We start from the raw sequence: 57,671 nt of genomic DNA, 5'->3' as shown, positions 1-57,671 counted from the left end.
TCACACTGCTTCAAATTTATTTTGCTTTCGATCAACAGTCATTTGCCTTCATGGTATAATCATTTCAAAGGAAGTGAAATTTATGAAAGCTCAAGAAAGACGCCAAGCCATTTTAGCATTCTTAAAAGAACAAAGCGAAGCGATAACGGCCAATGAGTTAGCTAGTCGTTATCAAGTCAGTCGTCAGGTAATTGTTGGAGATATTGCTTTATTACGTGCCCATCATAAAGTAGAAATTTTAGCCACTAATCAGGGATATTTAATTCCTTCTTCCCCGATTAACAATACTGCTACTAAGGGGTATACGGGGGTGATTGTTTGTCGTCATGATGATAGTCAAATGCGGCTAGAGTTAGAAACAATATTAGCCTATCAGGGTAAAGTGCTTGATGTGCAAATAGAGCATCCGGTTTATGGTTTATTGTCTGCTGCCCTTCATATTCATTCGCAAGCTGATCTTGAAGCCTTTCTAGAACGTATGGCAACTTATGAAGGTGAAATGTTAGCATCCTTAACGGATGGTATTCATTCACATACCATACAGGTGCCTAGTCTAAAAGAATTTAAGCTAATCGAAAATGCTTTGTCACAAGAAAAAATCCTCTATGTATAGACAGGTGTCTTGACACCATTATAGATTGTTGTTAAACTGCTTTTATAGTAAATTTTTTGGAGGTTCTTATGTCTCAAACTACTCGCTTATCTAAAACACGCCAATTGACGTTCGCTAGCTTACTCACAGCAATTGGTATTATCATACCAATGGTTATGCCACTTAAAATTGTGATTCCTCCTGCTTCTTATACTTTGGCTAGTCATGTGGCAATTTTTATGGCCATGTTTATTTCGCCTTTTACAGCTGTTTTAGTAAGTTTAGGTACTAGTCTGGGATTTCAATTAGCTGGCTTTCCTATGATTATTGTTGCAAGAGCTGCTTCGCACGTTGTATTTGCTTTTGTTGGCGCTAAAATGCTTCAACAAAAACCGCAATGGTTAGCAACAAGTCGCAATAAATGGACGTTTTCTTTCATCATCAACTTAATTCATGCGGTTGCTGAAGTATTCGTCGTCTATGTGATCACCCAAGCTGGTTTTAGCCAAGCCAGTGAAAACTTCTTATATGTTTTAATTGTTCTAGTGGGTGGAGGAACTCTTATCCACGGCATGGTTGATTATTTCTTAAGTGATTATTTCGCTAAACAATTAGCAACACGAGCTAAAATTCCTGTCTATCCAATGGTATAGTAAATTCTATATACTAAAAGGCAAGTGGAAACACTTTGCCTTTTATTTTTTTCCTATGATACAATCAAAACAAATGCCTAGCGAGGAGGAAAATGATGAATCGCCCTGATGTTATTGTTATTGGTGGAGGCACTAGCGGAATGATGGCAGCAATCCACGCTGGCATGAATGGCGCGCGTGTGCTGTTACTTGAAAAAAATTATAAATTAGGACGCAAATTAATTCTTACCGGAGGAGGCCGCTGTAATGTCACCAATCGTTCACCTCGTGAAGTATTCATTGATCATATTCCAGGTAATGGTAAGTTTCTTTATTCTGTATTAGAACAATTTGATTCACAAGATATAATCGATTTTTTTCAAACACGAGGTGTTCGATTAAAAGAAGAAGATCATGGGCGGATGTTCCCCATTTCGGACTCTGCGCGCACCATTCGCGACTGTTTAATTAATGAGATGAAACATTATGCCATTGAAGTAATTGCTGGTGAACCTGTTGAAGAAGTTCTGTATAATCAAGAAACAGCTTCTGTTAGAGGTGTTCAAACCAGCAAAGCGACATATACTGCCAAAGCTGTCATCTTAGCCTCAGGCGGCAAGGCCTATCCTCGCACCGGTTCGACGGGAGATGGCTATCGATGGGCTAAAGACGCTGGTCACAGTTTGACGGATTTTTATGCCACTGAAGTCCCCTTATTATCCAACGATTCCTTTGTTCAAGACAAGTCATTACAAGGTATTTCATTGAGGGACGTTAATGTCAAAGTACTAGATAAAAAAGGGAAAACAATTGTTTCCCATCAAATGGATATGATTTTTACCCACTTTGGTTATTCAGGACCAGCTATTTTAAGATGCTCCGGCCATGTCAATTTATACCTTAAAGAAAGCCAAGAAAAAATTGCGAATCTAACCATTGATCTTATCCCATATATTTCATATGAAGAGCTCAAGAAACTGGCAGAAGAACAAAGAGAAAAGCAAGTTGATAACATTCTGCGCCAATGGTTACCTGACAAACTAAATGGCTTGATTCAAAAACAAGTAAGAATCCAAGAAAAGTCAGCTTATAAGCAAGTCAACCATTCTATTCAAGAAGCGCTGTGGAAACGAGTCAAAGCTTTTCCACTCACTGTTTATGGCAGTCAACCACTTGAAAAAAGTTTTGTAACGGGTGGAGGGGTTAACTTAAAAGAAATCACCCCTCAAACCATGGCGTCTAAATTAATGAAAGGCCTCTATTTCTGTGGTGAAATCATTGACATTAATGGATATACAGGTGGCTATAACATTACAGCTGCTTTTGCAACAGGTGCTGTTTCTGGACAACACGCGGCTTGGTTCAGTCTTTCTTCGTAAAGAGTTTATATTTTTCATTGCAATAAAAAACATCGCAGCCAAGGCTTGCGATGTTTTTGTCTTTATCTTTTTTTATTCAGCACTTGTTTCTTCAGTACTCTCAGCGTCGCTATCCTTATCTTCATCTTCTAATTCAAAAGCTTTCGGATTCGATACAATTAACACGCCATTTACAACCATTGATTCAGCTGGTAAATCGTTCCACTGTCTCAATTGGTCAATACTTACTTCATACTTGTCTGCTAAAACTTCGAGTGTCTCGCCAGGAGCTACTTGATGGTAGTCTACCCATGGATTAGTGACAGCAATTTCTTCACCAATATAGACCACGTTGTCAAGTAAACCGTTCCATTCACGAAGCGCTTCAACCGAAACTTCGAATTGATTCGCTATACTTTCTAAGGAATCTTCTTCAGTCACCTTATAAATACTCGGTGCCTTTTCAGAATGAGAAAGGGTTAATTCTGTTCCTTGCTCAATTTCTTTACCTTCTTCTAATTCGCTCCATTCAATAATTTGAGCTTCTGTTACTGGGTAAACCTCTAATAAGTCTTGAATTCTTTCGTCTTCCATTAAAGTATGCTTAATTGGATAAATTTCTTCTAATGGGCGAGCTTGTTTAAAGACTGTAATCGCTTGGCTTGGATCCTTCAAGTAAAGAATATCTCCTACTTCAATCGCATCATTTAAGAGGCCGTTCCATTGGCGTAAATCATTTTCATTAATGTCATTAGCCTTTGCAATATCAGCCAATTTTTCCCCTTCAGTCACTTCATGAGTCGGCAAGTCAATACTTTCAGGATCTAGCGCCTTGGTTCTCGGATCAGTGAGTTTATCTTCATCTTTTTGTAAAGTTTTAGGTTTGCGAATATTCACTTCGCGCGGCTCCTTTTTAAGAGTCTTTGGTTTTTCATTATTAATACCTAGCCCATCGCTTTGTGGTTGAGAATCACTGGATGTATCTAGCGTGGTGGTTAATTGATTACCTGTTGAGTTATTAGAAGTTGTGTTAGTTTGACTTGGTACATAATTGGAGCCTGAGCTTGGTAAATAAATCACTTCACCAGGGTAGATCATGGTATCTGTTCGACCATTAAAAGCCATCAGTTGACGGCCAGTCATACCATAGGCTTGAGCAATAGTATCAAAGTTGTCCCCCGCCACAACCGTGTAAGCATTGGATGAGTAAGACGGTTGACTTGGACGGTTGGGATTTGTAAGATCAGTTGATCCGTTAGATGTTACTGCTAGTTTATCTCCCGGATAGATTAAATCTGAAACTAAGCCGTTCCATGCCACTAACTGATTAACAGTCACACCATATCTTAAAGCAATGGTATAAAGGCTATCGCCTTTATTAACAACATACGAACCTTGATTGTTGGATCCTTGATTAGATCCCCCAGGTGTTACAGAAGTAGTTCCTCCATCAGCTACTGCTAATAAGTCCCCTACATCAATAAAGTCGGAGGACAGCCCGTTCATAGCCTTTAACTGACTAACCGTTAAGCCGTAGGCATTAGCAATTTTATAAAGACTGTCGCCTTTTTGAACCACATAAGTGGCTGGATCTTCTTTCACTACCGGTGGCTGACTTGGTTGATCTGTTGTATTTGAACCATTTAAAGCTAAACGATCACCTACATCTATATAGTTACCTGTGAGACCATTAAAAGATCGTAATTGATCGACGGATAAACCGAATTTATTTGCAATGGAATAGAGGGTATCCCCTTTTTTTACGACATAATAACCTGCCTCCTCTTGATTACTACTTTTGTCTCCTCCATCCATACTCACAATCAATTGAGCACCTATATCGATAGTTGTACTTGATAAGCCATTTAAAGCCATTAAGTCTTGTTCAGACAAACCATATTTACGAGCTATGCTATAAATCGTATCGCCTTTTTCGACCACATGGGTGGTATTGGCTGATGCTTGAGTCAAGCCCATTAAAGTGATAACAGACAAGCAAATAGCCGATTTATTGATCAGCTGTTGAATTGTTTTCTTCATCTATGAGAACCCCCTTTTTTTAATAGTTTTGTTTAGTAACTATAGTATAACATGACCCAATAAGCAGGCAAAGTTATTCTAGCGGAAATCATTTTAGATTCATACTTTTGTCATTAATTATTAACACGACAGTAAGATTATCTATTCAATTTATTATTTTTTTATATGAATCCTTATGCTATATAAAATTTTATATAAGTGGCTATTTTGGTTCGCCTTTCTATTGAAATAAGAATTACTATATGGTATTTTCAACTTGTTTGATAAATATTTTTTGGTGGTGATATTCTTGTCGTTAAATTTTAAGATAAGTATTAAAGTTGCTCCGTGTCATCGTCATTATTTTGCATTTCTTCATCAAGCGCTAAGTAAAGCTCATTACCTCCCATCTCATTATTCAATTATCCCCATACTCTTATGCGACTTAAGTTCAGCCCATATCAATGTTAATACTCTAATCATTGATAGCAACGGAGATTTTTGGTACTCCAACCAATCCTTAGAACAAATTTCACACAATATACTCCAAGACCAACACCTCTTCATACCTTTTAATAGTTGTTTAGATAGCCTTCTTTGGCTCAATTTACGCTATTGCTCCTATTTTAATACACTCGAAGATCATACTAATCGACAAACGGTTATCAAATACGGCTTCTTCTACTATCAATTAAATACTGATCGTAACTTATCTTTTATCTATCCCTTATCCATTCGATACCAAGCTTTATCTTTTAATAGCAATCGCCCTCATAACCCTCCTTCTATCTACTCTTTTAATCGCTTTGTAGATTTCAGCCTATAAATAGGCATAAACTTTTTAGTTAGAAAATAAAAAAACTTGATTGTCGCTACTAAACGACAATCAAGTTTTTTAAAAGAGTCCAAAGAATCTTTTTTTCTTTTTTCTTATTGATTTTGAGCGTTTAGCTTCTAACTTATGAATGGGATCTCCGTTAAAGATATCCCGAGCATTTTGTAAGAAATAGTCGACCTTTGCCTGACCAAAATCTTGTTCTAGTTGATTAAATGCAGCCTTCATATTAAATGGTCGAAAATCCACATGGTGGACGTCAGAAGCAATAACATGTGCTAAATTAAGTTCAATCATTTCTCTTGCTGTTTTTTGAAATTTTTCACCATATAAGCCCACATAAGAAGAAGAAGTGATTTGTGATAAACATCCCATCTGAATTAAGTCATATAAATCCTCATAATTTTCAGCTAATTGATGATTTCTTTCTGGATGCGCAATTAAAGGTGTTATTCCCATATCAATTAACTGCAATAGCATTTTAGGCGCAAATTCTGGGACTTTAGCAGTTGGAAATTCAATCAAATAATATTTATCCGATCCATCTAGAGATAATAAATCACCATTATAATAATCTTCCATAAATTGCTTGGTTAAGCGTATTTCTTGACCGGGATACACTTTAACTTGTAGGCCAGCTCTTTCGTAATCAGCAGATAATTTGTCCGTAAATTTTATAACATCCTCTTTATGATTAATAAATTGACCATTACGATGGTGGGGGGTTAAAACAATATGTTGGACCCCTTCTTCTTGACCCATTTTAGCTAGGTAAATAGAATCTTCTAGCGTTTGCGCCCCATCGTCTACTCCGGGTATAAGATGTGAATGTAAATCAACAATCATTTTTATTACTCACCCTTGCTATCTTTTTCGGAATCATGACCGTAACCATAACCATAATATGAATAATAGCCTGATCCTTCTTCACGCGGAACACCATTCATAACATATCCTAAAATATTCGCATTGACATTATCTAAGATTTCTTTCGCTTGGCGTACTTCCTCACGACGAACATAGCCATAACGTAATACCATCAAAATACCATCCACACGTGTTGCTAAAATTTGTGGATCAGCCACAGCAGTAATAGGTGGCGTATCATAGATTATCAAATCAAAATATTGATTCAACTCATGCATAATGGATGTCATACGAGCTGAACCGAGTAATTCTGAAGGGTTCGGCGGAATAGGTCCACACGGCAATAAGTAAAGACCTGTTTCGGGATTATGTTGAACTACCTGATTAAATTTGACCTCAGGATTGGCAATTAAGGTTGACAGTCCTTCTTTATTATCGATTCTAAAAGTTCGATGAAGGGTTGGCTTACGCATATCCGCATCAACAATCAAAACCTTTTTCTCTGTTTGAGCCATAACAACCGCTAAGTTTGCTGAAACGGTCGACTTGCCTTCAGCCGGAATACAAGAAGAAATTAGTAAACTCTTAAGCTTCCGATCGACTTGAGCAAATTCAATATTCGTACGGATGGCACGAAATTGCTCCGCATTAATAGATTGAGGAGATGTATAAGTAATTAAAGAGGTTCCAAATTCTTGATCTTTTAATAATTTGCTTTCTTTTTTCTTTCGAGTATTAAACATGCTAAACCTTCTTTCTAGTCCGTTTTTGTGATTTACTACTTGCTATACGAGAACTTTTCATTTCTTTATTTGAAAGTTGATAAATATGTCCTAAATCATTCATTCCTAGACTTGCCATAAATTCATCATCTTTGACGGTTGTGTCAGAAATTTCGGATAATATAATAATTAAGATGGCTATCGCCAGACCCATTAGGGCCCCAATAATTGAATAAATTGGCAAACTAGGAGAAACTCGGTTTGGGTTAAAAGAAGCTGGAGAAAGAATAAAAATGTTGGTATCTTCTCCCCCATAAATATCGCTGACTGTTTCTTCAAAAACTGTAATCACATTATAAAGAACATTTTGAGCAGCTTGAGGAGACTCAAGCTGAACGGAAACATAAAAAGCTTGTGAGTTTGGTGATTGTTCCACCGTAATAGCATCTTTTAAATCTCCTACCGAATAAGCCTTATTGGCATCATCGCTCACTCGATTAAGAACACTGTCACCCGTGATAATATCGCGGTAAGTATTAATCAACTGTGAGTTAGCTTGTAATTCACTGTATTGGATAGGCGATTGTCCCATTCGCTCTTCTGATTGATTCACTAAAAGCTGAGCCGTTGAGCGGTAATTAGGTGTTACAAATAAAATCATAAAAGCAATCGCCAAAATAATCCCTAAGAGTATTAAACTAAATATTTTAAAAGCATGCTTAGTAAATAATTTCCATAAATCTTTTAAGCTAATTTCTTCTTGTTGCATGTTAACCTCCGTATTGTGTGCTATCATTAGCAAATTTTATTATCTTTTCTTTCATAATTTTAGGCTGATGAACCGACTCTTTCAAACTTTCGACAAATTCCAAAGTCTCTTGTAGTGGAATTGGTACAACTTTTCCAACAAATATTTGATCATTTAATTGATTTTCAACAAGTTCTGATCCGGTCAATAATTCTTCATAAAGCTTCTCACCTGGTCGAATACCTGACTCTCGAATACCGATTTCTTCAACTGTATGCCCGGAAAGGAGAATCATTTTCTTGGCTAAATCAAGAATTTTAACAGGTTCCCCCATGTCAAGGATAAAAACTTCACCATCTTGGGCAAAAGTTCCAGCAAAAACAACTAATTGGCTGGCTTCTGGAATAGTCATAAAATAGCGAATCATTCTAAAATCTGTAACTAACACAGGACCTCCAGCGGCTATTTGCTTTTTAAAAGCAGGAACAACACTGCCTCGACTGCCCAGTACATTTCCAAAACGAACTGCACAATAAAGGGATGCTGACTGCTTGTTCATGCCAGTGATAATTAACTCAGCTACTCGTTTAGTCGCTCCCATAATATTAGGGGGATTGACCGCTTTATCCGTAGATATCATTACCATTTTAGACACTCTAGCTTGATCGACAGCTCGTGCGACATTGTATGTGCCCAAAATATTATTTTTATAAGCTTCGACCGGGTTAGCTTCCATTAAAGGTACGTGTTTGTGAGCAGCCGCGTGATAGATAATATCAGGTTGATATTCTTTAAATATTTCTAATAGACGGTCATAGTCTTGGATATCCGCAATAACCGGAATATATTGAATCATACGTTCGTTATAAGTTTTAATCATCTCATGATAGATAAGATAGATAGAGTTCTCCCCATGCCCTAATAAAATAACTTTTGCTGGATTATGTTTAGAAATTTGACGGGTTATTTCAGATCCGATAGACCCTCCTGCTCCCGTTATTAGAATGGTTTTCCCTTCTAATTCCTTTCTCATAGCAGTTTCGTCTAGTTCGATTTCCTGACGGCCCAAAAGGTCTGAAATCTTAATTTCACGCATGGATTCTTTTGGTTGATGGATTCCTAATAAAACGTCTTCAACTTTTGGCATATTATAAACGCGCACACCTAATTCGTTACAATAACGAAGTATTTCTTCATATTTTTCTGGTTTCAGGGAAGGAATAGCAATGACAGCTTTTACGATATTGTACTGCTTAGTTAATTCCGTAAGTTGTTCTAAGCCCCCTACTACCTCGACGCCTCCTATATTCATACCAATTTTAGAGTGGTCTTCATCTAGGATAGCAACCACTTTTTCGTTTCTTGGATGACGTTGGTAAGCATTCATAAAAAGTGATCCACCGTCTCCTGCTCCAATTAATACAATATTTTCTCTATTTTTGTTATCGATATTAGTGACTCTGTTTTTAGTGTGATAAATATATTGCCATAATATTCGTAAAGCACTGATTGCAACTCCTGCTAGACCTGCTACTATAATTAAATAGCGAAAAGAGAGCCATTTAAGCACTATAGATAAAATCAACCCAGAAATTAAATTGGCAAAAATAACAATTAAAAATAAAAGCGAAAAGTCGACCATAGTCGCATAGCGCTTTATACGTGAATCGACTTTAAAATGCTTAGAGACTGCATAATATAAACCAAAGGACAATAATAAATGTCCCACATAAAACTGCATTGGGACTTTGAATATACCTAAAAAAATGACTAAAGCAACAATTGTTGCTAGACAAAAAGCTAAAAGGTCACTGACTGCCCATATCAATCGTTTGTGGGCAAAAGGTAGGTTTTCTACCCATTGAACGAAACGAAGTGATAACGTCTCTTGGTTTCTTAACATGCTTTCATTCCTCACTATAATCTATTAGCTATATAGAACATTATCTTTCTCTAGTACGTCCTAATTTTGATAGCCATATTATCTCTATCATTTTACCGATATTATTAGGCACTTTCAATGTGTTTAAGGACAAATTTCATTAAAACTATCTAATTATAGTCAGGAAAATAAAAAAAGCAAACGATTTAAGGTTAAAACCACCTTAAATCGTTTGCCTAATCAATTTATTTAATTGACTTACATCATACCCATACCTGGTTGGGCAGGCATTTCAGGTTCGTCTTTAGGAATTTCAGCTACGACAGCTTCAGTTGTTAATAATAAAGCTGCTACTGATGCAGCATTTTGTAAGGCTGAACGAGTTACCTTAGTTGGATCAACAATACCAGATTGAATCATATCTTCAAACTGATCCGTTGTTGCATTATAGCCTGTTCCTTCTTTTGAAGAAATAATTTTATTGACGATCACTGAGCCTTCACGACCTGCATTTTCAGCAATTTGACGAACAGGTTCTTCTAAAGCACGAACCACAATCTTCACCCCAGTTGCTTCATCATCAGTTTCTGTTTCTGTGGCAGCTACTTGATCTTTAATGATTAAGTAAGCTGCTCCTCCACCCGCTACGATTCCCTCTTCAACAGCAGCGCGAGTGGCATTTAATGCATCTTCAATACGTAATTTAACTTCTTTTTGTTCGGTTTCAGTTGCTGCTCCGACTTTAATGACTGCTACACCACCAGCTAATTTGGCTAAACGTTCTTGTAATTTTTCTTTGTCATAGCTTGAAGTAGTTTCTTCTGCTTGGTGACGAATTAAAGCTACACGTTCTTTAATAGCTTCGGATGAACCAGCACCTTCAACAATCGTTGTGTCATCTTTAGTCACAGTCACTTTTCCAGCTGAACCTAAGTGGTCGATGGTTGCATCTTTTAATTCAAAGCCTAATTCTTCAGAAATTACAGTAGCTCCAGTAAGAATCGCAACATCTTCTAACATCGCTTTACGACGGTCTCCAAATCCTGGTGCTTTAACTGCAGCTACATTTAAAGTTCCGCGTAATTTATTTAAAACTAAAGTTGGTAAAGCTTCCCCTTCAACATCTTCAGCAATAATCAATAACGGACGGCCAGATTGCATTACTGCTTCTAATACTGGAAGCGCATCTTGAATGTTAGAAATCTTGCGATCTGTAATTAAGATATATGGATTTTCTAAATCTGAAATCATTTTTTCATTATCGGTTACCATATATTGTGATAAGTAACCACGATCGAATTGCATACCTTCTACAACTGATAATTCAGTCTCAATGGTTTGAGAATCTTCAATAGTGATTACACCATCGTTGCCGACTTTTTCCATAGCATCAGCAATCAATTCGCCAACCTTTTGGTCTCCTGATGATACAGCTGCTACTTGTGCAATCGCTTCTTTAGAAGATACAGGTTGTGATAATTCTTTTAAAGCTGCTACAGCTGTCTTAGTTGCTTTATCAATTCCACGACGAATACCAACTGGGTTAGCACCTGCTGTAACGTTCTTCATTCCTTCACGTGCAATTGCTTGAGTTAAAACAGTGGCAGTCGTTGTTCCGTCTCCAGCTATATCATTGGTTTTTGAAGCTACTTCTTGCACTAATTGAGCACCCATATTTTCATAACGGTCTTCCAATTCTATTTCACGCGCAATGGTTACCCCGTCGTTTGTAATAAGTGGAGAACCGTAAGTCTTATCTAAGACAACGTTACGTCCCTTAGGGCCCATTGTTGTTTTAACCGTATCTGCTAATAAGTCTACCCCGCGCAATAAAGCTGCACGTGCGTCTTCTGAGAATTTCAATTCTTTTGCCATTTATACCGCTCCTTTATATCTTTTTCTATTGAGTTCTTTATTAAATATCTTTTATTCAATAATTGCTAAAGCTTCTTTTAATTCGATAATAATAAATTTTTCACCTTGGTCTTCAATCTCGGTCGCTGAATAAGATTTATAGATAACTTGATCGCCAACTTTAATTCCGTCTTCTGATTCTATTTCAGGACCAACCGATACTACTTCACCAATTTGTTGTTTTTCTTGAGCAGAGCTAGGTAACACAAAGCCGCTTGCTGTTGTTTCTTCGACTTCCTTTGGTTTTAGAACAATACGTTTTGCTAAAGGTTTCAACATGAAAATCCCTCCAAATTTTATTATTTAGCACTCTGTTGATATAAGTGCTAATCACAATTAATATATTAGACCATCTTTGATTAAAAAGCAAGAAATAGATATAAAAATCTCATTGTTTTTTCCTAAAACCATAAAAAAACTTCTCACTATAAATAGTAAGAAGTCCAATCATTTTCTATTCTCTTGCTAACTGATCAGCAATTTCTTCTTGGTTAATGAAATAAATCAAGGTCTGCAGTTCATTGGTTAAATCAACATTTTGTACGCGAACACTTTCAGGTACTTCAAAACGTAATGGGGTAAAGTTCAAAACTCCCTTTATACCAGCAGCTATTAATCGTTCCATTATTTCGTCTGCATATTCTTGAGGAACAGTTAAGATAGCCACATCGATTGCTTGGATTTCTAATTGCTCTTCTAACTCATCAATCGAATAGATAGGAATGCCCGAATGGACAGTTCCAATCAAATCAGGATTGACATCAAAACCGGCACCAATTCTGACATTATTAGATTTTCTAAAGTTATAGTTTAATAAGGCATTCCCTAATGATCCAACTCCGATCAAGGCAGTGGTTGTTAGACGATCTTGATTGAGTGTCTTCCCAAAAAACTGAAGCAAATATTCCACATCATAACCATAGCCTCTTTTCCCAAGGGCTCCAAAATAAGAAAAATCACGCCGAATGGTCGCACTGTCAACTTTAACAGCATCACTGAGTTCGGTTGATGAAATGCGCGTCTTACCAGCATTGTATAAGTATCGCAAATAACGATGATAAATTGGCAAACGCTTGGCCGTCGCTCGTGGGATTTCTTTCACCATTCTACTTCCTCCGTTCATCCTAACTTTCACTTGTTTGTGTGTTTTCTCACAATTTGATAAGTCTAGTATATCATCAAACGAAGATAATGCCAATCAGTAGAGAGTCTTTTTTAAAAAAAATTCACAAACTTTTTAAAAAGCCAGTTGAATCGAAACTAGTGAGAGTTTAATAAGCGTGCTATAATGGGAGAGATTGAACAAAGGGGGATGGCCCGTGATTTTACTACAAGCAAACAATATCAGTCGTCGTTTTGCCGATGTGACTTTATACGAAGACGTTAACTTTTCGATTCAAGAACGTGACCGAATTGCATTGGTCGGACGTAATGGAACGGGTAAGTCAACTCTAATTAAACAAATCATTGGTGATGAACCCATCAATGATGGTCAATTTAGTCGTGCTAAAAAGCTAAACATCGGTTACTTAGAACAACATATAGCAGTAGATTCTCTTTTAACTGTTTGGGATGAAATGCTGTCTCTTTTTTCTAAAAAATTAGTTATGAGAGACCAAGCCCAAGAAATTGCTGACAAACTAGCGAATCTAGCTGATCAAGGTGATACTCAATCTATTTTATATCAAGAGACCTTGGCCCAATATGATCAAATTCAAATGGAATTACAAGCAAAAAATGTCTATCAAATCGAATCTACTATTCGAACTGTTCTTCATGGGTTTGGTTTTTATCCGGAGGATTATGATCAACCTATTCAAAGTCTATCTGGAGGCCAAAAGACTCGTATCGCCTTAGCCAGACTCTTATTACAAGACTATGACTTATTAATTCTGGATGAGCCTACCAACCATTTAGACATGCAGACTTTAAGCTGGTTAGAAAAGTTTTTAACCACCTATCAAGGCGCACTTTTAATCGTTTCTCACGATCGCTATTTTTTAGATAAAGTCGCAACTCAAATCTATGAAATTCGCGACCACCATCTACATCATTATCAAGGTAATTATTCTTTTTATGTCCAAGAAAAAGCAGCTCGCATGGAACACGCTCAAAAACAATATCTCAAACAGCAAGCTGAGATTAATCGTTTAGAAGAATTTGTCCAAAAAAACATTGCCCGTGCTTCCACTACTAAAAGAGCCCAAAGCCGACGCAAACAGTTAGAAAAGATGGACCGCATTGAAGCACCTAAACAAGATGCTAAGGCTCCTCGTATTCAATTTTCAATTGCCAAAGAATCGGGTGAAAAAGTTATTCAGGCAGAAAATTTGAGTATTGGTTATTCTCCTACAGATGTTCTTTGTCAAAACATCAACCTTGACCTGACCAAGCAAAATGCTATCGCTATTGTTGGTCCTAATGGAATTGGGAAAACAACTCTTCTAAAAACTCTTTTAGGCTATCTTCCAGTTATCGATGGTACAATTAAGAAGGGAACCAATGTCCAAATTGGCTACTACGACCAAAACGTCAACCATCTGTCTGGCGACGTTACCGTACTCGAGACCCTTTGGCGTGCTCATGATACAACAGATGAGTGGAAAATCCGTTCCATTTTAGGCTCTTTTCTTTTTAGTGGAGAAACGGTGGAAAAGAAAGTCAGTCTGCTCAGTGGTGGTGAAAAAGCTCGTTTAGCCTTAGCTCTTTTAGCGGCTGATCACGATAATACCCTATTGTTGGATGAGCCAACCAACCACTTAGATATTGATTCGAAAGAAGTCTTAGAAGAAGCACTCATTAACTTTAACGGAACGCTGCTATTTGTTTCTCATGATCGTTACTTTATTAATCGGATTGCTACTCATGTTTTAGAAATAGCTGCTGACAAGAGCCAGCTTTATCTTGGCGATTATGATTACTATTTAGCTAAAAAAGAAGAATTTGAAGCCTTTGAAGCAGCTGAGGAAAATAAGAATGGGCAAAAAGAAGAACTTATCTCTGCTGGTCAGCTGTCTTATGAAGAAAATAAAAAAATAAAAAGTGAACTAAGAAGACTACAGAAATTAGCAGACGAAGCTTGGACTGATAACGAAGCTCTTGAAGAAATGATCGAAAAAGATAAAGAAATGATGCTCGAAGCAGCAAATGCTAACGATCATCAAGCATTAATTGCTATTGATCAGAAAATAAAAGAAAAGCAAGAAACTAGTAATCAGTTAGTTACACAATGGGAAGAATACAGTCTGGCTATTGAAGACTATCTTGAAAAATACCCCGATTTAAAATAAATTTAAAAACACACACTGAAAATTTCAGTGTGTGTGTTCTTTATAGAGTCATACCTGGTCTGGCATTGGCTGCTAAATCCGTATATTCTTCCTTTAATAACTTTGGATAGGCAGCTGCTCCAATCATGGCTGCATTATCTCCGCATAATGCTAAAGGTGGAATTAAAAGTTCTACATTAGGGTAGTGAGCTTCAAACAGGCTTTGTATGCTTGCTCTCAATTCACTATTGGCGGCTACTCCGCCGGCTAAAACAAATTGCTTAATCTCTGGACGATTTTCCAAAGCCTTGCTAACTTTTCCCGTTAAAACATCCACACAGGCACGTTGAAAACTCGCTGCTAAATCAACTGGCTGGATGCTTTCTCCTCTTTGGTTAGCGTTGTGAACCAGGTTCATCACCGCACTCTTCATACCTGAAAATGAAAAATCTAAGTTATTCTCATTTAACATGGCACGAGGGATTGAATAAATTTCTGGGTTTCCTTCTTTAGCCATTTGATCAAGATACTTACCTGCTGGATAAGGTAAGTCTAGCAAGCGGCCTACCTTATCATAAGCCTCTCCTACCGCATCATCTTGCGTTTCACCAATGACTTGATAATTATTCGCCGACTTCATAACCACCAACTCAGTATGTCCACCACTGACAATTAAAGCCATTAATGGAAACTCTAAGTTTTTAATAAAGCGGCTGGCATAAATATGTCCAGCTAAATGGTTGACAGCAATTAAAGGCTTTTTATATAAATAGGACAATGTCTTAGCTGCAGTAACTCCAATTAATAGAGGGCCAACTAGCCCAGGACCTTGGGTCACTGCGATCGCATCTACCTGATCAATCGATTCTAGTTGGGCTTCTTCTAATGCTAACTTCAAAACTTGACTGATTTGTTCGACATGGTGACGACTAGCTACCTCAGGGACAACACCGCCAAATCGCATATGACTCTTTACCTGGGAAGCAACAATATTCGCTTTAATATGACAGCCATTTTCTATCAAGGCTACACTCGTCTCATCACAAGACGATTCAATGGCTAATATTAAATTTTCTTCTTGCATTGGCTATTCCTCCTACTCAAATGTTAACTGCATAACCCAGCCATCTTCAACCGGATCATGATAATAGTTAGGCCGTTCATCAATTATCTTAAATCCCACTGCTTGATATACGGCAATAGCCACCTGATTACTGACTCGAACTTCCAAGTTAACTTTTTCTACTTTATTTTCTTGAAATTGATCTAGAAGAGCTCTTAAAAAAGCTTTTCCCCTCCCTTTGCCTCTGTATAGAGGACCAACCCAAAAATAATGTATGTTTGCTTCTTCAAAAAGGACTTGTCCGCCACAACAAGCCACTAACTCTTGGGCGTCGGTCCAAATCCATAATCTAGCATAAGGACTCTGCCATTCTTGAATGGTGGCATCCGCTGACCAATTAAAACTTTGAGCAATGGCTAAGATTTGCTGAAGTAAAGCAGGTTCTTTATCTGCTTTTGCGATTTCTTTAAGCATCATTTCTTTATCTCCTTACAAATGACAGCGGAGAAAGAGAGCCGTTTCGCCATTATCTTCATAGTAGAAAGGTTTTTTGTTCTCAAGGACAAAGCCTTGTTGATAATAGATTTTTTGGGCATGCGTATTGCTTTCTCTTACTTCTAAAGTTACCGACTTTCTATCCAATTCACGACTGATTTGAAGCCAAATCTTTAATAAATAAGAACCCAAACCGTGTGATTGCCACTCAGGTTCAATGACTAATTGGCTAATATGGGTATTATTAATTAAACACCTACCCGTAATCATTCCAATAATTTTTGACTTATCAGTTGCTAAGTCTTTTGCTTCAATAACTAAGTATAAAATCTGTGGATTTTTATGCCAATCCCTTTCAAAATCAGATAAATCCCAAGCAATATAACCTGCGTAACCTTTTTGCTCTAACTGCACTAAAGCTTGTAAGTCAGTCTTTTTGGCTAATCTTACTCTGCATTGGATGTTTTTTTGTTTTTTTTGCCTTATTAGCGCTAAAGAATCAATATAAGGGCTAATTTGAGTCATTGCTTTATGTCTTACTTTAGTTTTCTCTTTAAAAGGATTAAATACTCGTTTCATTAGTTTGCTCAACATAACTTTCATTCTTTTCTTGGATTTGATTAGTTTGTTTGGCTGCCCATTCTTGTTCTGCTAAAGTCAAATGTGCATAGAAAGGCTCAAAAATATCTACATCTTCAACATGCTTTCGTTCAATGTAAGGCACTTTACCAACCTTTGGCCAAGCATATTGACCTGTTACAAATCGATGCTGAATACTTTGCTGAGAAAGGCTTTCTTTAACAAAGTTAGTAAGATTATTTTCATGGGCACTCAGGAATATTAACTGCTTAAGGTCTGTCTCGTTAAATTGTGGCAAGAGTTTCTCTTGAATCCAATCTTGCCAGTCAACATGATCATCTTTAATTTTATTTTTCAATAAACCATCTTGCCAGTGATAGGCCGCTGTGTAGGCTGTCCCTCTTCGCGCATCCATAATAGGAATAATCCAAGTTTTCCCACCATCATCGGCCACTTGACCTGCCATAATCGCTAGACTGGAAAAACTCTCTAAATGACTTTTTTTGGTGGAAGTCCAAACCTTCGCCATTGTTGCTCCAATCCTCAAGCCTGTATATGAACCAGGACCTCTCCCTAACCAAATTTGGTCAATGGTTTCCCTCTCCCACTTAACAGCAAGTAATAGCTGTTCCACCAAGGGTAGAAGGAAGGCCCCGTGTTGCTTGGAGACATTCGAATTGACTTCGATGATCAATTGATCCTCTTCAAAAAGAGCTAGAGATAAAACATCGGATGAGGTATCTAATGCTAAACTTCTCATCATGGTCTCCTTTCAACCTATTGGTTATTTTTTAATACGCTCTTGCAATCCAAACTGTTTCTTTAGCTGGCTTCCCAGATACAAGGCATTTATCTTTCTTAACCAGAGCATTTTCACCTGCAAAATAATTTTCAAATGGTAAATTACGTGTTGTAAAGCCTGTTAATTCCTTAATCTTAGCTTCTGATTCCTCACTACCATCCCAGCCAACTAATACCCAACCTGGGGTTTCATTGGCTGCCTTTTTATTTTCAATATGGTCAATCAATTCATCTAGAGTATCAATATGAGTATACATATTGGCCTGATTGCGTTGGCGAGCTTTTTCTAAAAGACGATTTTGCATTAAGGCTAAAGCTTGATGAACTTGTTCAGCCAAGCCATCCATTGTGATGGCATTTTTTTCATCTTCATCTCTGGCTTTCATAATCACTTGATTATTTTCAATGTCTCTTGGACCCACTTCTATACGAATAGCCGCTCCACGCAACTCCCACTCATTAAACTTATAACCTGCTGAGTTATCTGAATCATCAATATAAGTTCTAACACCTGCTGCTTTTAATTGAGCGTCTAAGTCTTTTACTTTTTCAAGCACTTGGTCTAATTTTTTCTTAGGTCCAACGGGAATGAAAACAACCTGCTGAGGAGCTATGGCTGGTGGTAGAACCAATCCTTGATCATCTGAATGGGTCATAATCATTGAACCGATTAAGCGGGTCGAAACACCCCAAGAAGTGGTATGGGCATAAACGTGCTCATTATCTTTATTTAAATAACGAATATTAAAAGCTTCTGCAAATTTAGTTCCCATATAATGAGAAGTTCCTGCTTGCACAGCTTTACCATCTTGCATCATGGCTTCAACTGAAAATGTTTGCACCGCTCCGGCAAAGCGCTCCGAAGGAGTCTTCTCACCTTTGAAGACCGGTACTGCTAATAATTCTTCTAATAATTCAGCATAGATTTCTAGCATACGCATGGTTCTATGACGAGCATCTTCCTCATCAGCATGAGCAGTATGTCCTTCCTGCCATAAAAACTCAGAAGTTCTTAAAAAAGGCAAAGTGCGTTTTTCCCAACGGAAAACATTGGCCCACTGATTAATTTCATAAGGTAAATCACGGTAGGAATTAATCCAATTAGAAAACGCATCGCCTATCATGGTTTCTGAAGTCGGTCTTAAGGCCAACCTTTCTTCCAAAACTTCACCAGCTGCTTCAGTTACCCATGGCAGTTCTGGACTAAATCCTTCAATATGATCTTTTTCACGAGTAAAGAAAGACTCAGGAATAAGCATTGGGAAGTAGGCATTGCGAATACCTTCTTCTTTTAAACGCTTATTAAAATATTCTTGAATATGTTCCCAGATTTCATAACCATTTGGTTTAAAGATTATACAGCCTCTGACTGGTGAATAATCCATTAAATCTGCTTGTTGAATTGTTTGTAAATACCATTTCGAAAAATCTTCTTTACGAGTAACCATTATTTTCCTCCTATAAATAAAAAATAACTGCCTTCATCCTATCAAGGACGAAGCACAGTCAGTCTCCGCGGTACCACCTTATTTGCATCTTAAAAATGCCCACTCAAGGCGATAAAGGAGCCACCTGATTTCAATAAGATAGTAGGTTCATTTGCTGAGTGGGGAGACACTTCCATCCTCTGCCTCTTGCTGGGGACCATCTACAAATTACTAGTCTATTTTCACTTCTTATTATAAAGAATCAAGGAATAAAAACAAGCCTAAGTTATTCTAAAACAATAGCATCACCTTGAGAATTAAGATCGTAATCAGGCAATTTACCAAAATTCTTTAGTGGCCAATAAATAAAAGTAGCTTTACCAATTACCGAATCAGAGTCTATCAAGCCAAAAGTTCGTCCATCAACAGAATTTTGCCGATTATCCCCCATTACAAAAAACTTGCCTTCAGGAACTACATCTTCACCTGTATATTTATACATTTCAAAATCTTCGGTAAAGTTTCCACCACCATTCGCTTGATACTCTTGCGCCTTTTCATCTAAGTAAAACTCATCCACCATCTGTCCATTAATTATCAGCTGATCATCTTGATAAGCAATTTTATCGCCAGGAACTCCAATCACACGCTTCACATAAAGCTTGGGTTCTTTACCGGGTAGTGGATTAGGTTGAGGGAAAATCACAACATCAAAACGCTCGATATCTGATAGTTTCCACATCCAAACCTTTTCGCCATCTTCCAAAGTATGTTCCATTGAGGAACCATCTACCGAAAAGGGTTGTGCAACATAATGATAAAAGGTAAATAATACAGCTAACCAAATAGCCATATATATTAACCAAGAAAAAATCTCTTTAAAAAATCGTTTTGTCTTCTCCATAAGTCACCTCTAAACTTTCTGTTTCTTATTTTATAACTTTTCCACCAAAAATGCATCTTGTATTGGTATTCTTGTAAAAAAATATGCTATTATGATTTTAATTCGAAAATTATGAATTAAGTGTGTTATTTGAGCTGTCTTATTTTATTTGACATTCAAAAATGTTAAAATAAGTTTAATTACTTTGTTGATAGTATTGGAGGAATAAATAATGAATCGTAAACCTAACCCTGGCCCTTCGCGTAGCCGGATGCACCAAAAAAGAAAACGTCGTTTTTCTTTTTCAACTCTTATCGGTGTTCTATTAATTATTGTGGCACTAGGGCTTTTATTAGTGAACCCCTTAAAGAACTACCTCATTCAAAATAAAACCAATGATATTCAAATTTCTAATATGACTCGTGATCAAATTCTAGCTAACCAACAAAAAGATGTCACTTTTGACTTCGAGGATATTCAACAAGTAGATCCTTTTACCGTTATTTCTAGTAGTGTGAATCCTAAGGACCTACCCGTTATTGGCGGAATTTCAATCCCTGAATTAAAGATTAACTTACCAATTAATAAAGGAACATCTAATGAAGGCATGTTCTTCGGAGCAGGAACGCTCTCGGCTGATCAAAAAATGGGTGAATCCAATTATGCCCTAGCTAGCCATCACATGTATGATCAATCTTTACTTTTTTCTCCACTTAAAGACGCAAAAAAAGGACAGAAAATTTATATGACTGATTTAGATAATATCTATGTTTATGAAATTTCTTCCATTTTAGTAGTAGACCCTTCAGCCGTTGAAGTGCTAAACCCTTCATCTGAACCAATTGTTACCTTGGTTACTTGTACTCAGGATTTTGTTAACCGAATCATCGTGCAAGGAAAACTAAAGGAAAAAGTTCCAATTGACGATGCAAGTAATGAAATGATGAACGCTTTTAAAATTGAAAGAAAAATAGCTAACAATACTTAAGCAATAATTAAACTGCCTATTCACTTTATAAATGGAGTGAGCAGGCAGTTTTTATTAATTAGAATCTAAGTCCATTGCTAAATCGATGGCTAAAATAGTTGCTAAAACCAAAACTGTATCTACACTTTCAGCTAGGATGTCCATTTCAAAGGTATCTGACCAAGAAAGAAACTTTTTCTTTATACGAGCTATTGGCTGTCTTTTAGAGTCTTTAATCATGTAATCATGTTGAAAAATACTGCCATCAACTACCCAATCTACCCCTTTTACCACATACTGAGGCTTAAAGAAGGTAAATTTTTTATGAATTCGACAAAAGAATTTACCCTCTTGGATGACATCGACTGTCGGTAAAAGTGATAAAACTTTTTGATTAACTTCACATAAAACTTTTCCTGATTGAACATCAAGAATTTTTGTTTTTCGACCGATTGAAATTAATTTACTATCTACTCGATATATTGGGCTTTTATTTTGATCATAAATATCAAAATCTTGTTTAAATGACCACATTTTTTGTTTCATATAGAGCTTCATAAAATCCCTCCTCCTATTCTTATTTTATCACACGGACCTAGTTCTGCTCACCTAATTAGACATAATCAAAAAAACAGTAGGTCTTTTGAGACCTACTGAATCTTTCTGCTCTAAGTAAAAATAATTAATTTAAGTATACAGTTGAACCGGTTTCTAAATATAAAACATGTTCACAGATATTGGTAATATAATCACCTATACGTTCTAAACTAGATACTAAATCAATCGTAAAGATTCCTGCTGGAATACAATCTTCGTTGGTAGCCATTCTTAAAGTAACTTCTTCAAAAACAAGATCATACTGTTTGTCAATTTGGCTATCCATAAGGGCAATCTGACTAGCCTCTTGAATATCACCATTTTCGATGATACCTGCTAATGGTTCAAACATTAACTGTAAACGTTCTACCATTTGATTCACAATAATCATCACGTCTTGATAATTTGAAAAATCAGGCTTATTTCGCTTGATACGTTTAGCAATTGTAGTAGTATGTTCTGCAATACGCTTGAGTTCAACACTAGTATTTAGCAATGCAAATATATAACGAAGATCTGCTGCAACGGGTTGCTGTAAAGCGACTATAAGATAGGCATCTTTTTCTAATTCAACAGATAATTCATTAATTTTCTCATTCATTTCAAGCGTTGAAACTGCAAGCTCATTATCTGAGGCAATAACTGCTTGATGGGTGTTATCAAAAATACTTTGCGTTAAATCAAACATTTGGTTAATTTTTTTAAACAAACCTTGTAATTCTTGTATATAAATTTTTCGCATATTTTGTCCTCCCTTCTAGAATTTATTTTATCATCTGCTTATTATAACAACATTGTAAGCGCTTGTCAAACTGCCTAGATTGCTTTTAAAATAAAAAGTTCTCACCATTAATTATAGCGAGAACTTTAATTATCAATTAGTTATTAAATGAGACATGTACGTGGTCATAATGGTTTTGTGTCACACTACCACGATCTTCCATTTGTTGCCATTGGCCGTCTGTCCAATGGCCATAGATTTGTTGTTTCCAGATAACATAAGCGATATTACTATTACCCATATTAGCTACTGCATCTGCAGCGATTTGGTCGCCTAATGCTGAACCTACGGGCACCATAAAGTCAACAGCTAATCCTTTACCATGGTCTCCGCTATCTCCAGGTCTTAGCCCGTATGCAGCAACTCCATATTGATTAGCAATTCGACTACCATAATTAGCCGCTGATTGTGATACACCAGCTAAGGTCGATGGTGTCGTATAATCATTACTTACTTCTTCAATGACTTCCTCTACAACTTTCTCAGTAACAGGCACTTCTTCTACTATTACTACTTCTTCAGTGACCTCTTGAATAGCTGTTGTTGTTTTTGTCAACTCTTCTGACGCTAGTGGTTGTTCAACTTCCTCAATAACACTTTCTATTTCAACAGCACTAGATTGTGTTGTCTCAACTTCAAGCTCTTCAGCTTCAATAACTTCCTCTTCACTTACAGGGTTTACTGTAACTTCTCCAGTAGTTGAAACTTCCTCAATAGTCCTGTCCACGACTTCGTCAGTTAAGACTTCTTCTACTAGAGGGAGCTCGTTTAATAACTCTTCAGATGATTCAGCAACTTCTTCTAATTGGACTGTTTCTTCAGCTATTGCTAACTCTTCTTCCACATCAAAATCATCTGCTTCACTGACATTTAAAATGATCTCTTCAACTACAACTTCTTCTTCAAGAACAACTGCTTGATCTTCAGTTTCAACTTCTGGAGTTAGACTGACTGGAATGTCCATTTCAAATGTTTCCCCAGCGGATGTTTCAACGTTTAACTTTTCAGCTTTATGATTAATATCATATTGAGCGACTAGTTTTGTTTTTGGGTAAATAAGGTTAACATTTTCAATTTGGTTAGCTTCAGCAAGAAAAGCTAAATCAATATCCATCGCTTCAGCAATTGCTCCAAGGGTGTCTCCATATTTAACAATGTAAGTCATTTGATTATCTTCATCTACCATTAGTTCAGCACTTATTTCTTCAACCGTGCGCGCATTCCAATTCTGAGCAGATGTAATCGCCACAGGCGTAAGCATCAGCATTAGAGAAGCACCTAAACTCACTTTCTTATTAAATTTCATTTATATACACCTCAATAGTTTATTTTCTTAAGTAATTGTAGTTTAAATCAACTACTTTTCTTAAACAAGCTTTGAACAATCAAATCAAAGAATTGATTTGGATCTGTAACCTCTCAAACATATTAGGCCGTTTTATGTAATCTGTTTGTAAAATTTCACCTTTCTTTCAAATTTTTATGCTAGAATTATTTCAACAAATCAATAAAGGAGGGTTATTATGGCTAGAATTAAATCGTTTGATGGTATTAAAGGAATTGCAATTCTTTTTATTATTCTCTATCATTTATGGCCAACTATTTTCCCCGGTGGATTTTTGGCAGTCAATCTTTTTCTCGTTTTAGGAGGTTATTTTTTAACTATAAAACTTTACCAAGATAAAAGGGTAGAGTCTTGGCAATCATTATTCTTTCTTTTCAAAAAAACAGTCCAACGCTTGTTCTTTCCGATGATGTGGTTAATTATATTAATTTTATTTTTCCTTCAAATTTTTAACCCTCTCATACTTAAGTCTATGCGCAACGAACTGTTTGCTAGTCTCCTTTTTGCCAATAATTACTTTCAAATTCTAAACGGTCGCTCTTACTTTACGGATATGGCTGTAACTTCTTATTTAACACACTTATGGTATGTAGCCGTTTATCTCCAATCCTTTTTAATAACTGGACTCTTAGTCTTCTTAAGCAAAAAAATAAAAGTACCTGCTATCTATTTAGGCCTATTTTGGCTCTTTATCTTTAGTCTATGTACTTTCTTAACTGCAAATGGTTATTCCTATCAAAAGGATCCCTCAAACATTTATTATAGTTTTCAAACGCGGTATGCTTCTTTTGCGATAGGGATAGCGACTTATTACCTTATTCTAGTAATCCAAGAAACAGTTGAAGAACTTCAAAGACGACAATTAAGGATCCATTACTTCTTTATCGTGATAATAGCTCTAATTCTATTGCTTATTCAGTTTCTTTCTCAATCCGATCAAGAAGCAGCAGGCTATTTATTAGGACTTCCTTATTCTAATTTATTTACTGCCCTATTTATTTTAGGTGCTGGGCAGAAATTCATCGTTTTTGAAAAGCTATTAGGTAACAAAATTTTCACTTGGTTAGGTAGAAGATCTTATAGTATATATCTTTGCTATTATCCTTTATTAGTTGTCACTTTTAGTTTTCAACGTTTATTTGCTAATCACATGAATGTTTTAAAATTAATCGGCCTATGCTCAATTATCCTTTTTTCTTCTATTTTTTATTATATTTTTGAGTCTAATCGTTTCCATATACTCTTCTCAAACAAAATCAGCCTAAGGAGGAAGCTCTACTGGGTTAAAAAATATTTACATTTCCAAAATAGCAACAAAAAAGATTTTGCCTTTGCAACAAGCTATCTTTTTTTAATAATTTCTAGTTTGTTTGGCCTGCTTCGAAGTGATAATCATATACCACTAGCTTTATTTGATCTCCAATATGGAATCTACGCTACCAATCCCAATCCATTTAGTCCTTATTATAAAGTGGATCAGTCATTTAAAAAATCTCAAAAACGTTTAAATGATTTTGATCAACTAGCAGCTAGTAATTTTTCATATTCCATCAACCAAACAACACTAGCGGATAAAGTCATACAATCTATCCAAAAAGACTCTATCTTAAATCAGATTGCCAGTCTTTCTCAAGAAAAAAGACAAAGATTCGAAGAAATTCAACAGCAATTTCCTAAGCTGGCAACTATCCTCAGCCCGCAAGAAATACTCTATGCTAATGACCTTCCAGTCACATTATTCGGTGATTCAGTGGCTCAATTTATTGGAGCTAATATTAACACATTTTTTGATCAGGCTAATGCATTTGGTTATGTTAGTTTAAACATTTGGACATCTTACGATAAATTCCAAGCGCTTATAGACCAGGGTTTAGTGAAGGAAAACTTAGTCGTTAACTTAGGAACTAACGGGGGGTTGGATGTCCCGGCCGTTGAAAAATTGATAAAGATGGCTGGTGAGCGAGAAATATACTTAGTTAACTCAAACTCTGACATCGAATTTTTAGATCAAATTGATCAAGTGATTCAAACACTTACTCAAAAATACTCTAATGTTCATTTAGTTGATTGGCGAGCTATCTCAACAGGTCATCCAGAATATTTTCGAGAAGACGCTATTCACCCAAGTGTGGAAGGTGCGGAGTTTTATCTTTTAGAATTGGCTAAAACAGTCTATCAAAATCGTCTTTAATACATTCAACCTCAGATGGAAACTAGCCATCTGAGGTTTTTTGTACTTATTTATGATAGGCATGATTGTTTAAAATGCGGAAAGCTCGATAGATTTGTTCAATTAAAACTAGTCGTATCAACTGATGAGGAAGCGTTATTCTACCAAATGAGATAGCTTTATCACTTGTTTTTTTTAATCGTTCAGCCAATCCTAAAGACCCGCCAATAATAAAACTAATGTGCGAGTGTCCATAAGTAGCAAATTGATTGATTGATTCAGCTAAATCCTCTGATGATATTAAGTCTCCCTCAATAGCTAAAACAAAAACTTTACTTTGTTTATTTAATTTCTTCTCTATGCGCTCAGCCTCTTGTTCTAAAAGCTGTTCAACCTCCGTGTCAGTCATTTGCTCTTTAGTTGATTCATCGGCTACTTCATGAATTGAAACCTTTGCATAAGCTGACAATCTTTTGAGATATTCAGACATTCCTGCTTTAATGTACTTTTCTTTGACTTTGCCCACACAGATTATATCAACACGTATCATTCCTTACTCCTTTCATTAGGTGGATAACTGTTAATAAAACAAAGACTTATCCACAGTTTATTTTAAATGCTGTGGATAAGCCTGTATATTTGTGGATAAACTAGTAAGGAACTGCACTATTCGATTCTTCAGACTCTTCTTCGGATGGGAAAGGCTGAATTTCTGTCGGGTTTTCAACCGCTGCTTCTAAAGTGATTTCTATCTCCATGTCTTCTTTAGCACGGCGGATAGATAATTTCACTTTATCGCCAACTTTATATTCATAAAGGAATTTTTTCAAGTCATTAATCGTCTCTATTTCCTTGCCATCAATAGCACGTATCAAGTCGTACTCTTTAAGACCAGCTTTAGCAGCAGACCCTTCAGGTTCTACTTCACGGATAAAGGCCCCCTTTACATCTTCATCATTCAAGCCCATTACTTGGGTGCGATAATCTGGATGGACTAATCTCAAGCTAGTATAACGGATGCCCAATACAGGTCTAACGACTTCGCCGTTTTTCTCAAGTTGGCCAATAATATCCACTACATCTGAAGATGGAATGGCAAAGCCCATTCCTTCGACATCGGTCGCTGATAGTTTGCTTGAATTAATTCCAATTAATTGGCCGGCAGAATTTAAGAGGGCTCCTCCTGAATTACCAGGGTTGATGGCCGCATCCGTTTGCAGTAAACTCATATCCCAGTCTGGTACACCATCGCCATTTAAATCCACTGGCACAGATCGATCTAAACCAGAAACAATCCCTTTAGTTACTGATGTTGCAAACTCACTACCTAAGGGTGAACCAATTGCAATAGCGACTTGTCCAACTTGAACATTATCAGAATCAGCAAATTCTAAGGATTTACTTGCTGCAGAAGCATCAATTGTTATTACAGCTAAATCACTTAAGGCATCACTTCCAATAATTTCTGCTTTGACAGTTTCACCATTTTTTAAACGAACTTCTAAAGCATCTGCTCCTTCAATTACATGATGATTGGTAACAATGTATGCTTTATCGCCATCTATGCGATAGACAACTCCTGACCCTTCTCCAATCACTTGCAAATCTTGATCTTCTTCATCTGGTATGAAGTATTGGTTATATTGATATTCCCAAAAAGGATCTAATCCTTGATAACTTTTTTGCATGTTTGCAATGGACACCACTGCCTCACTTGCCTGATCCACTGTGTCTACCATATTCTGTTCATTTTCTGGTAGTTGAACAGAGTCGGCAGTTTTAATGGTGCTTTCCACCTGAGAGGGTTCTTGTGAAAAGGCCGAAAAATCATTATTAAAACTCAAACTACCTGCCAATAATAATGATAGAGTCATGCCTGAAAGACCCACAAATATTTTACGCCAACGTTTTGTGCCATCATTTTGATTATATTCTTCTCTCATTTTACTATACGTCCTTTCTATTATACTTACAGAATGAACTATAACACTGTTTTTTTAAGAAAGTATGAATTATCATCGTTAATTTTAAAGTGAATTGTAGAAATTTGAGATCTGTTTATATTTTTTTAATAGGTGTGGCCTTAATTGGATCTGTCATATGAAGTTTTAAATCCCTTACAGTATCCACATCATAAGCTTGTAAAGTGTCTTCCATCGTTAACATGGCTAATTCTTTGGTATTATTATCCTGACTTAAATGTCCGAGGTAGATATCTTTGGTTTTGGATCCCATTAAGTCTCGGATAGCTAGTGCTCCATCTTGATTAGATAAATGACCTTTATCACTAAGAATACGTTGTTTTACAGACCAAGGATAAGGACCATATCTCAAAAGTTCAATTTCATGATTAGCCTCTATTAAATAGGCATCCGCATTCCTAAGTTGACTGCGCAATCGATCGGAAACATAACCTGTATCCGTCAACATTACAAATTGTTTATTGCCTTTTTGAAAGGCATAAAACTGTGGTTGGGCTGCATCGTGACTCACATTATAACTCACAATATCAATATCACCCAATTGTAACATGGTCTCCGGTTCAATATACTGCTTGTTTTCTGGAGCAATCTCACCAATCATTCGATCCATGGCCTTCCAAGTTTCTCTATTAGCATATATAGGAAGATTGTACCGTCGAGAAAGAACTCCCACCCCATGAATATGATCTTTGTGCTCATGAGTGACGAAGATAGCATCGATTAGATTAAGGTCTCGATCGATTTGTTTAAATAAAGCCTCAATTTTTTTCCCACTTAAGCCTGCATCAACTAGAAATCTTTTTTGGCCCGATTCAATATAAGTGCAATTGCCAGTTGAGCCACTTGCTAAAATTGAGAAGCTTAAATCAGTCCGTTGAGCTGAAATATCTTCTATCTTTTCTTTAGCCGTTTGACTTTGATAGTTGGTATATAATTGTTGCTCAAATTTTAACTTTGCTTCTTTCATTTGCGTTCACTCCTGTTCCGTTCTACACACTTACCTAAAATCCTCCAGAGAAAGTTCCACCGCCGGAGCCACCCATCGATCCGCCAGAGAAACCACCTCCGAATCCACCCTTATTATTCCCTGCAAAACCACCTTGAGCTGTTGTTTGAGGGGAAACAGAATGAATAGTTTGAGTCACTTGATTACGGAATAAAGACCCATAGAGGTATGGGTGCGCCAATGTATAGGGCCTGTGCTCTTGGGCATGAATTTCACTCGGCTTAAACTCCATTTCAATCGCTTTAACAACCCTGTCCGCTACTCCTAAACTAGTTGCAAAGACCAAATATTCTTCCCAAAGAGGTAAAGAGGCAATTTCTCTAACATTAAAACGCCCAATATCTTTTAACATCTTGCTGAAAGCACGCCATTTATCCCTCATTTCTTGTTGTTCGGTGGTCATAAGTGGTCGTTTTTTCATGATTATTCGCATATAGATGTATAGTCCAACTGATAAGACTATTCCAATTCCGATAATCACCCCGATTAGTTTCATTGGTAATAACCGAGCGATATCCAAACTATATAGAAAGAGTAAATTAATAATAATTCCAGCAATTATTAAAATAAGAGCTGTATTATTGGCCATTTCAATCTTTCGTGTTTCAGCTAAGGCTTGGCCTAAAAATTGTTCACCTTCTACTGCTAATTTATTTTTAAATCGTAACCAATAACGATATTGTTTCTTACGAAATGAAGGATTATCTTCAGCTAACTGGTCTAATTGTGCTAAAGTAACACCCGCTCCTTCATTTGCTTGAGTAAAGTAATCCCAAACAAATTTCTCATGCTCTAATATACCCTCAGGATAATCCGGACCCCAGTAAAGAGGAATAATCTTTACAGTCTCAGCAGACTGTTTCTTACCTGGTAGGGCCTCTATTTTCAACCAACCTTTTTGAACTAAGTGTAAAAGGGTCGCAACAAAGTCATCTTCATTTGGCCATTCACGAAGATATTTTGTTGCCATCTGACCAGGTGTGGTAGCTTCAGGTAGATCATAAAAATAATCTGGTACATAAACGGGGTGAGGATTTAACTGCTTCGATTGATGACGATATTTCATTAAACTAATTAAAAGCAATAAAGGCGGTCCGACTGACCCAAGTATAGCCATTATATAGGCAATCATTTTCATTTGATTTACATTTTGAGCATCTTTTTCGACTTGAGCTTGGGCAGCTGCTAAGAGTTGGTCTAATCGCTTTTCATCGATCTTATTCGAGTTAAGGGAGGTCCACTCCTTAGGAAACACAATCTGTCCTTCAACAAACTGACTGGCAGTGCGCTGAGGAACGTCTAGATAGACAACTGTTTTTTGGTCTTCTTCAACAATTTTCACTTCCCCTTGAGGAGCCCCATAACCCCATGCACGAACCTCTTCTTTAGTTTCAGCTTTTTGTGGCAGTTCAATGCGAATTTGAACATCTGTTGTAAAATCTGAGCGCCCAAATTTTCTAAGGAACTCTGCAGTGTCCTGATAATTGGTGACTAATTGTTCGAGGGTATATTGAAAAACAAAATACCTGCCTTCTTTTTCTAAGGGATAAAAGATCTTACTTGTAAGTCTACCGTTTTCTTCATGCATTTGATAGGTCCCTTTATTTTCATTGTCTGCTATGTCTAAAATCTCAATAGAGCTTTCTCTATCCTCACTAACGCCAACCGAAAAGTTTGAAAGTTGATAGCCCTCATGATCTAAATCAAATAAGACACCGTTCATAAAATTTGCATCATAATATTGATAATCTGTAAATTCAACGCTTCCATCTTCCATTACCTTGGCATTAATGAATTGCTCAGTAATTGAAAAATCAACTTCTTGTGCACTTATTATTGGGTTTAATGGACAAGCGAAAATACAAAGCGGTGTGACTACAAAAACCAAGATTTTTTGAAGGAAATGCTTAAACATTAAAATACCTCCCCTTTTACTAGTCACCTTCTGAAAAGCGACGTAACCAGTTGCCTTTAGGATCAATTAATTCAATCCATTCTTTAATAGCTGGTTGTAATATATTCGCAACGGACCCTTGGACACGATAAAAATCAGCATTTTGACTTCTACTAACTTTCTCTAAGTCTGCCATATCAAAGTGATGGGTAAAGGCTTGTTGAATGGTTGTTGTTTCATCTAAACAGACAGCATAGATCACTATTTTCTCCCACTGATCAATAGTTGAAAATCGCCTTAAATCAATTTGATTGATGTTACGTAAGTCTTGCTTAAATAAATTCCAAACGAGTCTTTGTTGATTATTTGATTTTTGATGTTTTTTTTGCTTGCTTAATAAGAAAAGAAAGACCAATTGAATAATGAGCATACTTGCAAGCGCTAATAAAATCCAAACTAACCATTGACTTCTTTGCTGATTAAACATGTCGTAAGAAATTCCTATAGCAAAGAGGACTGTCAAAACATTACTGGCAATGGCTAAAAGAGGTGAAAAATTTTTGTGTTTATTTTTTAAATGATCCGCTGAAACACTTTTCACTTCAATGGCATCAGTATATTTTTTCCACAAATCTTGATATTTCTTCTTTATTTGTTTTTGTTGGCGAATTTTTACAATAATTTCTTCTAAAGTTATGACTGCTCCTTCCTTCATACTTAAGCTAATTAACTCTAATGCATAGCGTTCATGGCTCGGAAGGTGGGTGTATCTTGATCGGTCTTCTAACAATTGAAAAGCCAGAGTGTAACCGCTTCTTATTCGACTGTGACTCCTATTTTTCATTCTAACCGGAAGAATCTTCAAATACCCTTTTCTTCCTAATTCTAACAGACTAGCCGCTAACTCATTAGACCCAGGGGCTTGATCATAAACAACCGCATTAATCAAACAAACATCCATCGGTTCAGGTATCATTCCTAATCTAGTCTTCTCAACCATGGGAATTGTGTCGTTCTTTTTATTTAATTGGTAGCTACGATAAAGAAAGAGGGTCGCAATAAGAGGAATAAGAATGGCTAAGAAGGTTCTTAATAATAATTGATACTCCTTTTGTTTAACTTGATCAGCGATATCTTTTTGAATTTGAGCTTCTCTAATTTCAATCGATTGTTTCCCTTTAATATCGATTATATTGGTATTATTAGGAGTAACCGATTTAGGGAAAAACATATGAAGAGAAAGAAGGTCATTATTCTCTGTAGGGTGATTGATGAAAAGATTCAAAGTAAAAGTGGTTTGACCTTCTTGATTAAGCATTTCGCTATTTTCTACTTTTCCTCCTTGTAACCAATAAGAAAGTGCTTCCTCCTCAATCAAGCCAGCAAAAGACATCATCAACTTCAGTTGGCTTTTTCTTTCTTTGGCTGTATCGACTAAAGGAATCCAGCTTCCTTCAAAATAAGCACCATCTTGGTAGTTAGTCACTGATTGCTCCAAATCATATTCAATAATATACTCCACTGTATCATTGACAACCGGATAGCTTATAATCAACCTTGCTTCTTGTGGGGTTTGAGTCATTTGATAGCTTCCTGCTACTCCACTAGAAGTTTCAGCAAGATAATTAATGGATTGATCTTTTTCGATCATTCCCATTCGATAAGACGATAAATTCTGATTTTCAGTAGGAATACTTAATTCTAATTGATTCAGATACTCAGCCTGGATTTGATAATATAGACGTACTTGGGTCCTACCTTTAGCATCTATTGTCGCTTCAATGCTTTGTTCTTTGACTTCATAGGCATTTTCTTGAGCAATTACTGTATGATGCAAAACTCCTCCAATTAGAAAAACAGAAAGAATGATGCTATAAATTATGTGTTTTCGTAATGTCTGCAAACAAAAATAAGTCTTCATATCTCACACCTTTACTCTTTCACTACTAATTTTTAAAAAGTTATCTTTTAATTTTTTGGTTTTTTGTTAACAACATTACCCTTAATAGCATCCACTAATACTGAGATCGTCTGACCACTCTCTTTACGATAGTAGATTAATTCCCAAGCGGGTAAATATAAATTAAATTGCTTGGTTTCAACTGAACGAAAATAGCCTAAAGTCATTGAAACTATTTCAGCATCGTTGGGCAAGGTGGTATCAATTCGGTTTTCTACAACAGCAATTACCTCATTGGTTGAGATTAATTGTCTTTGATCTTCTAAACGTACAAAAGGCTCTTGATAGGTCTGCATATAAGAAATCATGTCATAATTTTCATCTAATAAAATACGAATCTCTGCTGTTCCATCAGAAATTGGTACTGCCGATTTCATGGAAGAATCTTCTAAACTTCCCCCTTTTTTAGTCACCATCCGAATGATAATCATTCGCTCTTGCGGAGAATACCAATGATTTAAATAAAATTCTCCATTAATAAAGTAAGTAGGGTCTTTTAAGATATTTTCATGAATCCATGCAAAATCTTCATTAGTTAAACTGTATGTTTCCTCTCCAAGAGAAATGTCTAATTCGACCGGACTTGAGAATTCACTAACCAAGACGCCATCAGGATCAAGTGAAACAATTTGATTTTGTAATTGTTGTCTTTTACTCCACAATTCATTGTTAGGGGTGTTTTTTAACACTGCCAATTCAGGAGCATTATCGTTCAATTCAACAGCATCCTTGAATTTAATTCCACGATCTTTCATTTCCTGAACGGGATTAATTTGAGCTGTCGGGTCTTGAAAGTTGAGACCAAATGCTCCGCGCTCTACTAGGAGATAGGCTAAAAACATATCAAAAATTACAAAGAAAACAAGCAATATAATTTGTATCCTTTTGAAATCCATTTTTTCTCCCTTCTATCCTCAGTCAGCTAAGCATTGGTCCTGGCGTCTCTTTGCTGCAGCATAATGCGTAGACTGCCATCTTTTAATTGATCAATCGAATAGACTTGAGTCCCTACTACAAAAAACCACTTTGGTACCAAATTCACTTTCTTGAAGTTTTCCATATCTTTTTGCCATTCGAAGCCTAAAATAATTTGATTAAATTTTGAGAATTTGAGATTCTGTTCTTCTAAAAGCTCAGCAATTTCTGCTCCTGATTCAACAAGCTGAGGTGAAGATAAATCTGAAATGTTCACACCTAAAATCACTAAAGACATTTGTAACTTTTCTAATTTTAATTGACTGCGTTGCGAAGTGAATCTCAATTTGCTTGCTCCATAATCCGGTAAAGTAGGATCTGAAAAGATAGGCATCCCTGCTAAAAAGCGACGCAAAATCAACTGGTTATTTTGCTCAGAAAAGACCCTTACATCTTCCCCCCAATAATTAAACCGCTCAGCTAATTCTAAGCCTTTTTGCAATAAATCCTTTTGCGTTACTAAATCCTTTTGCGTTACTAAATCCTCTTCACTCCTTAAAAGACCGTTAATTTGATTATTATGATGGTTTACAGTCATAATATTGGTGTCATCATCAATCATCAAACTACTATTATAAGTATGATAAGAACGCACATTATTTAAGTCGGGTTGAGTAATATCAAAGTTAGCTCCTTCAAATACTGGATCAATAAAATAATTTTCAGGTACTTTTTCAAGAGAATACACTTGACTTGGAGAAGCTAAGGATTCTTTAGGCAGATACACTGTGTCTCGATTAATCTCATATTCAGCCATTTCAATTCGATCAGCAGATCCTGTAGCAATAGCGGCAAACAATTGCTCAATATCTATCGATCGTCTAATTCTCCCTTCCAAGAAGGATTTATTGACAGAATCTACAAAATAAACTTTTCCTGGCTTTTCAACGGGAAGGATGACACGGTTGACCTTGAATTGAGTAGATGCACCCTCTGGTATTTCGACCATATCTTCTAATAAAAGTAGCGAAATTTTTGTCAAATAGATAAATTGGATATGATCTTCGCCCATGATCTCATCCAATTGAATCGGATCAATTTGTGGTTGATTATCCACTAGCACAGTGATGGGCTCATCAGTTAATTTATGAACTTCTTGAAGAACTTGAGATTGATAAGCATGATAGTACTTACCTTCATTTTTAATAATAAGTTGGTAAGGGGCGACCAAGTCGGTAAGTTCTAACTGATGCGTTTGAAAATAGGGTTGATCAATCGTTACCTCACCTATCTGCATATCTGACTTAGGTAAATCAGCATATTTTTGATAAAGCATTTTAAAAGCTTGATTATTAATTAGAAAATAAGAAAAAACAATATTAATGAGAATAGCCACTATTAAAGAAACTGAAATCCAAATTCGTTTATTCATTAGGCATCCTCCCAATCATCTTCGAACTCAAGCTCAGTATATGGAAGAGAGAAAAGGAATATTGAACCTTTATTCTCTTCACTTTTAACCCAAATTTTACCGCCATGAAGTTCAATTACTTCTTTAGAAATGGCTAACCCCAATCCAGTACCTCCCTGTTGGCGCGAACGTGCTTTGTCTACTCGGTAAAAACGATCAAACAGATAGGGAAGATCTTTTTGCGGAATTCCTAGGCCTGAGTCTTTCACACTAAATACAACATGGTCACGATAATCCGCCAAGGTTACAATTATCTTACTACCATCAGGGGAGTATTTCATCGCATTATTCATTAAGTTATCAATCACTTGAGTAATACGGTCTTGATCTATTTCTACATAAATTTCTTTTGAGGTTAAATGACGAACAATTTGGTACTTAGGTTTATCTTCACTTTCTAAGGTAAACTCTGCCCGGTCTAGGATATAGTTAACTAAACGCTTAAAATCAATATATTCAAAGTTTGGCTTCACTTGACCGCCATCTAGCTTAGACAAATCTAGCAAATTACCAATCATCCGAATCATGCGATTAGATTCGGATTGTATAACCTCAAGAAACTCCGGAGCAAGCATTTCATCTTTCCAAGCTCCATCCACTAGGGCTTCCGAATAAGACTTGATACTTGTCAGCGGGGTCCTTAATTCATGAGAAACATTGGAAACAAAGTCACGACGTTCTTGTTCATTTTTCTCTTGTTCAGTAACGTCTTGAATCACACAAACTAGGCCCGTTACAAAGCCTGTTTCTCGCCTGATCACTGAAAACTCACATTTTAAAACCGTCTTCATCCCATCGACGAAGCGATTAACCAAAACCTCATGATCCCCTTTTAAAAACTTAGCTAAGGTATAATTTTCATTAATGCCTAGAGTTTCTAAAATCGGCTGACCTACAGCTTCGTTTTGATACATGTCTAATAAGAGTAAGGCTCGATCATTTACTAAGAGAATATTTCCTCGACGATCGGTACCAATTACGCCATCAGTCATATGTCTTAAAACACCATCTAAGCGTTGCTTTTCCGATTCAGTCGATTCTTGCGCATCTCTAACTTTTACAGCCAGGTCATTAATGGTTACAGCAAGGTCTCCTATTTCATCATGTCCAAAGACTTCAGCCGGAAAATCATATATTCCTTCCGAAATGCGTAAAGCTTGTTGCCGCATATTTTCAATCGGGGTAGTAATCCCTTGCGAAAGCACAAAGGCTAAAATAAAACCAGCTAAAATGGCAATTAAAATGGCTCTTAAAAAGAGATCTGTTACCTTCTCTCTTTGTTCATTTATCCGATCCATTTCTGTTTGCACAGCAATAGCCCCTAGCATGACGGTTCGATCTCCCTTGTTCGAAAGAATCGGCTTCACCACATGATAAGGTTGTTGAAAACGAATGAAATAATCATCCTCTAAGGGACGTTGGTTAATTAAAACATTACGGACTAATTCATCATTCGTGCGAGTTCCAATCGAAGAACGCTCAGCCAAGTCATTAGTAGCTAATAGATAGTCTTGTGAATTAACAATTTGAATTTTAGTGGAATAGGTTGAACTGAAAGAATCCAGCGCCTGTTCTAGGCGCTGGTTACGGTCTTCAGTCGTCAATTGTTGATCTTCTAAAATGGGGACAACATTATTGGTAAGAAAATCGATTTGCGTATTTATCTGTTCCTTCATTGCAGTAACGGTCTGTGTTTCCAACTGATCAATAAAATAGATACTGACAAACTGAAAAACGATTACTAAAATCACTACAAATAGCAAGGGAATTTTCACATAAATCGATTGTATCCATAAAAACGAACGATTCATTAAACTGCTCCCTACTCTTGATCTGGGTTCTTAAGAAAATAGCCAACCCCTCTTCTGGTGATAATATAGGTCGGATGACTTGGTAAATCTTCAATTTTTTCACGTAAACGTCTTACAGTAACATCCACTGTTCGAACATCACCAAAGTAATCATAGCCCCAAACAGTTTCTAATAAATGTTCACGCGTCATCACTTGTCCAATATGTAAAGAAAGGTAATGTAACAATTCAAATTCTCGGTGAGTTAGCTCGATTTCAACTCCATTTTTTGAAACAATATAGGCATCTTGATGAATAATCAAGTCTCCCACTTCGATGTCATTATTTTGAGCAGCTTCTAGTTCTTCTTCTCTTACAGTATTTCGACGTAAATTAGCTTTAACACGAGCAACCAACTCACGGTTTGAAAAAGGTTTTGTCACATAATCATCTGCACCTAACTCTAGGCCTAAAACCTTATCGATTTCAGAGTCTTTAGCGGTTAACATAATAATTGGCACAGAACTGGTTTTTCGAATCTCACGGCACACCTCGAGTCCCTCAATTTTAGGGAGCATTAGATCTAACAAAATGAGATCAGGTGATTTTTCAGCAAACTTTTCAAGAGCTTCTTCACCATCATAAGCTGTCTCTACTTCAAATCCTTCATTTTTCAAATTAAATGTAATGATGTCTGAGATTGGTTTCTCATCGTCCACAACAAGAATTAATTTCACGCTGTTTCACTCCTTATCTCCTTCTCATAAAAAAATTAACGAGGAAGGGTTTATTATAGAGCTTGCGACTCCTTTTTTCTTCTATGCATATTATACCTTTATCATGTAAATAGTCAAAATACGACACTTTTAATTGCTTTGTTTTTGGCTTTAAAAATCAATCTTATCTGATTCTTTACGAATCATTAGCAAACCATCTCCTAAAGGAATTAAACAAGAACGGTGTTCTTTGGAAGTTAAAACTACTTGATGCAACTCATTGAGTTTACGATGAATTTTACGAACCCGTTTGGGAATCTCTTTTTCGTCGTGTAAAATGGTTCCTCCTTGAAAAACATCGTCAATAATCAAGATCCCTCCAAGTCGCAAAAGACGCATACACTCAGGTAAAAATTCGATATATTTTGCCTTGGCGGAATCCATAAATATAAGATCATAAGCCTCATCTAGCTGGGGCAATAAGTCTGCTGCATCTCCTTCAAGAAGTTCAATACGATTATTTAGCCCTTGTTTAGCAAAATTTTCTTTTGCCCTTTCATACATATCAGGGTAGCGGTCAATGGTGGTTAAGTGTCCATCATTTCGTAAGTGCTGAGCCATTAAACTAGCAGAAAAACCAATAGCTGTTCCGATTTCTAAAATGCGCTGGGGTTGAAGACTTGCACATAAAAAATCAATAAACTTTGCTGTTTCATGAGGAATGACGGGTATTCCTCTCTCGTTAGCATAGGCTTCTATCTCTGCAACTTGTCCTTCAAAAGGCAATTGACCCTCTCGCATAAATTGAACGATGGATTCCATCACTACCGGTCGATGCATCATTTCATTTAACATACTTTCATCTCCTTATAAATAAAGAGTGAACGAGAAGGTCTTTTGACTCACTCGTTCACTGCCGTTTGTTTTATTTTTTTTCAGTATCTAAACCATAGTCATTATCCCGACGATCGCTATCGTGCTCAAATTCATAGAGACTATAATCTGTTTCTAAAGCATAGGCTGAATCATGAGTGACTTGAATACCACGGATTCTTCCATTTTCAACATTACTGGTCGTTAAGACATAGTCATTCATTCTGACTGATGTACGCTCGTCATCATCTGGTACATAGCCAATCACTTGAATCATCAAACCAGCGATAGTATCTACTTCCTCTGAGTCTAAGTGCTCATCAAAATAATGATTGAACTTTTCTAAGGTCATAACGCCATTAATGTAATAATTCATATCATCGATCTTGCGAACGACAGAAGCGGTAATATCGGACTCATCATTGATATCACCTACTATTTCTTCAATTAAATCTTCAAGAGTAACGATTCCCTCGACACCACCATACTCATCTCGTAAGATAGCCATATGGGTCTCTTCTCGACGGAATTCCAACAGCAAGTCATCAATATAGGCCGTAGAAGGGACAAATAGAGGATCGTTAGCAATTTCTAAAAAATCAATCTGATCAAAGCCTTGTTGACTGGCCGTTTTTAATAATTGCTTAACATGGAGCACACCAATGACATTATCTTTACTTTCTTCATAAATAGGCAAACGTGAAAAAGGACTATTTAAAATAGTTGTGAGAATTTCATCGTACTCATCTTCTATATCAACCATTTGTGTGTCGGTCCGTGGAACCATGACCTCTCTTGCAAGCTTAGAGTCAAGCGACAGGACTCCTTCAAGCATTGAATACTCCGCTAAATCGATTGTTCCTTCTTGTTGGCTTTGGGTTAGAATAGCCACCATTTCTTCACGGGTAAACTGGTCGTTATCAGCATTGAAATCAATAGGTGTTAACCGCTTTAAAAAGCCAGTAGAAACCGATAATAAGGCAACAAATGGAGTGAATAGTTTTTGAACCCATTCAACAATGGCGCTAGTAGCCATAGCTACTTTGTCAGGCATTTGTAAAGCGATTTGTTTAGGATAAAGCTCACCCAAGACCAAGGTCACATAAGAAAGCAAGACCGTTACTATCACTATTGAAAGTGACTTCGCACCCGGAAAAAATGGTATCCATCTTACTATATAATCTGCAAAACTTGTTGCAGCTGATGCAGATGAAAGGAAACCTGCCAAAGTAATTGCTACTTGGATGGTCGCTAAAAAATCATCTGCATTATCGATTAATCTCAGCACTCGTTGTGCTTTTTTGTTCTGCTCTTCTTCCGCTAACGTTCTCATTCTCGATTGGTTAATTGAAACAAAAGCAATTTCTGCTGCAGCGAAAAAAGCGTTAATTGCGGTTAAACATAAAATTAAGACTAATTGCGCTATCAGTGAATTCTCCGAAGAGTCCATAGTTAAGTTCATTTCTCCTTTATGCATCTAAAAATTTCGACTACTTTTATAATAGGTAATTTCAATATAAAAAGCAACACTTTATCTGGATAGAAACTAGCAAATTATTAAAAAACTATGAGAGAACGATTGCGCATTTTAATTACTATGATAAAATAGGAGAGTAGATGCCAACTTTTACCTAAATAATTAGTAAAGAATTGGAGAAACTAATGATTGAAGACTTAATGACACCCAAAAATGCCCTTCTCACTCTACCGGAAACATGCACTTGTCTAGAAGCTATTGAATTATTAGAAAAAAATAATCTTCGTTGCGCCCCGGTGGTAGATGATAGCCAATCCATTTTCCGTGGTAACATTTACCGCTTCCATATTTATCAATATAAATTTCATCATCCTGACGCTGATCTTAGTTCTTTACCCGTGACCCGCTTTTTAAAAAACACCACCAAAATTATCCGTATTCACCATTCAATTTTGGAATTGTTTTTTGCTATAAAAGACCTACCCTATGTTGCTGTCTTAAGTAAGGAACATACCTTTTTAGGGATTGTGGAACACACAAACTTTCTGAGCTTTTTAAATCAAGCTTGGGATATGCCGGTCGTAGGCTATATATTAAAAGTAGAAGCCCTCGGTAAAAAGGGCAATCTCACTAAGATTGCCCGTCTAGTTAACCGTTATTGCGATATTTCTTCCTCAATGACCATTGATAAGACCGATTTTAACAACCGTTCCTATATCCTCTTTCAAATCCACCAAGATACTAGCCGTCTTACCTTTCAAAACCTCGTTCAAGATTTGCAACGCCGTAAATACACGGTTGAATTCTGGTACATTTAAAATATTTATCCCCGCTAATCTCTAATCGAAGAAGAGTTAACGGGGATTTTATAATTATTTAGGAAAATAAGGATTGTTCTGGCGCTCTTGGGCTACAAACGTTGGGTTGCCATGTCCAGGGTACAACTGATAATTATCACTCAAAGGTAAAATTTCGCGTTGAATACTTTCCATTAATTGTTGATGACTAGCATTCGGTAAATCCGTACGTCCAACACTGCCTGCAAAAACAAGGTCACCAGATATCACAAATTCATCCTCATCAAATAGATAAATCACATGACCTGGACTGTGTCCGGGTGTATGCTTCACTTCAAACTTAAAAGAAGCGATTGAAACTTCCCCCATACTTTCCCAAAGATGATCAGCTTTACGCTGAATAATCGGTTGAGTAAGCATTGTAGACAAGTTTAAGGCTGGATCACCGAGGAAATCAGCTTCTAATGTATGTACATAGACTGGAACGTGATAATAATCTCTCAATTGGTCTAAACCACCAATATGATCAAAATGGCAATGGGTTTGAAGAATAGCTTTCGGTTTCCAGCCTTGACCATCAATCCATTCAATCAATTTATCCGCTTCTGCACCCGGATCAAAAAGGATGACCTCTTGATTGGGATGAATCACTACATAAGTATTTTCCTGCATAGGACCCACTGTTTTCATAGCTACTTCTAACATATTATCCTCCTATATATAAATTCGAGGAACTCTTTCACTAATACATGATAATATTTCATAGGAAATAGTTCCTGCCATATGTGCCAACAAAGAGGGGTGATTATAATATTTACCATCTTGACCGATTATTGTCACTTCCGTTCCCACAGGGAATTCCTTGGGTAAACGAATCATTAATTGATCCATATTAATCACACCTAAAACAGGGCATGCATATCCTTCTACCAAAATAGGAATTTTAGCATAAGCGCGAAGCCAACCATCGGCATAGCCAATCGGAATAGTACCAATCCATTCATCCTCTGGACTTTCATAGCTTGCTCCATAAGAAATACGCGTTCCTTTTTCAACTTTCTTCACATAGGACAATTCAGACAACAATTGAAATGCTGGCTTCAAATTAAGTTCATTTGTAGAATTTTTACTGCGTAAACCCTCTTTATCTAAATGATAATCAGTAATTTGCTGGTCCGTCACTAAATCTTCAGGGACACAGTCTCTACTATCGAGACCATACATGGAAATACCTAAGCGTATAATATCTGATCGGTCGCCAATTGCAGGATAAAGTCCCATGGCTGAATTATCAAAGTGTCTTAAAGACACAAAATCAGGAATATAAGAAATTAAAGCTTGCCAACGCTCCCATTGATAGTCAATATAACTTAAGGGGCCACCACCAGCCGTTGCAAAATGAGTGAAAACCCCTTGCCAATTTAGCCACGAATAAGCTTTAACGCCTTCAACAAAGGCTAGTACTTCTTCTTTGGTCCTTAACCCCACTCGTGACATCCCCGTATCCAGCTTCAAATGAAATTTTAATGGATTCTCTTTCAACAGATTCTCTTGCTGATTCTTTTTAAGCTGGTGGAAAGACTGGTCAAAAAAGCTTAAATCTGAAACAGTAATCGTTAAATCATAATATAAAATCTCGGCTATTCCATAGGGTAATGTTAAGCCCATTACTAAAATTGGTATTTTAGTCAGACCCAGCTTGCGGAGTTGGATGGCTTCATCTACTGTGGCAACGCACAATCCATTCACACCTGCTTCAATGGCTGCCTTAGCAATTGGAATTGCTCCATGTCCATAAGCGTTGGCTTTAACTACTGCATATATTTGTTGATATGAAGCTTTCTTATCTTGGTATAGCTTGATATTATGTTTAATGTTTTCTAAACTAATGACTGCTTGCGTTGGGCGGTGCTCACTTGCTCGATACATTTTTTGACTCCTTACGACTTGTTTATAAATTTTTGATAGGCTTGGTCAATCGTTTGCTGATCACAGTCCATTACAACCATAGCCGTTGCGTAATCTTGACCATGACTAATCGATACTTTGGCATGTTTTATTATTGGACCTGCTGTAATCTTAGGTCGTCCTCTCTCGTCATTGATAATTGAAATATCAGAAAACTTCAAGTGTCCAATCCCTGTACCCATAGCTTTAACATAAGCCTCTTTAGCACAAAAGCGGCCAGCCAAATAAATGAGCTGCCGCTGAGAGGAATATTTATCAAATACTCGTAGTTCTTGATCTGATAATATTTTATTTGGAAAAGCTTTGTGTCTAGCTAGGGCCTTAGCAATCCGATCAATTTCTACAATATCAATTCCTATCTCCATTATAATACCTCAAATATTAACGCTCTTTTTTCTTCATCTTAAAATTTTTCTTGTTAGACTTTGAATAGTTGCCTTTATTACCACCGGAATATTTATTGCGGTTTGATTTGCCAGACTTTTTGCGATAGTTGTCACGATTATTCCGTTTTTTGCGGTCTGCATTTGGTAATGGTTTTTGCGGTGAAATCGAAACAGCAATTTCACGGCTTTCTGAAACAATTTGTCCTAAAAGGGCTGCTACTAAATCTTCCGCTTCATAGTTAGCTAAAAGTAGTTTAGCATTTTGCCGACTATGATTCACCTGGTCGCCTTCTAATTGCTCATTAATCTGTTCGATAATTTGGTGGATTTGTCCTTGTTGTGCTTCTTGAATGGTTGGTGGTTTCATCGGTTGCATTTGTTTACCGACTAATTTTTCGATGGTTCTTAAATAAGGCATTTCAGTCGGTAAGACAAAGGTTAATGACAAACCTTCATTGCCTGCACGCCCTGTACGCCCGATACGGTGAACATAAGACTCAGGATCTTGCGTAATATCATAGTTATAGACGTGAGTAACGCCTGTAATATCTAATCCTCTGGCGGCAACATCAGTTGCGACTAAGAGTTCTACATTGCCTTTTTTGAAGGCGTTAATCACGCTAGACCGTTTCTGTTGAGTAATATCACCATGGATCACTTCTGCATTGTAACCTCTTAGGTTTAGACCACGGCCGACTTCATCGACACGCTTTTTAGTCCGACAGAAGATAATCGCTTGCTTAGGCATTTGAACGTCAAGAAAACGTGATAAGGCATCAAATTTCTCATCGTCACGGCACTTAGCATAAAATTGCTCAATCAAGTCTGCTGTTACATGTTTTGTTTCAATATGTACATGAGCTGGTGATTTAAGAAATTGATCTGCTAAGTTTCGAATTGCTGGTGGCATAGTCGCTGAGAAGAGTAACGTTTGTCTTGCTTGAGGTGTTTTAGAAACAATCGACTTAATATCTTCAATAAAACCCATATTTAGCATTTCGTCGGCTTCATCTAAAACCAAAGTTTGTACATGCTCTAATTTCAAAACTTTTCGATTGATTAAGTCTAATAGTCGTCCTGGAGTCCCCACAATAACTTGTGGTTTATTACGTTTAATACGCTCAATTTGCTTACCGATTGGTGAGCCACCATAGACCACATAAATACGCGAACGAACGCCTTTTCCTAAACGAAATAACTCTTCCTGAACTTGGATAGCGAGTTCTCTTGTTGGAGCTACCACTAAACTTTGAATATTATCATGGTTGGTTTCCAGTTTATTTAATAAAGGCAGACCAAAGGCTGCTGTTTTTCCTGTTCCTGTTTGCGCTTGACCGATTAAGTCACGGCCCTCCAGTGCTACAGGTATTGCTTTTTGCTGGATGGGAGTTGGCTCTTCAAAACCTAACTCATCAAGTGTTTTAACTAATCGTTCATCTAATTGTAAATCTTTAAATTTCAAATAATTCTTCCTTTTCTTCTATTGATAAGAATTTCAACAAGGGACTGGGTATTTACCCCAGCCCCACTATCATCTGTTTATAAAGTTTTTAAACCTTATGGTTGATCATTGTGTTTTGATTCCAGTTAACGCCGTCACAACGCTCAGTAAGTCAACACCGAAGCTAGACTTAACTAGGATGACATCTTCATTTGATGTCTCTATACTAAGAGCGTCTATCAAACGTTGATGATCTGCTTTTTCATAAAACAACTGTTCCTTTGCAAAAGTTTTTTGCAATTCATCGTATAAATAAGCCATCTGGTCGCCAAACAAGTATACCTTATCTAACACGCTTACGTCCAGTGAATCTTTTAAACTACGATGATATTCTTCACTTTTGGCTCCTAACTCCCTAATATCACCCAAAACAGCAATTTTACGGCCCGCACCTTCTACTTCAACATCAGCCAAAGTATTTAAAACAGCTCGCATGGAAGTTGGACTGGCATTGTAAGCATCATTTAAAAGTCTAGCGCCATTTTTAGTGGTTAACCATTGTACCCGATTGGCTGTCAGTTTAAATTGTGATAATTGGAAAATAGCTTGTTCGGTAGGAACTTCTAATAGTTTAGCAATGCTTAGAGCAATTAAAGCATTAGTAACATTATAGGCTCCAATGATTGGGATCGAACATAACACATTTTCATCAATATTCGTGCGGAAAAAAGTTTTATTATATTCTTGATTAATAGCGTAAGCATAAAAATCGTCACTTTTTTCAAAACCAAAGCAGTAACTTTTAATTTTAACCTGTTTTTTTTGCAACTCTGCTTCAATTAAAGGCTCATTGCCAGGGTATAAGAAAATACCATTGGAAGTGAGACCATCTAATATTTCTAATTTTGCTTGTGTAATGCCTTGCCGACTCCCTAAAAATTCTAAGTGGCTCTCTCCGATAATAGTCACTACAGCAATATCAGGCTCAGCGATTTTACTTAATCGACTAATTTCTCCAAAGTCACTCATCCCCATCTCTAAGACACATACCTGCGTATCTTCAGGCATTTGCAATAGTGTATAAGGCATACCAATTTCGTTATTATAATTCCCTTGGGTTTTATGGACACTATATTTTGAAGTTAAACTCATGGCTGTCATGTCTTTAGCAGTTGTTTTACCATTACTCCCTGTGATACCTATCACAATAGGCTGAATAAGATGACGATAATAATTTGCTAATTGATGAAAGGCCGCTAATGTATCTTCAACCTTGATAACAATTAATTGTTCAGAGGGTGCTTCTTCTATAGGACGTGACCAAAAACAAGCGATGGCACCATTATCTATTGCATTTTGAATATAGTCATGACCATCCGTAGTACCCCCTACTAATGGGACAAAAAGACTAGCCTTTTTGACCTTACGTGAGTCAAACTCTACACTGGTAATTTCTTGACCTAAGACTGGCTGATAATTAAACGGATTTAGTTTTAAAGTCTTGATGATTTCGTTAATTTGAATTGCTTTCAAAGACTCGCTCCCTAACTTTTATAACTTTTCATTTGAGACTTTGTTTTATGTCGGCTCAACCCTAATTGAATGAGTTCTTCAATTAAGTCCCGATATTCTAAGCCTGTTGCTTTCCAAAGACTTGGATACATCGAGTATTGGGTGAATCCTGGCATGGTATTTAGCTCATTAATGTAAATATCATGGTTAGCAGTGACAAAAAAGTCGGCCCTTGCTAATCCAGAACCATCAATCACCCGATAAGCTTTTTTCGCATAGTTTTGAATTTCTTCAGATAGACTTTCAGGTAAATCAGCTGGAATTTCCATTTCAACCGTATTATTAATATATTTTTCGGAATAATCGTAGAAATCTTGGGTTTTTACCAATCGTCCCACACAAGACACGTGAATATCTTCATTACCTAAAATGGCTACTTCACACTCATCAGCACTAATTCCTTGCTCAACCACAATGCGACGGTCATACTTCAAAGCTTCATTAACTGCTTCAATTAGCTGATATTTATCTTGAGCCTTAGAAATCCCAACACTCGATCCCATATTAGCTGGCTTGACAAACATTGGGTACAGTAATGTTCCTTCAGCTTTAATAATTAAGTTTTCTTGCTGATTTTTCCACTCTACATCATCAAAGGAAACATAGGGAACTTGAGGAATGCCTGCTTGGGTAAATAAAGATTTAGAAATGATTTTATCCATACCATTTGCTGAAGCGGTAATCCCTGCTCCAACATATGGCATATCTAAAACTTCTACAAAGCCTTGAATAGTGCCATCTTCACCATTAGGACCGTGTAAAACAGGAAAGACTATGGCATCCTCCTCTTGAATCTCTCCCGGTTTTATAACCACTCCTTTTGAAGGTGTGTTTGTGGTTGACCACTTTGCATGATCGGATTCATTAAATATTAATTGCTGATCACCTAAAGAAGGTTCATTCATTTCCGGCCCTTGAATCCATTGCCCATCTTTGGTGATATAAATCGGCTGCACTGTATATAAATTGTACATAATTGCTTGCGAAATATTATGAGCTGAAATAATAGAGATCTCATGCTCAGCACTTTGCCCACCATATAGTAATATTATTTTCATTGAGTTCCCTCCGTCTTGTCTTCCAACTGTTGGCTTAAGTCTTCGATGCGCCATTGACTGGTTGATTCTTGGTAAATTATCTGTCCAACAGCATCTTTACGATCGAAATTACGTGTTAAATAAGTTAATTCATCCTCAATTATATATAGAGGGATACTCCAAGTATCATTTTCTTTAATGGCTTGTTTTAAATCAATTTTTAACCCATTCATAAATAGGGGGCTTAATTCCTCTACTAGTCTAACGGGCATTGGTGCTATTACTTTTTTCCGTCTTGTAAACCACCCAACATTTTCATTGATTATGTTAGACAGATGTTCACTTAGAGCCCGAGCAAAGCGCCCATAAAAGTGAGACATATGCCGATAATATGTTTTATTTAGGCCATTTGACATGGTTAAATAAACATAGTTATTTTGCAACTTATAAAAGAAAGGTGATCTCAAGGCTTTATTAGCGTGAAAAAGGTAGAGTAGTTCTGAAATTTCAACGGGGGTTAATTGGTGCATCAATTCCATACTATCGAAATCAATCCAATTAGACATTCGACGCCCTTCTTTTTGACAAAGTTCAAAATAGTCTAAAACTTCTGTCTGATTGCGTAGAATTTTAAAATCCGTTTGAACGTCAAAACGACCGAATTCTTCCGGTGCATTCGCTAAAATAATATTTTGTGGTAAATATTGACGATTGAAATCCATTATTTTTAGGCTTATTCCTCGCGTCATAAAATAATTAGTAACGGCATCATAATGCACATAAAGATTAATCCGATTCATTCTCTACCTCCTTTCTTTTAAAGATCGGTAACTCACATTCTACTCTCTTTGATTTCCAATGCAAAGCCTAATTTTAAAGAAGGCATAAAATTATTAGTCAAAAGAGACTTGAGGTGCTTGACGAGCAGCTTCTGGAGCTTCTAAATAAGTTTTCTCGCCAAATCCATGGACTCCCGCTACCACATTGTTAGGAAAAACTTGAACCTTCTCATTATAGGTTTGTACACTTGAATTATAAAGTTGGCGAGAAACTGCAATCTTGTTTTCTGTATCTTCAAGTGATCTTTGTAATTCTTGAAAATTAGCGTTCGCTTTTAGATCAGGATATTGTTCCGCTACGACAAGCAAACGTGATAATGCTGAAGTTAAGCTGTTAGATTTACTATTGATCATTTCTGGACTTGCATCAGCAGGTAGATTAACTAACTGCTGACGCGCTTTGGTCACATTTTCTAGTGTTTGGCGTTCGTGCTCAGCATATCCTTTAACTGTTTCAACCACATTCGGTATCAGATCGTTTCTTCTTTGAAGTTGAACGTCAATTTGACTAAAAGAACCTTCTACCCCGTTACGAGCTTTAATTAAATTGTTATAAACACCTACCCAAAAAAGAGCTATTATACCTATTACACCTAACAAAATATACATAAACATATCCTTAGCACATCCTTTCATATAAATCTATTATAAGCGATTGCAATAAAAGAGTGAATATAAAGCTATTATCTTTAACACCTTAATATCAGCGAAGATGAAGCACCATTATTTATTCTTAGACTTTAACGAGTCAATGAGGATGCCGCTTCTCTATCTAAGAGTACGTAAACATTCCGATGCTTTTGTAAAACACTAGCCGGTAAGTCTGATGTAATAGGGCCTTCAATCATACCTCGTACAGCTTGAGCCTTTTGACTACCAAAGGCCATAATTATTATTTTTTTAGCTTTTATAATAGCTCCCACACCCATCGTAATTGCTTTGGTAGGCGTTTCTTCTTTAGAACCAAAAAAACGTTGATTATCATCAATTGTAGATTGCGTCAGACTCACTAGGGATGTGCCAGCTTCTAAATCGGACCCAGGTTCGTTAAACCCTATGTGGCCATTCGAACCCAAGCCTAATAGTTGCAAATCAACCGGATTGTCTTTAATTACTTGATCGTATCGAGCTAACTCAGCATCGATATCTTTAGCCTGTCCATTCGGAATAAAAGAGCCTTTAAAGGGTTTGTTTTTGAAGAGATGGTCATTCATATAGAAAGCATAACTTTGAGGATTCTCGTCATCTAATCCAACGTATTCATCCAAATTAATTGCAACAGCCTGACTGAAGTCCATATCCGACTGACTTAAAAGCTCATATAATCTTTCCGGGGTCGATCCAGTCGCCATACCATATACATCAGCCCCCTCTTGCTGACTAAGCTTGAATATTTCTAAAGCTCTTAATGATGCCTCTTCTGAACTGTTATAGATTTCAACTCTCATAATAAATCCTCCTTAAGTATTAGGCTTTTTTCTTTTAAATAGTTTATCATTAAATATATATTTAACAAAGCAACATTAAATGACATTCTTCTCAAGCTGGCAACATTCAGGTAACAAACCACATAAATTAAATAATTAATGATAAACTAGTATTAACAAATCATTAGGGAGGAGAGCATAAAAGTGTGTGAGAAAAACAAGCTAAAATTAAACCATTCAAAGACTATTCTATGCTTTATAATGTTGATGTGTTTTTTTATCATCAGCATCAAATCTCCCTATATTGAAACGCAAGCTTCAGGCTTCCACAGGCTATCCAGTCCAGTTGAGACTAATCCCGTTAAAAACCCAAGCAACAAACAAACCACCAGCGTTGAAAAACCCGAGGATGAATCAACAACTACCACCCAGGAAGTGATTGCTCCTACTCCACCGATTACTTTCGATCCGAATGAAAGTACTCAAACAAGTCGTCAAGCTAGTAAAGATGAGTCAACAATCACAAGCAATCAATTAACAACCGTCACTAACGATCAAGAAGATAATGATAATCGTAGTCAAGAAAAAATAACGACAACTCAGGAAAAATCCGAAACCTCTGAGCTGTCCGAGCAAACTACCACTTCTAAAGAAGTGGCCTTCGAAGCTGGTAAATTAACAGTTATTAAAAAAGATACCGTCCCATTGGCGTATATTCTCACTGAATTCGCCACCACCCTTTATGAAAATTCCGATTTTATTCAATCAATCTATTATCAAGGGGCCTTTCTAATTCGCCATCTATTAATTATTCCCGATGCAGACATCTTGACATTATTTGATCATAAAATTATTCGCTGGCTCAATCTTTATGCAGAGTATTTTATGCAAAATAAAACGACTCCATAATCCTTGAAGCGCTACTAAATAAAAGAATATTTTTTCTTTTAACAGTTGATTTTAAAGGATTTTATTAGTATCTTATTTCTATTTTAAATAACTCTTATTGTCCATCTATTCCATTTTTTTGATTATATAAGATTTTCTTATTGTTTTAATAAGCTTTTCAAATGATTTCTCATTAAGTTTAAAAAAATTTATATCACAAAGCTTAATCTTATATGGTTAAGCTTCTTTTTATTAATAAAATATCATATAAAATTTTTAATACTCTAACTATACCAATCGGAATAAAATTAGTGTATAATATTGTTAAAATGATATATTGTAGGGAAGATATAAAATAAGGAGGGTCGCTATGTATATTTCTAATATTAATTCAGCTTCTGTTAAACTAGACAGTATTCAATCCGAAAAAATCACATCCAGTCAAAGTTTCACAGTCCAATCTTCAGATAAATTGGTTTTAATTTATGTTCATAAAGGGGCAGCTGATTTCATCTCTGAAGAGAAAATAGGTGGTTTTAAGAAACGTGATATCATCATCCTAAATCCTAACCATTCGATTGAAATCCAACCAATCCGTAAATTAGAATGGTTTCGTGTTGAAATTTCCGGAATTTTGTTTACTTCATCTGCTGAAATTGAATCAATGGATAATATTTTTATCGTTTGCGATCAATCGCAGACCATTAAAAATTACTTAGATCTTGCCCTTATCGAATATAAACAACCCTTTAGAGGGTCTGAACTTGTTTTAAGAAAACTAATTGAGTGTGTCATGGTTCATGTGCTGAGGCACCATGAACTGTCCATTAAAGACTCCTCTATTCAAGTGCGTCACCAAGAAATCGAAATAATCAAAAACTATATTCGTGAACATTTTTCTGAAAAAGTAACTCTTGAACAGCTTTCTGATATTGTTGATATCAATAAATACTATATGATTAGACTGTTTAAACAACAAACAGGACTTTCTCCCATTGATTATTTAATTCATGTGCGACTGTCTGAAGCAGAAAAACTGTTAGCTCAAACGTCTATTACGATTTCAAAAATTTCTGATATAGTTGGCTTTCATTCTCCTTCACACTTTTCAAAAACATTTAAGGAAAGTAATCATATGACCCCTTCAGCTTATCGACGAAAGTTTTCTAGTTTAGCTTAATAAAACAAAGCGCTCCATGAAAATTCTATTTCATGAAGCGCTTATTTTATTCAATCCCTCTAACTTGGCGAATAACATCTGCAATTTTATGCACATACTTATCCACTAATTCGTCGGTCGGAGCTTCGGCCATTACTCGCAGTAATGGTTCCGTTCCACTTGGGCGAACTAAAATTCTTCCTTCACCGGCCATTTCTTTTTCAACCGATTCAATGACTTGTTGAACTTTTGCTTCTTCTAAAACAGTATGTTTATCTCTAACTCGAACATTGACTAACTTTTGCGGATAGATGATGACCTCTTCTGCTAATTCCGATAGTTTCTTCCCCGTTTCACTCATAACAGCCATTAATTGTACGGCTGTTAATAGACCGTCTCCTGTTGTGTTTAAATTTAAGAAGACGATATGTCCAGATTGTTCACCACCTAAGGTATAACCACCTTCACGCATAGCTTCTACAACATAGCGATCTCCAACATTCGTTTTTATTGCAACCATTTCATTGGCTTCTAAAGCTTTATGGAAACCTATATTACTCATAACCGTTGAGACAATCGTATTATCATTTAATCGTCCTTTTTGCTTCAGATGATTTCCACAAATAAAGAGTATCTTATCTCCATCAACTAGATTTCCCTTTTCATCAACTGCAATTAAACGATCTCCATCACCGTCAAAGGCTAATCCTAGATCCACTTCTTTTTCCTTAACTAGCTCTTGCAAAGCTTTTGGATGAGTTGATCCAACCTGATCATTAATGTTTATCCCATTAGGTCGATCACCCATGGTGTAAAAATCAGTGTCTAAATCAGCAAATAATTGATTGATTAAGGGTGAAGTGGCTCCATTTGCCGCATCAATAGCGACACTCAATCCACTTAATTCAACTGAAATAGTTGATTGTAAAAAGTTCAGGTATTTTATAGTTCCTTCATGGAATTCGTCTATTAAGCCTAAGCCTTCAGCGGCTGGTCGAGGCAAATTATCTTCTTCTGAATCTAGTAGTTCTTCTATTTCTTCTTCTTGCTGATCAGATAATTTAAAACCATCGGTACCGAAAAATTTAATCCCATTATCTTCTGCAGGATTATGTGAAGCAGAAATCATGATCCCCGCTACAGCATTTTGCGTTTTAGTTAAATAGGCTACGGCTGGAGTGGGTACAATACCCAATTGCATCACTTCAATCCCAACTGACAAAAGACCTGCGGTTAAAGCAGCTTCTAGCATTTGTCCAGAAACACGTGTATCTCTTGCAACTAAGACTCTTGGTGTTTCAACAGATTCAGCGTGCTGTAAAAGAACATATCCTCCATATCGACCTAATTTGAATGCTAGTTCTGGACTTAATTCCTGATTAGCAACTCCTCTAACACCATCCGTTCCAAAAAATTTTCCCATTTTCTTCTCCTTTTTAAATCTTATAAGTGAGCTTTCTTAAATCTTTTCATTACGTTACTATTGACTTAATTTCACTGGCTCGATTATAACTTCTACTTTAGCCTCATTGATACTCGCGCTCGAAATACCACTCGGTAAATTCAGTAACCCTATAACTTGACCTGATTCTGTCTGTTCGGAAACATCTACAACAAGTTCTACTTCTTTAATCGGATTAAGGATTTTCTGACTACCAAATAATGTGACTTTATCTTGACCAACAATGGAATAACGATAATTATTTTTTGTATTATCTTCTCCTATAGCAGTAATTTTCAAAGGAAATTCTTTCGAGTTTTGGACAATGTTCACTTGTGCTTTAATATCCATTGTTTCTGAGTTCACATCGAGAGGCTTTCCATCTTTGTCTAAAATTTGTAAGCGATAATTACCTGCAAAGGATTCTGCAACCGGTTGGTTAGAGCGAATACTAATGCCCACAAAATCAATGGCATTAATGGCTCTTTGACTGCCTACTAATTTAACTTCTTTTGGATCAATATTAACAGACTCTACCTTAAAATCTGATTCTAATTGAAGATCATCAAGTGAAACTTCAACAGCAACCGTCACGACTTTACGCTGTTGGACCTCTACTTTTACTTTAGAAGGCGAGATGGTATAAGTGATTTCATCAGGTAAACCGTCTATTAATAATAATAGTTCTTGATCACCAATTTGACCTTTAGAAATTTTATCAGTTTGAACCATAATGTTTTCGCGTGTCACTTGGTTCAAAATATTTTTAGGGCCGTCAAGACGAACGGTCACACTTTCTTTAAGATCACTAACGTAAATATCATCGGGATGATCGCCTAAATATAATGGCACATTATACAAAGTCTCCGATGTATTAAAACTAGAAGCTAATTGAGAATTCACGGCTGCATTACGGGCATTGTTTTCGTTAGTAACAAAAGTATAAATAAATAGAGCAAAAATTAATGAAATAATTCCCACAGCCCAGTTTTTTTCAAATATCTTATTCATTATTTTTGCCTCCTTTACTTGAGCGCATCCTGTTAAAGAGGGTTTTAAACATATTAGAATCTTGACTTTTTGAGTCTTTTTTTTCTATCTCTGTATAAAGATATTTGTTAAGCAAATCATGTAGTTCTTCTTTATCTAGATCACGATGTAAAAAATCATTCTTTACAATACTAATTGCGCCCGTTTCTTCGGATACTATTAATGTCAAAGCATCTGTTTTCTCTCCCAGTCCAATTGCCGCCCGGTGCCTTGTTCCTAATTCCTTAGGAATTAATTTACTTTCCGAAAGCGGTAAATAACAAGAGGCAGACGCAATTCTAAAGTCATTGATAATGACTGCTCCATCATGCAAAGGCGTGTTGGGAATAAAGATATTGATTAATAATTGACTAGAAATTTCAGAATCTAATGTTGTCCCAGTACTAATATATTCTTCTAAAGAATCTTCACCTTCAATAGAAATGAGCGCTCCAATTTTACGCTTTGACATATAGAGTAAGGATTTTTTTAAATCCTCAATTAACTCTTCACTCGGATTTCTTGAAGATTGTCTATTTCTAAAAAGGATTTTCCCTAAACTTTCTAACGCTTTTCGCAATTCAGCTTGGAATAAAATAATAAGGGCGACTACTCCCCATGAAATAACTTGCCCCAATAGCCAATCGATTGTTTGTAAACCAATTCCTTGACTTACAAATTTGGCAAAAATAATTAAGCCTATTCCTTGCAAAAGATTCATTGCCCGAGATTGTTTAGCATAGCCTATTAATCGATAAATAATGAACCAGACAATGAAAATATCCAGTAAACTCACAAATGGATGGTTGCCTAGGAACTGATTGAGCCACTCTAGCATCCTTTCACCTACTTTCAACTTAATTACTATTTTACCATAGTCTCATTAACCCATGGTAAAATTTATTTATTGACCCGCTGCCTTCTTAAAGTAAAATGATCCGGTATAGGATCTAATCCTCCTTCACGGAAAGGGTGACATCTTAAAATACGTGCTAAACCCATTAAAGAACCTTTAAGTGCTCCAAACCGCTCAATCGCTTGAATGGTATAACTTGAACAAGTTGGTGAATAGCGACACGAAGGAGGCGTTAAGGGGGAGATGTATTTTTGGTAGAATCTTATCATTCTAATAAATATCTTTTGCATTTTTTACCTCCAATCATTACAATAACCATTTTCTTCTATTATAATAGTTTATGTAGAAGTTACCAAGTAGGAGGAAAAATATGAACAAATTAGCTACAAAAAAACTACTAGACGCTATGCAGAAAAAAAATATCTCACAATTTTTAATATCTGACCCCTCTACAATTGATTATTTAGTAGGATACCATACAGATCCTGGTGAAAGACTTTTATTATTATCAATTAAGCGTAATGGACAAATGCAACTGATTCTTAACCAATTATTCCCTACTTTTAAGGAAAAAGATAATCTAGCTATTAAATATTATAATGATGGAGAACCCATTATTAGAGAATTAGCTGAAGGTTTAGAGGCTGGTAATATCGGTATTGATAAAAACTGGCCAAGTCATTTTTTAATTAACTTGATGAAACAACATCCTAATGCTGAATATGTAAATGGAAGTCCCTTAGTGGATAAAATTCGTGCTATCAAATCAAAAGAAGAAATTGATATCATGCGAGAAGCATCACATCGGAACGATCAAGTCATGCAAGCACTGATTAAAAAGATAGATGCAACCACTAGTGAAAATGAAATAAAAGAACAACTAGCTTCATTATATAAAGAGTACGAATGCGACGGCTTTTCATTTGAACCGATTATTGCCTATGGACCCCATGGTGCTGACCCCCATCATAGTACCGATGATAGTTTACCTCAAGTGGGACAAAGTATCATCATTGATATTGGATCAAGTTATAAAGGATATTGTTCAGATATGACTCGAACTGTCTTTTTTGGCGAAGTGTCCGATAAGCATAAAGAAATCTATCAAACTGTTTTAAAAGCGAACGAAGAGGCTATCAAACAGGTAAAACCAGGGGTGTCATTTGCATCCATTGACTTAACCGCAAGAAAAATCATCGAAGATGCGGGCTATGGTGAATACTTCACTCACCGCACCGGACATTTTATTGGTAGAGACGTCCATGAATATGGGGATGTTAGCCAACATAATCATAATAAAGTAGAAGTGGGAAATGTTTTTTCAATTGAGCCCGGTATCTATCTTCCAGGTGAAATGGGCGTACGCATAGAAGACCTAGTTGTCGTTACAGAAACAGGCTGTGAAGTCATCAACTTAGCGAATAAAGAACTAACCATTCTGCCTAACAAATAAAAAATAACCCTTGTGGCTAATGTAAGCTGCAAGGGTTTCTTAATTTTTTTAATCATGAAGTGCCAGTCCAGCATCATTTAACCATGCATAGACGAGACCAATAACAAGTCCGCCACCAATAAAGTTTGCAACCCAAGCAACAGTCCAAGCTAAAAGAACAGGCACTAACTGAAGAGCTTCTGCTTGATAATTACTAAAAGCAACTAAACTAAATGATCCAAAGTTAGCCACCACATGTTCATAACCTAAAAACACAAACATGAAGATAGCGCCGAAAACAATAACTATCTTAGCAATTTCTTCTTTGGCCAATAAATAACCAACAATTGCTATGTTTACAAAGGTGTTGGCTAAAATCCCTTCGATGAAGATCAAAGCTAAATCTTTACCTAACTTTCCATTTACAGTAGTAACAATAAAGCTTTCAGCAGTCAATTGACTGAAAGCGCCTGTTTGGGCAACGATAAAGGCCGCTACAAAAGCTCCAACTAGATTACCAAGGGTACAAAATAGAAGAATCTGAACGGTCTTGTTAGGACTTATAAACTTGTGATAAGTACCTGCCGTTAAATACATCATATTTGAAGTAACTAATTCTTGATGTAGGAATAAAATAAATAAAAGACCAAAAGCAAATAGGATTGAATAAACAAACTTGCCAATATGAGGAGCTCCAACATTAATATAATCCGCAGCATAAACGCCAATAGCTGTAGCTAATACTAACATAGCTCCTGCATACATAGAACGTACAAAATAACGCGCTTTACTCTGTTCGAACAATCCAACCTTCTTATTTACAGAAGACTCAATGATCTTAACAAACTGTGACTCATTTACAATATTTTCTCTCATTCTTTAACTCCTTTAAAGTTATTTAACAACATTCTATAGTTTAGAGGTTTATTACTTTATTATCAAGTTAAAATAATAGAAATTATAGCAAGAATAATGAAAATTTAAAGACAGTGAGTGGATATAAGTTTTGAAATTATAACTTAACTAGTATTACAGGGAAATCTTTCTTCAAAAATAAATTGAAGAAAAGAAAAAGCTTTATTAGAAGAAGTTAAAGAGAAATTCTTCGTAATAAAACTTAAAATTGTTTATTTATTTTATAAAAGCCACCTGCCGGGATTGAACCGGCGACCTCTTCCTTACCATGGAAGCGCTCTACCTGCTGAGCTAAGGCGGCAAAAAGAAATCTATAAAAAAAAAGACTCCGCCAGTAGGGCTCGAACCTACGACATCATGATTAACAGTCATGCGCTCTGCCAGCTGAGCTATGGCGGAATAACTTTGATATGACACGCGTGGCAACGTCCTACTCTCACAAGACCAAAGGTCC

53 protein-coding genes and 2 tRNA genes are annotated in these 57,671 nt (G+C 36.4%); 11 read left to right on the top strand and 44 right to left on the bottom strand.

The genetic code is table 11. The features are described 5' to 3' along the window. The first annotated feature begins 82 nt into the window (after positions 1–82). The 3 genes from ACQV2P_RS05055 (at position 83) to ACQV2P_RS05045 (ending at position 2,603) form a co-directional block, all read left to right on the top strand. On the top strand, positions 83–613 hold the full coding sequence (locus ACQV2P_RS05055; protein ID WP_428874017.1) for a 3H domain-containing protein: 531 nt from the start codon (positions 83–85) through the stop codon (positions 611–613). Between the two features lie 68 nt (positions 614–681). Next, positions 682–1,245, top strand: coding sequence for a hypothetical protein (locus ACQV2P_RS05050; protein WP_428875142.1), 564 nt, complete (start codon positions 682–684; stop codon positions 1,243–1,245). A 95-nt stretch (positions 1,246–1,340) separates the two neighbouring features. Further along, positions 1,341–2,603, top strand: coding sequence for an NAD(P)/FAD-dependent oxidoreductase (locus tag ACQV2P_RS05045; protein WP_428894698.1), 1,263 nt, complete (start codon positions 1,341–1,343; stop codon positions 2,601–2,603). A 72-nt stretch (positions 2,604–2,675) separates the two neighbouring features. Here the strand turns inward: ACQV2P_RS05045 and ACQV2P_RS05040 are convergent, their stop codons facing one another. After that, on the bottom strand, positions 2,676–4,622 hold the full coding sequence (locus ACQV2P_RS05040) for a LysM peptidoglycan-binding domain-containing protein (RefSeq protein ID WP_428894697.1): 1,947 nt from the start codon (positions 4,620–4,622) through the stop codon (positions 2,676–2,678). A 289-nt stretch (positions 4,623–4,911) separates the two neighbouring features. Here ACQV2P_RS05040 and ACQV2P_RS05035 point away from each other — a divergent pair, with 289 nt between their 5' ends. After that, entirely contained in the window at positions 4,912–5,427 is a 516-nt protein-coding gene (locus ACQV2P_RS05035) for a hypothetical protein (RefSeq protein ID WP_428874012.1), read from the top strand. A gap of 69 nt (positions 5,428–5,496) precedes the next feature. Here ACQV2P_RS05035 and ACQV2P_RS05030 read toward each other — a convergent pair whose 3' ends face one another. The 7 genes from ACQV2P_RS05030 to ACQV2P_RS05000 all read right to left on the bottom strand — a co-directional run bounded on the left by ACQV2P_RS05030 (position 5,497) and on the right by ACQV2P_RS05000 (position 12,674). Then, the gene (locus tag ACQV2P_RS05030) at positions 5,497–6,282 is read right to left on the bottom strand and encodes a tyrosine-protein phosphatase (protein WP_428882424.1); all 786 of its coding nucleotides are present in this window, start codon (positions 6,280–6,282) and stop codon (positions 5,497–5,499) included. A 5-nt stretch (positions 6,283–6,287) separates the two neighbouring features. Beyond that, positions 6,288–7,046, bottom strand: coding sequence for a CpsD/CapB family tyrosine-protein kinase (locus ACQV2P_RS05025; protein ID WP_428874009.1), 759 nt, complete (start codon positions 7,044–7,046; stop codon positions 6,288–6,290). A gap of 1 nt (position 7,047) precedes the next feature. After that, complete coding sequence (locus ACQV2P_RS05020; protein ID WP_428882425.1) at positions 7,048–7,794, bottom strand: YveK family protein; 747 nt, start codon at positions 7,792–7,794, stop codon at positions 7,048–7,050. Position 7,795: 1 nt separating this feature from the next. After that, the gene (locus ACQV2P_RS05015; protein WP_428882426.1) at positions 7,796–9,676 is read right to left on the bottom strand and encodes a polysaccharide biosynthesis protein; all 1,881 of its coding nucleotides are present in this window, start codon (positions 9,674–9,676) and stop codon (positions 7,796–7,798) included. 237 nt (positions 9,677–9,913) lie between these two features. After that, entirely contained in the window at positions 9,914–11,530 is a 1,617-nt protein-coding gene (groL, locus tag ACQV2P_RS05010) for a chaperonin GroEL (protein ID WP_428874006.1), read from the bottom strand. 51 nt (positions 11,531–11,581) lie between these two features. Further along, a complete protein-coding gene (locus tag ACQV2P_RS05005) occupies positions 11,582–11,848 on the bottom strand; it encodes a co-chaperone GroES (RefSeq protein WP_428874005.1) in 267 nt (88 codons plus the stop codon). A gap of 175 nt (positions 11,849–12,023) precedes the next feature. Then, positions 12,024–12,674 carry a redox-sensing transcriptional repressor Rex gene (locus tag ACQV2P_RS05000; protein WP_428874003.1) on the bottom strand — a complete coding sequence of 217 codons (651 nt, stop codon included), beginning with the start codon at positions 12,672–12,674 and terminating at the stop codon, positions 12,024–12,026. Positions 12,675–12,888: 214 nt separating this feature from the next. Here ACQV2P_RS05000 and ACQV2P_RS04995 point away from each other — a divergent pair, with 214 nt between their 5' ends. Further along, positions 12,889–14,859, top strand: coding sequence for an ABC-F family ATP-binding cassette domain-containing protein (locus ACQV2P_RS04995; RefSeq protein ID WP_428874002.1), 1,971 nt, complete (start codon positions 12,889–12,891; stop codon positions 14,857–14,859). A gap of 40 nt (positions 14,860–14,899) precedes the next feature. Here the strand turns inward: ACQV2P_RS04995 and tsaD are convergent, their stop codons facing one another. The 6 genes from tsaD to lepB form a co-directional block, all read right to left on the bottom strand. Then, on the bottom strand, positions 14,900–15,922 hold the full coding sequence (gene tsaD / locus ACQV2P_RS04990; protein WP_428874001.1) for a tRNA (adenosine(37)-N6)-threonylcarbamoyltransferase complex transferase subunit TsaD: 1,023 nt from the start codon (positions 15,920–15,922) through the stop codon (positions 14,900–14,902). Between the two features lie 12 nt (positions 15,923–15,934). Next, positions 15,935–16,378, bottom strand: a complete 444-nt coding sequence (rimI, locus tag ACQV2P_RS04985) for a ribosomal protein S18-alanine N-acetyltransferase (RefSeq protein ID WP_428876472.1) — start codon at positions 16,376–16,378, stop codon at positions 15,935–15,937. A 12-nt stretch (positions 16,379–16,390) separates the two neighbouring features. After that, a complete protein-coding gene (locus ACQV2P_RS04980; RefSeq protein ID WP_428894696.1) occupies positions 16,391–16,975 on the bottom strand; it encodes a GNAT family N-acetyltransferase in 585 nt (194 codons plus the stop codon). Beyond that, positions 16,959–17,735: a tRNA (adenosine(37)-N6)-threonylcarbamoyltransferase complex dimerization subunit type 1 TsaB gene (tsaB, locus tag ACQV2P_RS04975; RefSeq protein ID WP_428873997.1), complete on the bottom strand. Its 777-nt coding sequence runs from the start codon at positions 17,733–17,735 to the stop codon at positions 16,959–16,961. Before tsaB ends, ACQV2P_RS04980 begins: the two co-directional genes overlap by 17 nt. A 31-nt stretch (positions 17,736–17,766) precedes the next feature. Next, positions 17,767–19,224: a proline--tRNA ligase gene (gene proS / locus ACQV2P_RS04970; protein ID WP_428873996.1), complete on the bottom strand. Its 1,458-nt coding sequence runs from the start codon at positions 19,222–19,224 to the stop codon at positions 17,767–17,769. Between the two features lie 265 nt (positions 19,225–19,489). After that, positions 19,490–20,107 (bottom strand): signal peptidase I, encoded by a 618-nt coding sequence (lepB, locus tag ACQV2P_RS04965; protein ID WP_428894695.1) that lies wholly within the window; start codon positions 20,105–20,107, stop codon positions 19,490–19,492. A 211-nt stretch (positions 20,108–20,318) separates the two neighbouring features. Here lepB and ACQV2P_RS04960 point away from each other — a divergent pair, with 211 nt between their 5' ends. Further along, entirely contained in the window at positions 20,319–21,074 is a 756-nt protein-coding gene (locus tag ACQV2P_RS04960) for a class A sortase (RefSeq protein WP_428873994.1), read from the top strand. Between the two features lie 54 nt (positions 21,075–21,128). Here ACQV2P_RS04960 and ACQV2P_RS04955 read toward each other — a convergent pair whose 3' ends face one another. The 3 genes from ACQV2P_RS04955 to ACQV2P_RS04945 form a co-directional block, all read right to left on the bottom strand. Then, positions 21,129–21,611: an LURP-one-related/scramblase family protein gene (locus tag ACQV2P_RS04955; protein ID WP_428873993.1), complete on the bottom strand. Its 483-nt coding sequence runs from the start codon at positions 21,609–21,611 to the stop codon at positions 21,129–21,131. 124 nt (positions 21,612–21,735) lie between these two features. Beyond that, positions 21,736–22,392: a phosphate signaling complex protein PhoU gene (gene phoU / locus ACQV2P_RS04950; protein WP_428873991.1), complete on the bottom strand. Its 657-nt coding sequence runs from the start codon at positions 22,390–22,392 to the stop codon at positions 21,736–21,738. 136 nt (positions 22,393–22,528) lie between these two features. Further along, entirely contained in the window at positions 22,529–23,737 is a 1,209-nt protein-coding gene (locus ACQV2P_RS04945; protein ID WP_428894694.1) for a LysM peptidoglycan-binding domain-containing protein, read from the bottom strand. A gap of 217 nt (positions 23,738–23,954) precedes the next feature. Here ACQV2P_RS04945 and ACQV2P_RS04940 point away from each other — a divergent pair, with 217 nt between their 5' ends. After that, entirely contained in the window at positions 23,955–25,967 is a 2,013-nt protein-coding gene (locus ACQV2P_RS04940) for an acyltransferase family protein (protein WP_428894693.1), read from the top strand. A 46-nt stretch (positions 25,968–26,013) separates the two neighbouring features. Here the strand turns inward: ACQV2P_RS04940 and rlmH are convergent, their stop codons facing one another. The 11 genes from rlmH to ACQV2P_RS04885 all read right to left on the bottom strand — a co-directional run bounded on the left by rlmH (position 26,014) and on the right by ACQV2P_RS04885 (position 40,003). After that, positions 26,014–26,493 carry a 23S rRNA (pseudouridine(1915)-N(3))-methyltransferase RlmH gene (rlmH, locus tag ACQV2P_RS04935; RefSeq protein WP_428874024.1) on the bottom strand — a complete coding sequence of 160 codons (480 nt, stop codon included), beginning with the start codon at positions 26,491–26,493 and terminating at the stop codon, positions 26,014–26,016. Positions 26,494–26,596: 103 nt separating this feature from the next. Then, positions 26,597–27,889, bottom strand: coding sequence for a S1C family serine protease (locus tag ACQV2P_RS04930; protein ID WP_428873988.1), 1,293 nt, complete (start codon positions 27,887–27,889; stop codon positions 26,597–26,599). Positions 27,890–28,004: 115 nt separating this feature from the next. Further along, positions 28,005–28,895 (bottom strand): MBL fold metallo-hydrolase, encoded by an 891-nt coding sequence (locus ACQV2P_RS04925; protein WP_428876480.1) that lies wholly within the window; start codon positions 28,893–28,895, stop codon positions 28,005–28,007. A 34-nt stretch (positions 28,896–28,929) separates the two neighbouring features. Next, positions 28,930–30,849, bottom strand: coding sequence for a DUF2207 family protein (locus ACQV2P_RS04920; protein ID WP_428894692.1), 1,920 nt, complete (start codon positions 30,847–30,849; stop codon positions 28,930–28,932). 19 nt (positions 30,850–30,868) lie between these two features. Further along, entirely contained in the window at positions 30,869–32,665 is a 1,797-nt protein-coding gene (locus tag ACQV2P_RS04915; protein WP_428894691.1) for a DUF2207 family protein, read from the bottom strand. Between the two features lie 131 nt (positions 32,666–32,796). After that, positions 32,797–33,684 carry a two-component system regulatory protein YycI gene (yycI, locus tag ACQV2P_RS04910; RefSeq protein WP_428873984.1) on the bottom strand — a complete coding sequence of 296 codons (888 nt, stop codon included), beginning with the start codon at positions 33,682–33,684 and terminating at the stop codon, positions 32,797–32,799. Between the two features lie 26 nt (positions 33,685–33,710). Beyond that, a complete protein-coding gene (yycH, locus tag ACQV2P_RS04905) occupies positions 33,711–35,135 on the bottom strand; it encodes a two-component system activity regulator YycH (protein WP_428882433.1) in 1,425 nt (474 codons plus the stop codon). Then, complete coding sequence (locus tag ACQV2P_RS04900; protein WP_428873981.1) at positions 35,135–36,985, bottom strand: ATP-binding protein; 1,851 nt, start codon at positions 36,983–36,985, stop codon at positions 35,135–35,137. Before ACQV2P_RS04900 ends, yycH begins: the two co-directional genes overlap by 1 nt. 11 nt (positions 36,986–36,996) lie before the next feature. After that, entirely contained in the window at positions 36,997–37,701 is a 705-nt protein-coding gene (gene yycF / locus ACQV2P_RS04895) for a response regulator YycF (protein ID WP_428873980.1), read from the bottom strand. Between the two features lie 150 nt (positions 37,702–37,851). After that, entirely contained in the window at positions 37,852–38,535 is a 684-nt protein-coding gene (locus tag ACQV2P_RS04890; RefSeq protein WP_428873979.1) for an O-methyltransferase, read from the bottom strand. A gap of 70 nt (positions 38,536–38,605) precedes the next feature. After that, a complete protein-coding gene (locus ACQV2P_RS04885) occupies positions 38,606–40,003 on the bottom strand; it encodes a hemolysin family protein (RefSeq protein WP_428874023.1) in 1,398 nt (465 codons plus the stop codon). Between the two features lie 212 nt (positions 40,004–40,215). On the opposite strand from ACQV2P_RS04885, the gene cbpA reads away from it, so the two are divergent. Continuing rightward, complete coding sequence (cbpA, locus tag ACQV2P_RS04880; protein ID WP_428875121.1) at positions 40,216–40,848, top strand: cyclic di-AMP binding protein CbpA; 633 nt, start codon at positions 40,216–40,218, stop codon at positions 40,846–40,848. A gap of 54 nt (positions 40,849–40,902) precedes the next feature. On the opposite strand, the gene ACQV2P_RS04875 is transcribed toward cbpA, so the two are convergent. From ACQV2P_RS04875 to ACQV2P_RS04835, 9 genes are all read right to left on the bottom strand, one after another. Beyond that, positions 40,903–41,532, bottom strand: coding sequence for an MBL fold metallo-hydrolase (locus ACQV2P_RS04875; RefSeq protein WP_428875120.1), 630 nt, complete (start codon positions 41,530–41,532; stop codon positions 40,903–40,905). 9 nt (positions 41,533–41,541) lie between these two features. Further along, positions 41,542–42,756, bottom strand: a complete 1,215-nt coding sequence (alr, locus tag ACQV2P_RS04870; protein WP_428894690.1) for an alanine racemase — start codon at positions 42,754–42,756, stop codon at positions 41,542–41,544. A gap of 11 nt (positions 42,757–42,767) precedes the next feature. Then, entirely contained in the window at positions 42,768–43,160 is a 393-nt protein-coding gene (gene acpS, locus ACQV2P_RS04865; protein ID WP_428873975.1) for a holo-ACP synthase, read from the bottom strand. A gap of 16 nt (positions 43,161–43,176) precedes the next feature. Beyond that, a complete protein-coding gene (locus tag ACQV2P_RS04860; RefSeq protein ID WP_428873974.1) occupies positions 43,177–44,643 on the bottom strand; it encodes a DEAD/DEAH box helicase in 1,467 nt (488 codons plus the stop codon). A 105-nt stretch (positions 44,644–44,748) separates the two neighbouring features. Further along, on the bottom strand, positions 44,749–46,155 hold the full coding sequence (locus tag ACQV2P_RS04855) for a UDP-N-acetylmuramoyl-tripeptide--D-alanyl-D-alanine ligase (protein WP_428873972.1): 1,407 nt from the start codon (positions 46,153–46,155) through the stop codon (positions 44,749–44,751). A gap of 11 nt (positions 46,156–46,166) precedes the next feature. Further along, positions 46,167–47,252 carry a D-alanine--D-alanine ligase gene (locus ACQV2P_RS04850; RefSeq protein WP_428891891.1) on the bottom strand — a complete coding sequence of 362 codons (1,086 nt, stop codon included), beginning with the start codon at positions 47,250–47,252 and terminating at the stop codon, positions 46,167–46,169. Next, positions 47,249–48,031, bottom strand: a complete 783-nt coding sequence (locus ACQV2P_RS04845) for a hypothetical protein (protein WP_428873970.1) — start codon at positions 48,029–48,031, stop codon at positions 47,249–47,251. Before ACQV2P_RS04845 ends, ACQV2P_RS04850 begins: the two co-directional genes overlap by 4 nt. 93 nt (positions 48,032–48,124) lie before the next feature. Beyond that, a complete protein-coding gene (locus tag ACQV2P_RS04840; RefSeq protein ID WP_428873969.1) occupies positions 48,125–48,685 on the bottom strand; it encodes a LemA family protein in 561 nt (186 codons plus the stop codon). A 125-nt stretch (positions 48,686–48,810) separates the two neighbouring features. Beyond that, positions 48,811–49,518, bottom strand: a complete 708-nt coding sequence (locus tag ACQV2P_RS04835; RefSeq protein WP_428875116.1) for a glucosamine-6-phosphate deaminase — start codon at positions 49,516–49,518, stop codon at positions 48,811–48,813. Between the two features lie 183 nt (positions 49,519–49,701). Here ACQV2P_RS04835 and ACQV2P_RS04830 point away from each other — a divergent pair, with 183 nt between their 5' ends. Both ACQV2P_RS04830 and ACQV2P_RS04825 read left to right on the top strand, forming a co-directional pair. Then, on the top strand, positions 49,702–50,406 hold the full coding sequence (locus ACQV2P_RS04830) for a hypothetical protein (protein WP_428891890.1): 705 nt from the start codon (positions 49,702–49,704) through the stop codon (positions 50,404–50,406). Between the two features lie 349 nt (positions 50,407–50,755). Beyond that, complete coding sequence (locus ACQV2P_RS04825; protein ID WP_428891889.1) at positions 50,756–51,565, top strand: helix-turn-helix domain-containing protein; 810 nt, start codon at positions 50,756–50,758, stop codon at positions 51,563–51,565. 46 nt (positions 51,566–51,611) lie between these two features. Here the strand turns inward: ACQV2P_RS04825 and glmM are convergent, their stop codons facing one another. From glmM to yidD, 4 genes are all read right to left on the bottom strand, one after another. Next, on the bottom strand, positions 51,612–52,967 hold the full coding sequence (gene glmM / locus ACQV2P_RS04820; RefSeq protein WP_428875113.1) for a phosphoglucosamine mutase: 1,356 nt from the start codon (positions 52,965–52,967) through the stop codon (positions 51,612–51,614). Between the two features lie 57 nt (positions 52,968–53,024). Further along, complete coding sequence (locus tag ACQV2P_RS04815) at positions 53,025–53,996, bottom strand: CdaR family protein (RefSeq protein ID WP_428894689.1); 972 nt, start codon at positions 53,994–53,996, stop codon at positions 53,025–53,027. Then, the gene (cdaA, locus tag ACQV2P_RS04810; RefSeq protein ID WP_428873962.1) at positions 53,989–54,852 is read right to left on the bottom strand and encodes a diadenylate cyclase CdaA; all 864 of its coding nucleotides are present in this window, start codon (positions 54,850–54,852) and stop codon (positions 53,989–53,991) included. Before cdaA ends, ACQV2P_RS04815 begins: the two co-directional genes overlap by 8 nt. 62 nt (positions 54,853–54,914) lie before the next feature. Continuing rightward, a complete protein-coding gene (gene yidD / locus ACQV2P_RS04805; RefSeq protein ID WP_428873961.1) occupies positions 54,915–55,160 on the bottom strand; it encodes a membrane protein insertion efficiency factor YidD in 246 nt (81 codons plus the stop codon). An 80-nt stretch (positions 55,161–55,240) separates the two neighbouring features. Here yidD and ACQV2P_RS04800 point away from each other — a divergent pair, with 80 nt between their 5' ends. Next, the gene (locus ACQV2P_RS04800; RefSeq protein ID WP_428894688.1) at positions 55,241–56,323 is read left to right on the top strand and encodes a M24 family metallopeptidase; all 1,083 of its coding nucleotides are present in this window, start codon (positions 55,241–55,243) and stop codon (positions 56,321–56,323) included. A 48-nt stretch (positions 56,324–56,371) separates the two neighbouring features. Here the strand turns inward: ACQV2P_RS04800 and ACQV2P_RS04795 are convergent, their stop codons facing one another. The 3 genes from ACQV2P_RS04795 to ACQV2P_RS04785 form a co-directional block, all read right to left on the bottom strand. Beyond that, positions 56,372–57,178 carry a formate/nitrite transporter family protein gene (locus ACQV2P_RS04795; RefSeq protein WP_428873959.1) on the bottom strand — a complete coding sequence of 269 codons (807 nt, stop codon included), beginning with the start codon at positions 57,176–57,178 and terminating at the stop codon, positions 56,372–56,374. A gap of 267 nt (positions 57,179–57,445) precedes the next feature. Continuing rightward, positions 57,446–57,518, bottom strand: a tRNA-Thr gene (locus ACQV2P_RS04790). Between the two features lie 25 nt (positions 57,519–57,543). After that, positions 57,544–57,616: transfer RNA gene (locus ACQV2P_RS04785), tRNA-Asn, on the bottom strand. Positions 57,617–57,671 lie beyond the last annotated feature (55 nt).

Source organism: Facklamia sp. P12932 (assembly GCF_050409545.1).
Classification (GTDB): domain Bacteria; phylum Bacillota; class Bacilli; order Lactobacillales; family Aerococcaceae; genus Facklamia.
This window is presented reverse-complemented; position numbering and strand designations above follow the sequence as displayed.

Coding starts and splice junctions, on each gene's coding strand:
- phoU (WP_428873991.1), bottom strand. CDS start 22,392: ATGCGAAAAATTTATATACAAGAATTACAAGGTTTGTTTAAAAAAATT.
- yycH (WP_428882433.1), bottom strand. CDS start 35,135: ATGAATAAACGAATTTGGATTTCAGTTTCTTTAATAGTGGCTATTCTC.
- ACQV2P_RS05045 (WP_428894698.1), top strand. CDS start 1,341: ATGAATCGCCCTGATGTTATTGTTATTGGTGGAGGCACTAGCGGAATG.
- rimI (WP_428876472.1), bottom strand. CDS start 16,378: ATGATGCTTAAAGAAATCGCAAAAGCAGATAAAGAACCTGCTTTACTT.
- cbpA (WP_428875121.1), top strand. CDS start 40,216: ATGATTGAAGACTTAATGACACCCAAAAATGCCCTTCTCACTCTACCG.
- lepB (WP_428894695.1), bottom strand. CDS start 20,107: ATGGAGAAGACAAAACGATTTTTTAAAGAGATTTTTTCTTGGTTAATA.
- ACQV2P_RS04940 (WP_428894693.1), top strand. CDS start 23,955: ATGGCTAGAATTAAATCGTTTGATGGTATTAAAGGAATTGCAATTCTT.
- ACQV2P_RS04875 (WP_428875120.1), bottom strand. CDS start 41,532: ATGTTAGAAGTAGCTATGAAAACAGTGGGTCCTATGCAGGAAAATACT.
- proS (WP_428873996.1), bottom strand. CDS start 19,224: ATGGTTACTCGTAAAGAAGATTTTTCGAAATGGTATTTACAAACAATT.
- ACQV2P_RS04960 (WP_428873994.1), top strand. CDS start 20,319: ATGAATCGTAAACCTAACCCTGGCCCTTCGCGTAGCCGGATGCACCAA.
- ACQV2P_RS05025 (WP_428874009.1), bottom strand. CDS start 7,046: ATGTTTAATACTCGAAAGAAAAAAGAAAGCAAATTATTAAAAGATCAA.
- tsaB (WP_428873997.1), bottom strand. CDS start 17,735: ATGAGAAGTTTAGCATTAGATACCTCATCCGATGTTTTATCTCTAGCT.
- ACQV2P_RS04925 (WP_428876480.1), bottom strand. CDS start 28,895: ATGAAAGAAGCAAAGTTAAAATTTGAGCAACAATTATATACCAACTAT.
- groL (WP_428874006.1), bottom strand. CDS start 11,530: ATGGCAAAAGAATTGAAATTCTCAGAAGACGCACGTGCAGCTTTATTG.
- ACQV2P_RS05005 (WP_428874005.1), bottom strand. CDS start 11,848: ATGTTGAAACCTTTAGCAAAACGTATTGTTCTAAAACCAAAGGAAGTC.
- ACQV2P_RS04850 (WP_428891891.1), bottom strand. CDS start 47,252: ATGAAAATAATATTACTATATGGTGGGCAAAGTGCTGAGCATGAGATC.
- ACQV2P_RS04835 (WP_428875116.1), bottom strand. CDS start 49,518: ATGAGAGTTGAAATCTATAACAGTTCAGAAGAGGCATCATTAAGAGCT.
- ACQV2P_RS04825 (WP_428891889.1), top strand. CDS start 50,756: ATGTATATTTCTAATATTAATTCAGCTTCTGTTAAACTAGACAGTATT.
- ACQV2P_RS04890 (WP_428873979.1), bottom strand. CDS start 38,535: ATGTTAAATGAAATGATGCATCGACCGGTAGTGATGGAATCCATCGTT.
- ACQV2P_RS04945 (WP_428894694.1), bottom strand. CDS start 23,737: ATGAAATTTAATAAGAAAGTGAGTTTAGGTGCTTCTCTAATGCTGATG.
- ACQV2P_RS04920 (WP_428894692.1), bottom strand. CDS start 30,849: ATGTTTAAGCATTTCCTTCAAAAAATCTTGGTTTTTGTAGTCACACCG.
- yycI (WP_428873984.1), bottom strand. CDS start 33,684: ATGGATTTCAAAAGGATACAAATTATATTGCTTGTTTTCTTTGTAATT.
- ACQV2P_RS04900 (WP_428873981.1), bottom strand. CDS start 36,985: ATGAATCGTTCGTTTTTATGGATACAATCGATTTATGTGAAAATTCCC.
- ACQV2P_RS05050 (WP_428875142.1), top strand. CDS start 682: ATGTCTCAAACTACTCGCTTATCTAAAACACGCCAATTGACGTTCGCT.
- ACQV2P_RS05000 (WP_428874003.1), bottom strand. CDS start 12,674: ATGGTGAAAGAAATCCCACGAGCGACGGCCAAGCGTTTGCCAATTTAT.
- acpS (WP_428873975.1), bottom strand. CDS start 43,160: ATGGAGATAGGAATTGATATTGTAGAAATTGATCGGATTGCTAAGGCC.
- ACQV2P_RS04800 (WP_428894688.1), top strand. CDS start 55,241: ATGAACAAATTAGCTACAAAAAAACTACTAGACGCTATGCAGAAAAAA.
- ACQV2P_RS04955 (WP_428873993.1), bottom strand. CDS start 21,611: ATGAAGCTCTATATGAAACAAAAAATGTGGTCATTTAAACAAGATTTT.
- glmM (WP_428875113.1), bottom strand. CDS start 52,967: ATGGGAAAATTTTTTGGAACGGATGGTGTTAGAGGAGTTGCTAATCAG.
- ACQV2P_RS05040 (WP_428894697.1), bottom strand. CDS start 4,622: ATGAAGAAAACAATTCAACAGCTGATCAATAAATCGGCTATTTGCTTG.
- ACQV2P_RS05020 (WP_428882425.1), bottom strand. CDS start 7,794: ATGCAACAAGAAGAAATTAGCTTAAAAGATTTATGGAAATTATTTACT.
- ACQV2P_RS04980 (WP_428894696.1), bottom strand. CDS start 16,975: ATGAAACGAGTATTTAATCCTTTTAAAGAGAAAACTAAAGTAAGACAT.
- ACQV2P_RS05015 (WP_428882426.1), bottom strand. CDS start 9,676: ATGTTAAGAAACCAAGAGACGTTATCACTTCGTTTCGTTCAATGGGTA.
- cdaA (WP_428873962.1), bottom strand. CDS start 54,852: ATGCTAGAGTGGCTCAATCAGTTCCTAGGCAACCATCCATTTGTGAGT.
- ACQV2P_RS05030 (WP_428882424.1), bottom strand. CDS start 6,282: ATGATTGTTGATTTACATTCACATCTTATACCCGGAGTAGACGATGGG.
- ACQV2P_RS04815 (WP_428894689.1), bottom strand. CDS start 53,996: ATGAATAAGATATTTGAAAAAAACTGGGCTGTGGGAATTATTTCATTA.
- ACQV2P_RS04930 (WP_428873988.1), bottom strand. CDS start 27,889: ATGAGAGAAGAATATAATCAAAATGATGGCACAAAACGTTGGCGTAAA.
- alr (WP_428894690.1), bottom strand. CDS start 42,756: ATGTATCGAGCAAGTGAGCACCGCCCAACGCAAGCAGTCATTAGTTTA.
- ACQV2P_RS04845 (WP_428873970.1), bottom strand. CDS start 48,031: ATGAATCGGATTAATCTTTATGTGCATTATGATGCCGTTACTAATTAT.
- tsaD (WP_428874001.1), bottom strand. CDS start 15,922: ATGCAAGAAGAAAATTTAATATTAGCCATTGAATCGTCTTGTGATGAG.
- ACQV2P_RS04885 (WP_428874023.1), bottom strand. CDS start 40,003: ATGGACTCTTCGGAGAATTCACTGATAGCGCAATTAGTCTTAATTTTA.
- ACQV2P_RS04795 (WP_428873959.1), bottom strand. CDS start 57,178: ATGAGAGAAAATATTGTAAATGAGTCACAGTTTGTTAAGATCATTGAG.
- ACQV2P_RS04840 (WP_428873969.1), bottom strand. CDS start 48,685: ATGTTTATGTATATTTTGTTAGGTGTAATAGGTATAATAGCTCTTTTT.
- ACQV2P_RS05055 (WP_428874017.1), top strand. CDS start 83: ATGAAAGCTCAAGAAAGACGCCAAGCCATTTTAGCATTCTTAAAAGAA.
- yidD (WP_428873961.1), bottom strand. CDS start 55,160: ATGCAAAAGATATTTATTAGAATGATAAGATTCTACCAAAAATACATC.